Genomic DNA, 55,842 nt, shown 5'->3' with positions numbered 1-55,842 from the left:
TCTGGGCATTGAGACCACCAACATTCGTGTCACACCGTCAGAAATTGGCGGCGGTTTTGGTGGCAAGACCACCATCACGTTTGAACCTTTGTCGCTGGCCCTCAGCCGCGCGGCAGGCGGCAAGCCGGTAAAGATGGTGATGAGCCGCGCAGAAGTACTGCGTTCGACCGGGCCAACCGCATCGGCGTCGATGGACATCAAGATGGGTATGACCAAGGACGGCAAAATCACTGCCGCCCATGGCACATTCCGCATGCAGGGTGGTGCCTTTCCCGGTGCGCCGGTGGATGTCACCACTATGCTGGCCTTTGCCAACTATAACATCGAGCACGTGCACCACATCGGCTATGACGTTTTGACCAACCGCCCGAAACAGGCTGCCTATCGCGCGCCCGGTGCGCCTATGGCTGCCTTTGCGGTTGAAAGCACCATTGACGAGATGTGCCGCGAGCTGGGTCTGGATCCGATCAACACACGGTTGAAGAACGCCGCGCGTGACGGGACGCGGTCGACCTTTGGGCCAAAGTTTGGTCCCATCGGTCTGGTCGAGTCGCTGGAAGCCGCCCGCGATCACCCCAATATGCAAGCACCCTTGGGGCCCAATCAGGGTCGCGGAATCGCTTCTGGGTACTGGATGAACTGGGGCGGTGAAACCTCTGCTTCGGTTGCCATGTCGGAAGACGGCACAGTGACTGTCTCTGTCGGAACTCCCGACATTGGCGGATCGCGTGCGTCGATGGCGCTGATGGCGGCGGAAGCCTTTGGTATCAAATACGAAGATGTTCGGGTCAATATCTCGGATACGGGCGCCTTGGGCGTCAATGAACCAACCCACGGCAGCCGGGCAACTTATGCCAGTGGGCTTGCCACCATCAAGGCCGCCGAAGAGTGTATCGGCAAGATGTGCCAACGCGCAGCAGATAAATGGGGCATCGACGTGGACGCGGTTACTTGGGAAGACGGGGCGGCCAAGCCTTCGGGTCCCAATGCCGGGGATCATGATCCGCTGACCATTGGCGAAATCTGCGCCGAAATGGGCGAAACCGGAGGCCCGATCTCGGGCCACTACGAAGGCTCTCCTACCGGGTTCTCAGGTTCGTTCGGCACGCACGTTGTCGATGTCGAGGTTGATCCGGAAACCGGCCACACCACAGTTCTGCGCTATCTCGTGGTTCAGGATGCAGGCAAGGCGATCCATCCCGCTTATGTCGAAGGTCAGTTCCAGGGCGGTGCGGCGCAAGGCATCGGCTGGGCGCTGAATGAGGAATACATCTATGGCGAAGATGGGCGGCTACAAAACCCAATCTTCCTAGATTACCGCATTCCCGTCGCCAGTGATCTGCCGATGATCGACACGGTGATCGTCGAAGTTCCGAACCCCGGACACCCTTACGGCGTGCGTGGGGTCGGGGAGACGGGGATCACCCCACCTCTGCCAGCATTGGCCAATGCCATCCGGTCGGCCACAGGGTTGCGTCTGACAGGGCTGCCCATGACGCCCCCCAAGATCCTCGCGGCGCTAAAAGCGCATGGCGACAATGGTTGAGGTCAACCTATGGTCCAGCCTGCGCCGCTTTGCGGACGGGCAGGACAAGGTAGACGTGCCGGGAAAAACTGTGGGTGAGCTGCTGGACAATCTGGTGGCCGCCTATCCCGGCCTTGCCCCCGTCATTAAGGCGGGGGTTTCGATCTCAGTTGACGGCGAGATCCTGCCCGCTGTGAAAAGCGCCCCTGTCAAACCTGACAGTGAAGTGTTCTTGCTTCAAAGAATGAAGGGCGGCTAGATTTAGTTTAGCGACGCACTGTAAAGTCATGCAAATAGGACAGAAATGCACCGAATAGCATGATCAGGTATCCAAGCAGTTCCGTGCTCTCCTGAATGATTGTCTTAGTCCAGGAAGAATAGTTTTCGCCCAAGGCGTCTTTCAGAAAAACACTGGAACCAAACAGCCGGCTAAAGAAAATGACGATGAAAAGGCCGGTCAGAAAATACGCAAAACTGCGAGCCTCAAAATGATCTAAAAAGGGGATACGGATCGTTTTACGGTAGACGCGGGCGAGCCAACCGGCCGCGATCAGAACAACAAGCGCCGGATACTTCCAGAAACCATGCTCAATCTTGTCCAAAAGCGCGTCGCTTTCCCGAATGAACAAGATCAGCAGGAAACATGCGAGCAGCACGAGATATCCACGACGTTCAGGGTATTGGCGTGCGCCCAGCAAGAACAGTAGGCATGACACGCCCAACGCTGCGCTGTGCAGGTACTCAGTGATTGATTGCTCGCCCAGTCTTGTATCCAGTACAACCAGATCGACACGCACGATCAACGGTACGGCAATCAGGATCGCCGCGAGACCGAGAAATTCAAGGAAAATGCCGAGGCGTGTCTGGCCCTTTGGCAGTGATGTTTTGGAATGTGGCGTCATGGGGCGTACCTTGTCCGAATTCTTGGCAGTTTTCTAGAGACTTGACGCGTTGTCTGTAAAGATCTCGATCGAGAATGTCCCGACCCCGCGACAGGCAAATTGACTTATGACCTTATTGCACGGGCGCTTTCCGCAGTCCCATCCATGTTTGCACAGCATAGATCATCAGTCCAAGTGCAAGGAGTGTCTCACGATACTCTGTGAGTTCATGGGTTCGAACGAAGTGATGGCCGAGCAAAAGATAACACAGCTGCGACGCGAACATCACGATGAGCAGGACCAGAGAAACACATTGCAACCGCGCGTCCTGTCGGGCCAGATGAAACAATAGAAACAACGCTGTCCAAAAGGCCAGTTGGATCAGGATCGTGTTCCACATGTTCCAAGTTAACGCATTCATAGAAAGCCAAAATAGGCGACGGGTAGTTTCGGGGAGATCCGGTAGATTGCGAACTCTTTTGCCGCTGGAGCGCAGGCAAGAACCACGGGTACCAAACACAACAGGATGGCTCCGACAATGTAATAAACCACTTCGATTTCATGGGTATAGAAGTTGTGAAAATTGGTTTCATACTGCCAGTTCTCGGCAAACAATGGGGTGGTTTCTATGCCCAGAACGGGCTGCAACCACGACACCTCTTCCATTCCGGTCAGGAAGCTGCCGATCGACAACAAAACCAACGCCCCGACCAGCCAAATATTCTGTTTGGCGTGTCGCACTGACGCTGCAAACAACGCCGCGGCCAACATCAGCGCCGAAAACGAAATCCATTCGATGAGGCTGTCTACGCGGCCCAAAACAGTAAGGGTTGGTGGCGAAATCAAAAACGTTACGAGAATGCTCGACGCGATTATTGCTGAAAGCCAACCCAAAATGCCAGCGGCCCTTGTGTAAGGGGTGACCTCGGAGGGATAGTCTGACCAGGACAGGCTGCATGCGATACACCACGCCGCGATGAGCGAAAAAACGCCACGAGCGAAGTAATATCCATCCAGAATTGGTGGCAGTTTTCGGAGCGGGAAAATGTCAAGAACGACCCTGTCATAAACCGTCACAGCGATCCAGAGGACCAGAACGGCAAAGGTCACGAAAAGGGGGCGGCGAATGGCTAGCAAAGCTACCTCGAAAATGCTTTTTTAAGAGCTTTAACCAAAAAACATAATGTTGTCAGTAACTAAACTAAATCTAGCAACACAACTCATACATCAAAATAATATGAGGGATAGTGGCGGAGAGACAGGGATTCGAACCCTGGGTCCCCGTGAAGGGACAACGGTTTTCGAGACCGCCCCGTTCGACCACTCCGGCACCTCTCCGCGGGGGTCTTGGTGAGGGCGTCGTTTAATGGTGTTTGCTGAGGGGCGCAAGAGGGGTTTTCGTATTGTCTGAGAAAACTTTGCACCTAGATTAACACAAAGACTGATTGAGGCACGCTATGACCAATTTGCATCGAAAACTCCTCGCGGCCCTGAGTGTTGTTGTCCTCTTGGCTATGACGGTTACTGGGGCACAAGCCGCTGAACGGGCCAATGTCGAGGCGTTTTTGAAAACCACGGGATTTGACGTCGCAATCGACTCGATTACCCTCGCAGCGGAAAATGCCCCGGCCATGCTTGGTCTTGAGGACGGTGCATTCGGTGCCGAATGGTCTTTGGTGGCGCGCCGCGTGTTTGACAGCGATTTCATGCAAAACCGCGCAATAGGTATCCTTGAAGCCACCTTGCAAGATGACGTGCTGGCGCATGCGGCTGGGTTTTATGCCTCGGACCTTGGGGCGCGTTTGGTTGAAGCAGAGAACTTTTCGCATTTCGAAGATGACACGCTGAAATACGAAACCGGTCAGGAAATTGTCGCTGGTCTGGTGGCCGAGGACAGCCCGCGTCTCGAGCTCTTGAAGCGCATGAACCATGCGATTGACCCCAATGAAGTTGGCGCCGACGCGGTGCAGGAAATCCAGATCCGCTTTCTTTTGGCGGCGGCTTATGCAGGTGTAATTGAATTACGCGTTGATGAGCAGGGGTTGCGCGCTGCTTTGAAAGAGGGTGAGGCCGACTTGCGCCGCGAAATGGAGGCCTCTGCCTTGGCCAACGCAGCCTACACGTATCGCGACTTCACCGATGAAGAGGTGCTGCAATACGCGGAAGCACTGGAAGAGCCTGATATGCAAACGGTTTATGAGTTAATGAATGCGGTGCATTTTGAGGTGATGATGAACCGGTTTGAGGCTTTGGCAGCTGAATTGGGGCAAGTACAGCCAAGCCAGGAGCTTTAATGAGAGGCGGGCGGCCAAAGCCGCCCGTATCCTTCAAGAGAGTTTAAGTTTTAGCCACCCTGTGGTGTGTACCAGATGGGCGAGGTGTAGGCGCGCTCCTGGGTCGAAGTCGGGACATCTTCCGGTATCTCATCGCCAAAACGGATCGCATCATAGACCACCCAACGCGGGGTGGGGATTTCCAGTACCCGGGCATAGTAGAACGCGCTGAGTGACGCATCAAAGTCCGGGTCCGTCCAGACCGTGATCAATTCTGGCGCGCCGATCGTGTTGGTAAAGGTACCTGTCGCAACATCCACCGTGTTTCCAATGGCCGGCAGTTTGCCATCGGCACCTGGCGCACGGTCTCCGGCCCAGATCACATCATAGACCTGTTCCTGAGCATCTCCCGCCGCATCGACCCATCCTTTGACGACCTGAATACGGTCAAGGTTGCCACTGTATGGGTCTTTGAGGGCCGCCACGAGGAAGGATGGCGCCGCCGCTCCTTCAGGTGCATCGTCAAGGTCTGCGCCCATGGGCACACCCTTGGCATAGCCAATATCGGCTGGCAGGCGAGAGCGCGCATCGCTTTCAACAAAGTCCCATCCACCGAAGAAGCGCACCGTCATACGGCTGCCCGTGGTGCCATAGACCTCACGCCGTTCCATGGCGTCAAAGATCGATTTTCTTGTGTTTTCTTCGGCCCAGACCGCAGCATAACCTGACGCAGCCATTTCCCAGCCAAGAATTCTTACCGCATCAAATTCTCCGACAACGTGATTGCCGCGTCCGGGTTCCGGCTCAACACCGGAGTGTTTGCCAAAGAAGTTTTCCTCGGCTGAGGTTGCCAGGCCCGTGTGGCTGTCAGTCGAGCCGACGACACCAAACTTGTAGGGGTTTGTGCCGAGTTGACCCTCGAGTTTCAGGCCGTTTTTCAATGCTTCGCGAGCATATTCATACTGGAGCATCCAGTCTTCCTTGAGGCTGGGCCCCAGATTGGATTTGTCCCATGTCTCGTAATCCGCGAATTCATCATTGGGGCTAAGGAACGGATGTGTCTCGCCATCGCCCTTGATCTGAGTGATCTCGTAAAGCGGCTCCCATTTTGCGCGTTGTTCAGCGTAGTCGCCGGTCAACGGTTCGCCGGTTTTTGGGTTGGTTTCGACCGGAAACATCAACCCGTTTGAGACATTGCCGTTATGAGCCAACGCAAACACACGCCCGCCGGTTGCCTCTTCGTAGCGGCCCATCCAGTCCCAGAGATCCTCGGGGTTAAAGGTTTCCGCCGTGGTGAACGGCAGCATTTGGCGCGCCCTGCTGGCATCGTCACGGTAAATGACATTGCGGTGCAGGTTGTTGCCAACCTCGGTCGAGGTCCATTCGTAGCCGATAAAGGCCGTGAATGTGCCCGGATCATCATAGGTGTCAGCGGTCTCGGTAAACTCGTCCCAAACCGATTGCACGAAACGGCGATCGGCAGCGGCCTCGGGCAGAGCTTCCCCGGTGATTCCGGCAAAAGTTTCGATCACCTCCATGGTGGCAGCAAGCGCGATGTCTCCGCCCTGATTGAGGCGTTCGTTCCAATCGCGCAAGACCGGATCCCGCATCAACGCAGGGTTGCCATCAATGATCTCGTTCATGGCGCCCATGGCATCCGAGTGATCTGCGACAACCAACCAGTCGAGCGGGCGGGACAGCTTAACGCGAAGCCCGTGCGATGTGGTGACCTCATCCCCGCGGGCAAACTCATAGGCGTTAGCCGGGCTGAGAACGGCGCCAAAGGCCCGCGCATCAAGAGAGTTCGAGGTATGCAGATGCGTGTCCCCCCAAAGCGGAAGAACCGGGAAGTTGCGCCCGGCATATGGCGAGAATGCATCAGGCGCCGGATCGCTCATGTCGTCGGCAGAGATGGTCATTTCGCCGACCTGTCCGCCAGTGACTTCTTCTGCTTGGGCTAGTGTTGTGGAACACAATAGCGTTGCGGCAAAACCTAGTGTTCGAAACATCCCTATAGATCTCCCCTGTAATCAGATTGGTTGTCAAAAAGATAAGATAGCATGCTACATATAAATCTCAAAAGTTTGGATTGGTAAAAGAGCTGTCAAATTCGGTTTGCGAGATCTCTCAAATCGTGATTTGCGTGTATTTGTCCAAGTCGTTTGTTTTGCAATTGCAAACAAACTTCCCGCTTGACTTACCCCCAATTCCAACCGATAAGCGCGCATCCCGGCGTAAGGAGCACCCTTGCGCCGTGTTTTATTGACACATCAGCCCGAAGAGGGCGCGCAGTTCGAGGCGGCATGAGCCGAAAACACCCAGACCCAACATCGGGCGCGGGGGCCACAGGACGCGGGAAATCGAAGGAAGACAGGACATGTTCGCAGTCCTTAAGACCGGCGGTAAGCAGTATAAAGTACAGGCAGGTGACATCCTGCGTGTCGAAAAGCTCGCAGCAGACGCCGGCGAAACCGTACAATTCAACGAAGTTCTGATGCTCGGCGGTGACAAAACCGTTGTGGGCGCACCTTTGGTAGATGGCGCAGCCGTTCAGGCCCAGGTCGTCGACCAAATCAAAGGTGACAAGGTCATCAACTTCGTTAAGCGTCGTCGTAAGCACTCGTCCAAGCGCACCGTCGGTCACCGTCAAAAGCTGACCCTGGTTAAGATCACTGACATCCTCGCCTCTGGTGCGGACAAGTCAGGCGTCAAAGCCGCACTGGGCGCCGGTTCGGTTCCAGCCGCAGCCGCCGTGGCCGCAGCTCCGAAGAAAGCCGCACCCAAGAAGGCCGCTAAGACCGAAGCCAAAGCAAAAGCGCCTGCTGCTGCTGCTGCCGCAGACGATCTGACAGCCATCACCGGTGTCGGTCCCGCAGCCGCCAAGAAACTGGCAGACGCAGGTATCACCTCGTTCGCACAGCTGGCCGCCGTAGACGTCGACAGCTTTGATGCTGTAAAAGTCAAAGCCGAATGGGTCGCTCAGGCGGCCGATCTGGCGAAGTAAGCTGAGATAGGAGACCAACGATATGGCACATAAAAAAGCTGGCGGTAGCTCCCGTAACGGTCGCGACTCAGCAGGTCGTCGCCTTGGCGTGAAAAAATATGGCGGCGAAGCTGTCATTCCCGGCAACATCATCCTGCGTCAGCGCGGCACAAAAATGTGGCCGGGCGAAGGCGTCGGCATGGGCAAAGATCACACCATCTTTGCGACTGTTGATGGCAACGTCAAATTCCACAAAGGCCTCAAGGGCCGCACCTTTATTTCGGTCCTGCCAGTGGCGGAGGCCGCAGAGTAAGCCGAACCTAAAAGGTAGTGAGACATCTTAGGGGACCGGCGGAAACGCCGGTCCTTTTCTTTTTTAACTTTAACGTTTTGGAACAAGCCAGATGACCGTGGCCGTGATCAGTTTCAGTGCCTTTGCGGCGAGCCAGGTGGCAACACCGGGCCCGGCCAATATGGCATTGCTGGCGACCGGCGCGCGGTTTGGCTTTGGGGCGGCTTTGCCCTTTGTGGCGGGCGTTGCGCTGGGGAAGCAATTGATTATCTGGCCAATTGGATTTGGCTTGATGTCGGTGGCTGACAGTGTGCCGTGGGTGTTTGACGCTCTTAAATGGGCGTCTGTGACCTATATTTGCTGGTTGGCCTGGAAAGTTGCCAATCTGCGCCTTGCGCCTGATGGGGCAGAGGTTGAACAGGCCCCCGGTTTCATGGCCGGACTGGCCGTGCATCCACTCAATCCCAAGGCCTGGGCAATGATCGTCACCGGCTTCACAACTTTTGTTGAACCCGGCACGCCCATCTTGCAGGCCACCCTGACAATCGCCATCTGTCTATTGGCCTGTCAGGCAGTGTTTCACCCGATCTGGACTTTTGGAGGAGACCGGATCGCGCGGCTCGTCGCTGGACGACCTGCCGAACGTTATTTGATGAGGACGTTGGCCGCTTTGACGGTGGCCTCGGTTCTTTATGTTCTGTTTTGAGGAGGGCAGGCATATGAAACATGACATGATCGTCAATCAGCCCGTGATCGAGGCCGAGCGCTTTGTTCTGCGCCCGTTGCGCCGTTCAGATCTGGGCCTGATTGAAATGTACGCAGGTCAGGAAGAGTTGGCGCGTATGACCAGCTCGGTCCCGCACCCACTGCCACCGGGCAGTGTCGAAGCCTATATCGCCCGCGCCCAAAGTGATGAGCGCGTCGAAGACGTCTGGGCGATGGATGGCTCTGCTGCAGGTGGCGCCGAGGTTATGGGTGTGATTGGCCTGAAACGGGTTGATCTGAACCAGACCGAGATCGGCTACTGGGTCGCACCTGCGTTCTGGAACACCGGGCTGGCCTCTGAGGCCGTCAGCGCCTTGATCGCGGCCAACCCATTGATGAGCGACACGATCTTTGCCGCTGTCTTTCAGGACAACCCGGCCTCGGCCCGTGTGCTGACCAATGGCGGCTTTCAATATCTCGGTGACGCCGAGAGTTTTTCGGTCGCGCGCAATGCCGCAGTCCCGACCTGGACATATAGCCTCAAACTGAGTTGAGGCCGCGGCCCTCGCGCGCTATCACGCGGGGGCACGCCTAATAAGGATCTCCTTCGATGAAATTTCTCGACCTTGCCAAGGTATACATCCGCTCCGGCAGCGGCGGGTCGGGCTGTGTCTCGTTCCGACGTGAGAAGTACATCGAATATGGCGGCCCTGATGGCGGTGACGGTGGCAACGGTGGTTATGTCTGGGCCGAAGCGGTCGATGGCTTGAACACGTTGATCGACTTTCGCTATCAGCAGCACTTTTTTGCCGACAACGGCCGCCCCGGCATGGGGCAACAGCGCACTGGCAAGTCAGGCGAAGAGATCGTGCTGCGTGTACCCGTGGGCACCGAGATTCTGGACGAAGACCAGGAGACCCTGATCGCGGACCTGACCGAAGTCGGGCAGCGCGTTCTGTTGGCCAAGGGCGGCAATGGCGGCTTTGGCAACCTGCACTTCAAATCCGCAACCAATCAGGCGCCACGTCGTGCCAATCCCGGTCTTCCCGGCGTCGAGCGCACCCTGTGGCTGCGGCTCAAACTGATTGCCGATGTGGGTCTTTTGGGCCTGCCCAATGCGGGCAAGTCGACCTTTTTGGCCGCCACGTCCAACGCGCGCCCGAAAGTGGCGGACTATCCCTTTACCACGTTGCACCCGAACTTGGGCGTTGTGGGCGTGGATGACGTGGAATTTGTGGTTGCCGACATTCCCGGTCTGATCGAAGGCGCGAGTGAGGGCAGGGGGCTTGGCGATCTGTTCCTTGGTCATGTTGAGCGCTGCGCGGTGCTTTTGCACCTGATCGATGGCACCTCTGGCTCTCCCATTGAGGACATGCAGACCATTATCCGCGAGATTGAAAACTATGGTGGCTTTCTGGCCGAGAAACCTCGCGTGACCGTGTTGAACAAAATCGACACGCTGGACGACGAAGAGCGTGTCTTTATTCAGGACGAGATCGAAGATGCCACGGGCGTTCGTGTGATGCTGATGTCGGGCGTCAGTCGCGAAGGAGTCACGGACGTGCTGCGCGCCTTGCGCGAAAAGATTGACGCCGACCGCTTGCGCGAAAAACGTCAAACCGAGGAGACGGAAACTTGGCGACCCTGACCACGGCCAAACGCGTTGTTGTCAAAATCGGGTCTGCACTCTTGGTGGACCGGACAAGTGGTGATTTGCGCCGTGACTGGCTTTTGGGGTTGGCCGAAGATGTAGCCGCACTAAAGAAACAAGGTGCCGACGTTATTCTGGTGTCTTCAGGCTCGATTGCTCTGGGTCGAGGTGTCTTGAACTTGCCGCGTCACGATTTGCCACTTGAGCAATCGCAAGCTGCGGCCGCCGTTGGTCAAATCCGATTGGCACGCGCCTATGAAGAGGCGCTAGCGCCGCATGGTATCACCACCGCTCAGGTTCTTGTGACACTCGAGGACAGCGCCAACCGTCGCCGCTATCTCAACAGCCGCGCGACGATGGAACAGCTTTTGTCGCTGGGCGTGGTGCCGATCGTCAATGAGAACGACACTGTGGCCACGGATGAGATCCGCTATGGCGACAATGACCGTCTGGCTGCGCAAGTCGCACTGACCACGGGTGCGGATATGCTGATCCTGTTGTCTGATGTCGACGGGTTCTATTCTGACAACCCCATGACCAACCCGAACGCGCGTCGCTATGACGTGATCGACGAGATCACGCCCGAGATCGAGGCCATGGCCGGTGAAGGCACGAGTGGCCTGTCCAAAGGTGGCATGATCACCAAACTTTTTGCTGCCAAGACGGCCACGGCGGGTGGGTGCGCCATGGCCATTACAGAGGGCAGCATCCAGCGCCCGTTGCATGCGCTTGAAAACGGCGCCAATGCCACATGGTTCACTGCTCAAGGCACACCGCAACAGGCCCGCAAACGCTGGATCAGTTCCATGAAGCCGCAGGGCGAAATCATCGTCGATGCAGGGGCGATCACGGCTCTGAAGAGCGGCAAAAGCCTGCTCTCGGCCGGAGTGCGCGACGTTTCAGGTGATTTTACGCGCGGCGACCCGGTGGCAATTCTTGGGCCGGATGGACACAAGTTAGGACAGGGGCTGGTGGCTTATGCCCAACCCGAGGCCGAGGCCATCAAAGGCGCGCATTCGTCGAAAATCGAGGGCATTCTGGGATATCCAGGTCGCACGGCCCTCATTCACCGGGACGATATGGCGCTCTAGGCTTCGTATTGCTAGAAGTACTCCCGCCGGAGGCATCCGGCATCGCAACACTCGCAAAGGACAGATCGATGAAAGACATCGCAGACATCCCCGCCCTGATGGCCCAGATTGGCGAACAAGCCAAAGCCGCAAGCGCGGTGCTGGCCTTTGCCCCGGCCGAGGCCAAAGAACTCGCGTTAACCGCTGCCGCTGACGCCGTCTGGGCCCGTCGCGCCGAGATCATCGCCGCCAACGCCAAGGATATGGAGTTTGGCCGCAACAAGGGTCTTTCAGACGCCATGATGGACCGGTTGATGCTGGACGAAGATCGCATTCAGGGCATCGTTGACGGCTTGCGGGCCGTAGCAGCGCAGGATGATCCGGTCGGCGAAGTACTGACTGAATGGGATCGCCCCTCAGGCCTCAATATCCAACGCGTGCGCACGCCTTTGGGTGTGGTTGGCGTGATTTATGAAAGCCGCCCTAATGTGACCGCAGATGCAGGTGCCCTGTGCCTCAAATCCGGCAATGCAGTCATCCTGCGTGGCGGCTCGGAAAGCTTTCATTCCTCGGGTGCAATCCACGCTTGTCTGGTTGAGGGGCTGAAGACAGCCGGCCTTCCCGAACACGCCATTCAGCTAGTGCCGACGCGTGACCGGGCCGCGGTACAAGAGTTGTTGACGATGGTAGACACCGTGGATGTCATCGTTCCGCGCGGTGGCAAGGGACTGGTCGGGCTTGTGCAGCGCGAGGCACGTGTGCCGGTGTTTGCCCATCTTGAGGGCATCGTGCACATCTACCTAGACGCTGCCGCAGAGCCGCAAAAGGCGCTGAATGTGGTACTGAATGCCAAAACCCGACGCACTGGAATTTGTGGTGCCGCTGAGTGCCTGCTGATCCATGAAGACCTTGTGGACACGCTGGGCCGTGCCGTAATTGGTGCCTTGGTTGACACGGGCGTCACTGTGCATGCGGATAAAACGCTGTCCAAGTTCAAGGGAACCATTCCTGCGACCGACGATGATTGGGGCAAGGAATACCTCGATATGGACATCGCGGCCCGTGTTGTTTCGGATGTGGATGGCGCGATTGCACATATTCGCGATTTTGGCTCGAACCACACCGATTGCATCATCACCGAAGACGACGATGTGGCCGCGCGCTTCTTTCAGCGGCTCGATAGTGCCATCCTGATGCGCAACGCCTCGACCCAGTTTGCCGATGGCGGTGAATTTGGTATGGGCGCCGAGATCGGCATCGCCACGGGCAAAATGCATGCGCGTGGACCGGTTGGGGCCGCCCAGCTGACCAGCTTCAAATACCTGGTGGTCGGAGACGGCACCACACGGGCCTAAAAGCTGAGCGAGAGGGTGTCGCCCTCTCGTGACACCCTCAACTCACGATCAGTGTCTCTGAGGATTTGAGGCAAGAGACCAAATTGCACACGCCCCGGTGTGATGTCAGCCACATGTTCTTGCCGTGTGAGGTCGCTCCATAAAACGCTGTCCACCGAGAGTTTGGGGCTGTCTGTACCGATCGACCAACTGCCTTTCGACTCGTGCACTGCCACTTTGCCACCGTATGGCAGAGCGGTTTCCATACACATCAGGGCCAGGAACACAGCACGCAGCTCTGTGCGATCCACATCGCGTACAACTTCCCACAGATAATGCACCCGCGCGCCCTCTGACAGATCAGTCAGCACCGTGCGCACCTCGTTTGATCCCACCATCTGGCCCTCACCGGCATAGCCAAAGGCAATGCGAAAAAAGCGAATGCGGGCGTTGGCATTGTCGACACTGTCCGAGATCAATTCCAACTCCGGACCAGTAGCCCCACTCATGCCGATCAACTCAATCCCATTGCCAATCGCCCCCACAGGGCTGATAAGGTCGTGACAAATCCTTGATCCGACCAAAGCGGAAAAATCCATATTATTCTGCGCCATGTCCGCCCCTGTAAGATGAGTGTTTAGCGATGGAAGACCTGAATGCCTTTTTGGAACCCGGAATGCTGGTGACGCACCCCGACCAGCCTGATTGGGGTACCGGGCAGGTGCAATCCAACATCAACGGCAAGATTACTGTGAATTTTCGCGAAGAGGGCAAAGTGGTCATCAATGGATTCCGTGTAAGTCTTGTGCCTGTTTTTGAATAAAAAGGTTACTGAGAGGTTAATGCAACCCCTAGTTGTGTTGAAGTTGCATTCTGAGCCAAGATGTTGCCAAGCGAACTGCCGCTCAGTATGAGAGCAGACAATCACGAAACCCTTTCAGATAGTGAGCCATGTCACCCCAGTTTTCTCTACGACTTGCCCGGTCCGCCGAAGACCTGAAGGCCGCGCAACGGCTGCGTTACAAGGTGTTTGTCGAAGAATTGGGCGGCCACGGCGAGATGGTGGATGATGAAAACCGTCTGGAACAAGACAAGTTTGATCCCCATTTTGATCACCTGATCCTGCTCGACGAGGGGCTAAACTGTGATCCAATAGACAAGGTGGTCGGCGTTTATCGTTTGTTACCCTCAGATCGCGCCGAAAAACTCGGGCGGTTTTACTCGGAAGATGAATATGACCTGACACGGTTGAAATCCAGTGGCCGCAAACTGTTGGAACTGGGCCGGTCCTGCCTGCATCCGGACTATCGCGGCGGCAAGGCGATGTTTCATCTTTGGAATGGTCTGGCTGACTATGTCTATGAAAATGAAATAGAAATCTTGTTTGGCGTGGCGTCGTTTCATGGGACCGATCCGCAAGAACTGGCAGCACCGTTGTCATTGCTGCACCACCGGCATCTGGCGCCGGAAGATCTGCGTACCCGCGCCCAAGCCGCACATTTTCAATCGATGAACCTGATCCCTGAGGCTGAAATTGATCGCCGCACGGCAATGCTCGCGGTGCCGGCTCTGATCAAAGCTTACTTGCGACTAGGTGGTTTTGTGGGTGAGGGGGCTTTCGTCGATCACGCCTTTAACACGACCGATGTGTGTTTGATCATGGACACAACGCGGATGAACGAAAAGCAAAAATCGTTATATACCAAAGGGTCACACGCGTGAGTTCAACTTGGGAGAGCGAAGAGGGCTATCCACCCAAACACCGTATCTCGGCTATGGGATGGGTACGTGTAGTGCTGCGTGGTCTGGTGTTGGCCATCTTTGTGTTCAGCTGTCTGGCTTTGCTACTGCTGGTGCGTTTGGTAGAAAAACCAGTTCACGGGTTGCACCGCCCCTGGACCCCATTCATCACGCAATTTGTCTGCCGTACTGCGTTTGTGGTCCTGGGCATGGGCTTTTCAAGCCGTGGAACGCTGATGGTTGAGCGGGGCGCTGTGGTGGCCAATCATTCCTCGTGGCTTGATATCTTTGCCCTCAACGCCCGCAAGCGTATCTACTTCGTGTCTAAGTCCGAGGTTGCTAAGTGGCCGGGAATTGGCTGGCTGGCCAAGGCCACCGGCACGGTGTTCATCAACCGCAATCCCAAAGAAGCCCGGCAGCAAAAAGAGGTATTTGAAGCGCGTCTGATGGCGGGGCACAAGCTGTTGTTTTTCCCCGAAGGAACGAGCACGGACGCAGTTCATGTTTTGCCTTTTAAACCAACGCTTTTTGCGGCGTTCTTCACGCCCGAATTGCGTGAAGAACTCAATATCCAGCCTGTAACTGTCATCTACCATGCCCCCAAGGGTGAGGATCGTCGGTTTTATGGGTGGTGGGGCGACATGGAGTTTGGTGAACACCTGTTAAAAACGCTGTCGCAAAGCCCGCAGGGTCGCGTTGAGTTGATCTATCATGAGCCTGTTGCAGTGCGCGATTTCCCAACCCGCAAAGCCCTGGCGGCTCACTGCGAGGTCGTGGTCCGCGGCGCGCACAGCTTGATGGAAAATACTGACCCAGCCACCTAGAACTTCCAGCGCGCGCCAATTTGCCAGACTGAGGCATCCTGATAGGTGGTGGGGCTGGTGTCCTCATAGGAAAACTCTTTGTAGCCGATATAGGCCTCAAGGCGCTGGCGGTCGAAATTCTGGATCAGGGACAGTCCCCACATGTCGGACTCTGAGCCACTGGTGAGATAATCACTGCCCCGAAACACCTCGGCCATAATCCGGGTGTCCCCAACCGCGACCAAGGCTCCGCTCCAGCCGGCCTTGACCCAGGCGTAGTCCCCGGTGCCAGAGTTGTTTTGCCCACCGGCCACAGTCAAGTCCAACCCGGTTTGGTCATCGCGCATTGAGATAGATCCTGCAGTTTCCTGCAACGTCCCGCCGCCATCTACGTCCGTGTAAGCCGTGCCCAAGGCGCCCTTGACCTCAAACCGGTCAAACCGCTGATAATACCTCAAGGCGACATCATAGTAGCGATCATCGACGCCTGATTTCAGCACCTCCCGTCCGTAGGAACCACCAATGGAAAATCCTGCAAATGAGGGGCTGTCATAACGCAGGCGGAAGCGGCGCCCATTGTCGAAATTGTCAAAAACACTGCCGAGGTTGATGCCGGTCAGGTTCCCGGCGCCGTCGCGAAACTCGTAAGACCCAAAAAGCTCGTTGATATTGGATTTGGCAACGATAGCGGCATCCCCCAAATCGACCTCGGCACCGCCGTCCATGTTCATACTACCCTGGCCGATGCGAAATTCCCCGATTGGGCTGTTATAGCGTATCTGAACTTTCCTCAGATCGGTGCGATCCCAATCAAAAAAATCTGGTTTGTTGATCTGGCTGGTCTTGGTGGAGGGGCGGAATCCCAGCCCAGTTTCAAAGTGGAACGACACCGGGCTTTGTCCGCGCAGATAGAAACCAAAACGGCTTCCGGCGCTTGTAACATCCACAAGCGTGGACGTGGTACTCTCACCATCGTCAAAGATCTGCTCGGCAAAGTGAAACCAGCCATACCAGGAAAACTCGGTACCATTGCCGAAGCTGTGTGTGTTGCGCTCTGCGGTCGCCATACTGGCAAAAACCAACGCGTAGATTAGCCCACTGGCAAACAGGTGCTTTTGCATGACAAACGGCCTTTCCCGGTCCCTCAGGCCAGTGTAAATCAACTCTGGCCTGCGTCAGGTGCTTTTTTCACCGTTTTGATGAGTATTAGCAGCTCTTGGGGCTTGTCATCCCACAATACCTAAGTTAAACGCGCGCCATTCAAACCCGCAGGCGGGGTTTGGGTCGGGCAGGGGAGACATCCCTGTCGGTCCGCCGGTTGTCCCAAATCCTTGGGATCATCCTCCCCGCCAAGGCGTAAACCGGAAAAGGAAATACAAGCATGGCTCTTCCCGAGTTCACCATGCGCCAGCTGCTGGAAGCAGGCGTACACTTTGGCCACCAAACGCAACGCTGGAACCCCCGTATGGGCGAGTTCATCTATGGTGCGCGCAATGGCATTCACATCATGGACCTTACTCAGACCGTTCCAATGCTGGACGCCGCTCTGAACGTCATCCGTGAAACTGTCGCCAAGGGCGGCCGCGTTCTCTTTGTTGGCACCAAGCGTCAGGCTTCGGCTCCGATCGCTGATGCTGCTGAGAAATGCGCACAGTATTACATGAACCACCGCTGGTTGGGCGGCACGCTCACCAACTGGAAAACCGTTTCGCAGTCGATCAAACGTTTGAACGAAATTGACGAGAAGCTTTCGGATGGCGTTGAAGGCCTGACCAAGAAAGAGCGTCTGGGCATGGAGCGTGACCAGGGCAAACTGCAAGCGTCGCTCGGCGGTATCCGCGAAATGGGCGGTGTTCCTGATCTTTTGTTCGTCATTGACGTGAAAAAAGAAGCATTGGCCATCGCCGAAGCCAACAAACTGGGTATCCCGGTTGTGGCCATCGTCGACACCAACTGCTCGCCTGACGGTGTAGACTACATCATTCCCGGCAACGACGACGCAGCCCGCGCCATCGCGCTTTACACCGATCTGGCGGCCCGCGCTGCTCTGGACGGCATGTCGGCTCAGCTGGGTGCCGCAGGCATCGACCTTGGCGCCATGGAAGAAGCGCCAGCTGAAGAAGCCGCTGCCGAAGAGGCCCCCGCCGAAGCTCCTGCTGAAGAAGCAAAAGCCGAAGCGTAACAAACCTTTTACGGGGGCAGGGTAAGCCCGCCCCCGGACCCAATACGATTTATGAGGAGAGCCAAGATGGCGATCACAGCAGCTATGGTCAAAGAACTGCGCGAAATGACGGGCGCAGGCATGATGGATGCGAAAAAAGCTCTGACCGAAAATGATGGCGACCAGGAAGCAGCAATTGATTGGCTGCGCACCAAAGGTTTGGCCAAAGCGGCCAAGAAATCGGGCCGTATCGCCGCCGAAGGTCTTGTGGCCGTGAAAGTAGATGGCGGCAAAGGTGTCGCGGTTGAAGTGAACTCGGAAACCGACTTTGTTGGTAAGAACGCCGACTTCCAGGCGATGGTTGGCGGAATTGCAGACGTTGCACTGACCGTTGCTGACACCGAAGCTCTGCTGGTTGCAGACATGGGCGGCAAAGCTGTCAAAGACGTTGTGACCGACGCAGTTGCGACAATCGGTGAGAACATGTCGGTTCGCCGCATGGCAACCGTCGAAGGCGAGACCGTTGTGTCGTATGTCCACAACTCGGCTACTGCCGGTATGGGCAAAATTGGCGTTCTGGTTGCTCTTAAGGGCGGCGACGAAGGATTTGGTAAGCAAGTTGCAATGCACATTGCAGCCGCCAACCCACAGTCTCTGTCAGAAGCAGACCTGGACCCAGCCGTTGTTGAAAAAGAGAAAAACGTTCAGATCGAGATCGCACGTGAATCGGGCAAGCCCGAGCAGGTGATCGAAAAGATGATCGTTGGCCGCATGAAAAAGTTCATGGCCGAAGTCACTCTGCTGGGCCAAAGCTTTGTCATCAACCCTGACCTGACGGTCGAGGCTGCTGCCAAAGAAGCCGGCGCAGAGGTTCTCGGATACGTTCGCATGGAAGTGGGCGAAGGCATCGAGAAAAAAGAAGAAGACTTTGCTGCTGAAGTTGCGAAAGCTGCTCAGGGCTAAGCCTGCTCTTCATCACTGATTAGAACGCCGTTCACAAGTTTTGTGAGCGGCGTTTTTCTTTGAGGTTTTTCGTAGAATCGGGTGCTGAAATGGATGGCGGCGCCGCCCGGGAAAAGGCAACGCCGCCGAATTTCGAGTGCCCATAGCATGGGGATGAAGGACACCACGAAAGTTTGCCAATACAGACACGACAATAAGTACCCACGTCAGCAACCGGTAAACCGGCAAGGGATCAGGGCTTTGTAATCTCAAAGATGATTCCCCAATGTTCCAAGGCAAAAGCCACCACTCACGGAACGCGCTGAGTCTGTCAGATTTACCTAAGGTAAGGCAAGTCAGGGAAACCCTACTTTTGACGCTTTTCTGCGTCAACCTTGGTCAAGCCGATAAATTTGTCGCAAAAATGAGGCCTTTAGGAGCGCCTGAGCGGTCGTCTGCACGTTCAAAGCCGCACGCGCGAGGCGCAAATGCTTTTCAACTGTCGCCGGAGTTCGACTTATGAGAAGCGCAATATCCTGGACTGATTTGCCTTCACCGACCCATTCCAACACCTCGCGCTGTCGACTGGTTAGCGACCGGGGGGAATAGTCATAGGGCAGGGACATGATTTTGAGATGCGCCACCTGGTTGATCAACTCAATGGTCCGCCCATTCGCTTCCCAAATCTCGTCTACTTCTTTCTGTGAGACGCCGGGTGCTGCAACCAATGACATCGCGCCTTTGACGCGGCTGGACATGCTGGGAAAGCTGATCGTGTAGCCAGCTGTCACGCCCATTTCTTCATTGACCCGCAAAACTTCTTTCTCTCCGGCGCTCAATAGGCCTTTGTCAGCGCGGTCTTGGACCCAGGACCAACTGCAGGCGCCGGAATTGTTCAGCGTCCACGGCATCATCGGCGCGTCGAAATACAAACCATCACCCAGGAACCGATCAAGATAGGATTGATCGTGGTTTGACAGGATGATGAAGTCTTCCGCTTCGCCGAGCGATTGGTTGGTCCGGAAACTGGTGTAGCCATAGATCAGCCGGTCAAAGCCGAATTCTGCCATGCGTGACGTGTGGCGGTCCCAAAGAGCTTCGAGGCTGACGGATTGTGTCAGGGTCTCAATGTAATCAAGTGTCATGAGGCGCTGTCCAGATGCGCCTTAAGTGCATCGATCGCCAGTACATAGCCGTGACTGCCAAATCCGCAGATTTGTCCCAATGCGACCTTGGAAAGATAGGATTTGTGGCGGAATTCTTCACGTGCATGGATGTTGGACAGGTGGAGTTCGATGACTGGCAGTTCAACGGACGCAACAGCGTCCATCAGCGCGATCGACGTGTGGGTGTAGGCGCCTGCGTTCAGAATAATGCCGTCAAAGGTATTGCGTGCGTCATGAATAGCATCGACCAAGGCACCCTCGTGATTGGACTGAAAACAGCTCACCGAGATGTCTCTCGACGCGCCATGTGCGACGCAGGACTCTTCAATCTCGGCCAATGTTGTTGAACCGTAGACCTCGGGTTGACGTGTCCCAAGAAGATTAAGGTTTGGGCCGTTCAATACCAGTATCGACGTCATAACTATCCCCGTAAGAAGCCGTTGACTCGGTTATAGGTCGGCAATTGCGGCTGTCCAGCGGCAGCGCTGGGAATAATTCGGTATTATGACCCAAGGGCAACGCGTTAGGTCTGGTCGGGTAGGGGCGTCATACTACAATTTCCGTTGTTCCATCACCGCGTAAGGTTGCTTCCAAAAGCTCCAGATCATCTGAGCATTCGCAATACTGAGTGATCATTCCGGGCGGGATTACAAAGGCATCACCGGGCTGCAAATCACGGGGGTCCTGGCCATCTGCAACCAAAGTCATGCGGCCTTGCATGACAAATGTGAAATGAATGTCCGAGTCGTGACGTGTTCTGGGCGGTTCACCACCCTGAAAACAGGCAACCTGAATGCCGGCAACACCTTTCGTACCCTCGGAAATGCCAGTGTCGCGACACGTGAATCCCGGAATGCGGAAAGGTGTCCAGACGGCTTTATCCTTGATATGATGAACAAATTTCTGACCTTGCCATTCTCGATCAGGATCCCCTTGGCCGTTTGGTAAGGTCATCTCGTGGTCTATTGTCGTCACGTGCTCTGCTGGAACTCCAATCTCGATAACCTCGATATTGGGTGAGGCGTGACAGACGCGGTGGCGGATTTCAGGAGGTTGAATCACGCAGTCTCCGGCCTCAAGACGCATCATCTCGTCGCCTTGATCTTCATAGAGCACATCGACCCATCCTTTGTAGCAAAAGATCAGCTGAAATCCGACCGTATGATAATGCACAACGTCCGGAACCGGTCCGCCATCGGGAATGCGAATATGGCTGGCAATGATTGATCCGCCCAGTCGCGTTGGGACAAGATCGCGGTAGTGCATGCCAGCGCGGCCGATGATCCATGGTGCTTCATCGCGCAGCCGACGCACAGAAAACTCATGGTGTGTAGGGGGTTGCTGCACCACGGGCGTCAAACGGTCAATTTCAACCCTTGTGCCGTTTGGCGCGGTGATCGACGTCTGACCGTCGGCAAAACCCGCGACGTCATCTGTCAGAATGCGCAACACACCGGGATCAACTTTGGCACCTTTGCGTATGCGCAATGCAATCCCATGGCCGGAAAAGCTGGCTTCGGTGGGATCGTCAGCAGGAAAAATCGAGTCCATTCGAAATCCAAGAGTCTTTGTATAGAATGGAATGTCGTCACGGATTTCATCTGTTGGCAGCAGGATTTCTGCCTTGATGTCTGCGTTTGTCATCAAATGGCCCTTGGCGTCTAAGTGAAAGCTCTGGTGCGTCTGACCGTACACAGGGGGCTTGGTAATTCCAATATTGCGCTGTAATTTGAGCTAAAGGCGCATCTAATATTTACATAATACTGATTATCGGAACTACTTAGTCTCCCAAACGTAAATCAAATATCTAGCAATACACTGATATATCAGCGCCTTAGCTCCCCAACCTAAACTGCTGAAAGCTGCAGGCCGCTCCGATTATGTAAACAAGCCTACCCCAGCGCGTATCCCGCACCACGAACTGTGCGCAGCGGATCAGCGCCGCCATAGACGCATAATGCTTTACGCAGACGCCCGATATGGACATCAACCGTGCGACTGTCGACATAGATATCGCGCCCCCAGACCCGATCGAGCAGCTGCTCGCGGCTCCAGACACGTCCCGGCTTTTCCATGAAGGTCGATAGCAGTCGAAATTCTGTCGGTCCGAGCTTCAACGGTTCCTCGCCACGGGTGACGCGATGGGTTTCGGCATCCAGTACGATATCTTCGTATTCAAGGCGCAGGCCGACCGACGCTGGACGCACACGGCGCAGCTGATTGCGGACCCGTGCCATCAATTCCATGACCGAATAGGGTTTCACAACATAGTCATCCGCCCCGGTTTCAAGCCCCCTCACACGGTCCACTTCTTCTGAGCGCGCGGACAGCATGATGACGGGGATGGTTGCGGTCTCATTGCGCGACTTCAGGCGTCGGCAGATCTCAATCCCGGACGTGCCCGGCAACATCCAGTCAAGAACAATGATGTCGGGCGCAGTTTCGGCAACCAGCAACAATGCCTCGTCGCCATCAGCCGCCTTGACCACATCGAAACCCTCGGCCTCAAGGTTATAGGACAGCACCTCGCGCTGCGCGGGTTCGTCTTCGACGACAAGGACGGTGGGGTGATCCTGTGCCATTGGCTGTATTCCCTTGCGCGTTTATTCTGCGGAATGAAGGCTCGGATCGTAGTGATCCGATTTGGGGCGGTCATCGTCGGGAAACTGCCCGGTAACGAGATAGATCACCTGTTCGGCGATCGAGGTCACATGATCGCCCATACGCTCGGTGTTTTTGGCGATGAAATGCAGATGCATACAGGGTGTGATGTAGCGCGGATCTTCCATCATAAACGTCAGGAATTCGCGGAACAATGCGTTGTACATCTGGTCGATGTCGCGATCACGCTCAAGAATGTCCTGCGCCAATTCAGCGTCGCGCTGGATATAGGCATCAAGCGCGTCTTTGAGCATCAGCTGCACTTCGCGGGCCATACGGCGTAGTGCGCCGCGCGCGCCGTCAACCGGCGTCATGCTGACCAGAATACCAGTCCGCTTGGCCATGTTCTTGGCATAGTCACCAATACGCTCAAGGTTGCCGATGATTTTCATCACAGACAACACCACGCGCAAATCGGTGGCTGTGGGCGAGCGCAGCGCAATGACGCGCACGCATTCATCGTTGATCTGCTCTTCCAAGAGATCAATCGCCTTGTCGTTGGCGCGAACCTGCTCAGCCAGTTCATCATCGTTGTTCTTCAACGATTTGGATGCGTCCAGAATGGCCTCTTCCACGAGGCCACCCATCTTCATCACATGCGCCTGAATGAGCTCAAGATCGCTGTCAAACGCGCTTACAATATGCTTATCGTTCATGGTCCTGCTCTTGGTTTAGCCGATCCGGCCTGTGATATAGCTTTCGGTGCGCTCATCGCGCGGGTTGGTAAAGATCGTTGCGGTGTCGTCGTATTCCACAAGGTTGCCGAGGTGGAAAAACGCGGTGCGCTGGCTGACGCGCGCCGCCTGTTGCATCGAGTGCGTGACGATCACGACCGAGTATCGCGTACGCAACTCGTCGATCAGTTCTTCAACCTGGGCCGTAGCAATCGGATCCAGCGCGGAACACGGCTCATCCATCAGCAAGACCTCAGGCTCGGTGGCAACGGCACGGGCAATGCACAAGCGCTGTTGCTGACCGCCCGAAAGGCCTGTGCCGGGCTCGTGCAGCCGGTCTTTGACCTCGTTCCAGATCGCGCCCCGGCGCAGCGCCTTTTCGACGATCTCATCAAGTTCTGCTTTGTTGCGCGACAATCCGTGGATGCGGGGCCCGTAAGCGACGTTGTCGTAGATCGATTTGGGGAACGGGTTGGGTTTCTGAAACACCATTCCGACCTTGGCTCGCAGTTGCACAGGATCGACCCGCTTGTCGTAAATGTCTTCGCCATCCAGCGTGATGTCGCCCTCAACGCGGCAGATATCAATGGTGTCGTTCATACGGTTTAAACACCGCAAGAAGGTGGATTTGCCACAACCCGATGGGCCGATAAAGGCGGTCACGGTCTTGGCCTGAATGTCGATATCCACGTCTTTGATCGCGTGTGTCTCGCCGTAAAAGACCTGAACCCCACGGGCAGCAATCTTGAGTTCTTTTTGTTCCACGTTGGCCCCCAATTTCGGTGCATCATACATGTTTTCAGTTTCCTTGGCTTACCAGCGGCGTTCAAAGCGGCGGCGGAGGATAATCGCAACGGCGTTCATGAACAAAAGGAACACCAGAAGAACGATGATCGCTCCTGATGCGCGTTCAACAAAAGCAGGGTCTGCGCGCTGCGTCCAGTTGTAGACCTGCACCGGCAATGCGGCGGCAGGATCGAAAAAGCCTTCGGGCGGTGCGGAGGGGAATTCGCGCACAAAGGCGACCATGCCGATCAGCAACAGCGGCGCGGTTTCGCCCAAAGCCTGTGCAAGACCGATGATGGTGCCGGTCAGGATGCCGGGCGCGGCCAAGGGCAGAACGTGGTGGAACACCGATTGCATTTTTGAGGCCCCTACCCCCAGTGCTGCGTCCCGGATCGAAGGCGGAACCGCTTTCAACGAGGCGCGGGTCGCAATGATGATCGTTGGCAGAGTCATCAAGGTCAGCACCAGGCCACCGACGATGGGTGCCGACTGCGGCAGACCTGCAAAGTTGATGAAGATCGCAAGGCCCAGGATACCAAAGACAATCGACGGCACGGCGGCGAGGTTCGAGATGTTCACCTCAATCACGTCGGTGATCCAGTTTTTCGGCGCAAATTCTTCCAGATAAATCGAGGCAGCGACGCCGATTGGAAGAGATAGACACAGCACCACCATCATCATGTAAAACGATCCAAGGATTGCAACGCCCAGCCCTGCCGCTTCGGGACGGTTCTCAGAGGCGTCAGCCCGGGTCAGAAAACCCCAGTTCCACTTGGTTTCAAGCACGCCGGCGTCTTTCATTTGATCCGCCAGCTGCAACTGCTCGGGCGAGACGTTCTTATCGATCTCGGCGCTTTCCATGGTCACGCGACCTTTGTAATAGCCGTCGATCCGGCCCGAGGCGAGAAACTCAAAACTCAGCGTTTCTCCGATTTGATCCGGGTTCGCGAGAACAAAGCGGCGCAACTCAGCTGGCCCTTCTTTTGAGATCATTTTAGCCGCGTCTTTTGGCTTCATGCCCTCAACGCCGATGCCCTGCTTTTCGAATTCTACTTCAAAAGATTTCTTGATCAGCGGCGCGTAGCCAAAGGTTGTGACCTTGGCAATCTTGGCCAGATCGCCTGAGCCGTCTTTGTCCAGCTTGGCAGGGTCCAGATAGACATCAAGCGTGATAAAGGTTTGCCGGAAGGCCGAAGACCCGTTGTAGAGGATCGAGCTCAAGAGTCCTACGAGCGCCAGCATCGCGATGGTAATAGCGACCACGCCATAGCCTCTAAAGCGGGCTTCGGCAGCATTGCGGCGCTTGGTACGGTCATCCTGTACCAGCAGCGATGATTTTGGTTTGCCCATTGCGGACCCGGAGGTTGCGTCGGTCATTCGTATTGCTCCCGGTACTTACGCACGATGTATAGCGCGAGGACGTTGAGGCCCAGCGTCACCACAAACAGTGAGAGGCCAAGGGCAAAAGCCACCAGTGTTTCGGGGCTGGCAAATTCAGTATCACCTGTCAGCTGGCTGACAATTTTCACGGTAATGGTGGTCATCGCTTCAAAGGGATTAAGCGATAGTTTGGCTGCGGCCCCAGCCCCCATGACCACGATCATGGTCTCGCCAATAGCGCGCGACGCGGCCAGAAGAATGGCGCCCACAATGCCCGGCAGAGCGGCGGGCAAGATCACCTGCCGCACGGTTTCCGATTGCGTCGCGCCTAGCCCGTAAGAACCGTCGCGCATCGCCTGAGGCACGGCGTTGATAACATCGTCTGAGAGTGACGACACGAAGGGGATCAGCATGATGCCCATGACCACACCAGCGGTCAGCACCGAAGAAGAGGATGCGCCAAGGCCAAGCGGCTGAGCAAAGTAATCTCGCAACATCGGGCCAATGGTGATGAGGGCAAACAAACCATAAACGATGGTTGGAATACCGGCGAGGATCTCAACCGCTGGCTTCACGATCGCGCGGACCCGGCGCGAGGCATATTCTGACAGATAAATCGCAACCAACAGACCGATTGGCACGGCAAAGATCAGCGCAAAGAACGACACGTACAGCGTGCCCCACAAAAGCGGCAGGATGCCCAGATCAGACCCGCCAGTGAACTGTGGGTTCCATGTCAAATTGAAGAAGAAATCTTTGGCCGGGTACATCCGGAAAAAGTTCGACGTCTCAAACAACAGCGAGAAGATAATTCCAACCGTGGTCAGGATCGCCACCATGGACGAGAGGATCAACAGAGACTTGATTGCCAGCTCAGAGACGTTACGGGCGCGGTATTCAGGGTGAATTCTGGAGAGCGCAATCAAGGCTCCGAGTAGGCTGAGTACAACTGCGACGACGGCCATTGCTGTTTTCAGCATGGCGGTCTTGGCGCGGTACTCCATTGAGGCTGTGAAGACGTTTGCTTGCACGTCCGAGGCCACCGCCACGCCAACCTCACCCAGCAGCGCACGCACATCGGTGTCAGCAGCATTGATCAGCTTCAACCCGTCTTCATCCACGTTTCCCGAAGCCACAAGGCTGTCGAGTCCTGAAGAGATACGGCGCACGTCGGCCATCACCAGTTCAAGCGAGCTGCCTTCGACGATGTCACCGGGCAAAATCTTGGCCGATACCTGGTTTTCGACGTAGAGCGGCTGCAACAGAAGCCATGCGAGTGTCACCAGCAGGGCTGGAACTGCCGAGAAAATAAACACCGTCTGCCCATAGTATGAGGGCAGCGAGTGCAGCTTACGGACATCGCCATCAACTGAGAGGACAGCGCGTTTGCGGCCAATAAAAAAGCCGACGATCGCAATTGCGATGACGACGAGGAAAACAAGTCCGACGCTCATGGGAACTCCAACGCACGAGGCAGGGTTTGGGGTAAGGTGGCGCCCAAAGTCAGGCGCCACCCAAAAACTTAGGTCTTAGTTCATCGGACCCATCGGGGTGCCGTTTGCGACCATTTCTTGTGTCTTCATCAGCTCTGGGTCTGAAACCAGACCGTATTCAGCCAGCGGGCCATCGGGGCCTGCCATGTCATCGCTGACGAAAAAGTCGATGTATTCCTGCAGGCCGGGGATCACACCCAGGTGGGCTTTCTTCACATAGAAGAACAAGGGGCGCGACACAGGATACTCACCCGAGGCAACAGTCTCGGTCGAGGGTGTCACGTTGTCCATGGTGGCCACGATCAGCTTGTCCGTGTTGTTCTGATAGAACGACAGGCCAAAGACGCCGATGGCTTGCGGGTTGGCGTCGAGACGCGCGAGGGTCTCTGTATAATCGCCGTCGATGTCAACCGACACACCGTCGGTGCGCAGGGCGTGACAGGCTTTCTTGCCAGCTTTCTTGTCGCCGCCATTGGCTTCAATCAAGAGGTCCAGCGCGCCCGTGGCTTTACAGCCGGCTTCCAGAACCTTTTTGTCAAAGACTTCGCGGGTGCCGTGCTTGGTACCAGGGATAAAGGCCAGAATATCGTTGCCAGCCAGATCGGCATTCACATCCGACCACTTGGCGTTGGGGTTGGCGACCAGCTTGCCGTCAACAACAACTTCTTTGGCGATGGCGGTGAACCAGTCTGCCGGGGTAAAGGCAAACGACGGGCCGTTGATGTCCGAGGCAAAGACGATGCCATCATAGCCAAAGCGCACTTCCATGATCTCGCTGACGCCGTTCGAGGCACAAAGCTCGATATCTGACGGTTTGATACGCGAGGACGAGTTGGCGATGTCGATGGTGTTTTCACCTACACCTTCACACATTTTCTTGCGGCCGGCACCAGAGCCGCCGCCTTCAACAACGGGGGTCGGGAAATCAAAGTTTTCACCAAATGCTTCGGCTACGATGGTGGCATAAGGCAGAACGGTTGATGAGCCGGCGATTTGCAACTGGTCACGGGCGTCTGCGGCAGTGGCTGCGGCAACAATGGCCAGAGCCGAGGCTGTCAGTTTGACGGACATGTATCTCTCCATAGATGTGGCCACCCATCTGGTGACCTTGGGAGCGGGTCTAGGTCTCTCTGACAAAGCTTTTGTGACGAGTATGTAACGCTTTTATGACAGTCGACGGGTTTTTGGTCTGTCCGGTCTTATTTTGGCAAAACAACAGTAAATTTACTGCCTTTGTCGCGTGTGCTTTCGATGCGTAAACGTCCGCGATGGCGGTTCAGGATATGTTTAACGATGGCCAGCCCCAATCCGGTGCCTCCCATCTCACGCGAACGATGCGAGTCGATTCGATAAAACCGTTCGGTCAGGCGCGGGATGTGTTCGGGGTCTATGCCCGGCCCGTTGTCAACAATGTCAAAGCACCGCGCCGCCCGGCCCAGCGTTGAATCCCGATCTACTTCATAGGTGGTGATGGTGACCTTGGTGCCCTGCCCGCCGTATTTCAGGGCGTTTTCAATCAGGTTTGTGAAGACCTGCATCATTTGGTCCTGATCCGCGGCCACAAGTGTCGGGTTTTCCGGTGCATCATAGGTCACGGTGCTGCCGTTTTCTTCAGCAATCGGTGACAGGTTCCGGATGGCTGCGCGCATCAGTGCATCCATGTCGATCTCGGTCGTTGGGCGGCGTCGGGCGTCTTCCTCAACCTTGCTGAGCGACAAGAGATCTCCGACCAATCGGTTCATACGTCCAGCTTCGGCGGACATAATGCCCAGAAATCGCGTTTGGGCGGCGGCATCGTCCCGTGCCGGGCCCAGAAGAGTTTCGATAAACCCAAGGATCGCAGTCAGGGGCGAGCGCAGTTCGTGGCTGACATTGGCCACAAAATCTCGGCGCATCTGATCAGCTTGCTCAAGGTGCGTAACGTCGTTGAAACACAACAACACCCCGGCCTCTTCACCCGCGTCAACAAAAGCCAAACTAACATCATAACGCACCATATGTGGGCCATCGGAATGATGATAGATCGCCTTTTGCGGCTTGCGGTCGCTAAGGCAATTGTCAACAGCTTCACTCAGGCTCGGCTGGCGAAACACCAGAACAAAGGGGCGTGTCTCACCGGCGTTGGAATTGATCGCCACCGCGCGACTGTTGGCGCCCCGAATACGGGAATCCAACCCAACAAACACCGCGGGAAGCGGGATCGCATCAAGATAAGACTGAGTGGTTTGTGGGGTCATAATCTGCACGCATAAGTTTTGACGCGCTAGGCTGTTCCGGGCGCTCCGTCCTTGTAAACACAAATGTGCAAAATGTCATAAAAGGTTCATCAATGAAACTAATGACTAAATATCAATCGCTTTTCGGTAATTTTTAATGTGGCTTAGGGAAAATCACATCTCGGCGAGGCCCGCGCGAAACCGGCGCATGTTATACTGATAGTGTTTGGCACTTCCGGTCAGCCCTTTGGCTGCTGCGTCATCTATGTGCCGAACCACTTTGCCCGGCGCACCCATGACCAAAGAATTATCGGGTATCTCTTTGCGTTCGGTGATCAAGGCACCGGCGCCAATCAGGCAGTTTTTACCGATCTTGGCGCCGTTCAAAACGGTCGCGCCCATACCGATCAGGCTGTTGTCACCAATGGTGCAGCCATGCAGCATCGCCTTGTGACCGATAGTACAATTCTCGCCAATTGTCAGAGGGCATCCAGGGTCGGTGTGCATCACCGTGCTCTCCTGCACGTTAGAGCCTTTGCCGATCACGATGGGTTCGTTGTCACCGCGAATGGTGCAACCGAACCAGATTGAGGCCCCCTCTTCCAGCGTGACATTGCCAATCACATTGGCGTCCGGGGCGACCCAGCTGTCGTCGTCGAGTTTCGGGGCTATTCCGTCCAGAGCGTAAACAGGCATCAGGACATCTCCTCAAACTGGGCCTGAAGGGTGCGCACGTGCTCTTGCAACGCGGGCTGTTGCTCGCGGCGCATCCGTTCGGCAGTGATGATGGTTTTCAAATCGGACTCGGTGCTGTCCAGATCATCGTTGACCAGCACATAGTCATAAGCGCCCCAATGGCTGATTTCGTCCCAGCTTTTCTGCATGCGCTTTGAAATGACCTCATCACTGTCTTGTCCACGGCTGACAAGGCGGCGGTGCAATTCGGTGATGGAAGGCGGCAGGATAAAGATTGAAAGCGCATGCTTGCCCAAATCCGAGTTGCGGATCTGTTGTTCTCCCTGCCAGTCAACATCAAACAACACGTCGTTTCCGGCATCGATTGTGGATTTGACCGGGCCCGCAGGTGAACCATAAAAATTGCCGAAAACATGGGCGTGTTCCAGCATTTGTCCCTTGGCAACCTGGCTTCTGAATTCGTCTTCGCTGAGAAAGAAATACTCACGTCCATGTTCTTCGCCCGACCTTGGCGCGCGGGTGGTGGCCGACACCGAGAAGCTCAGGCCTTCGTCCCACTGCATCAAGCGCCGGGCCAACGTGGATTTTCCGGCTCCAGAGGGCGACGACAGGATGATTAAAAGGCCGCGTCGGTTGGTCATGTCATCACTCCACGTTTTGGACTTGCTCACGCATTTGGTCGATCACGGCCTTGAGGTCAAGCCCGATCCGCGTCAGATCAACAGATTGAGCTTTGGAGCATAAGGTGTTGGCTTCACGATTAAATTCCTGCATCAAGAAATCCATCTTGCGACCCACCGGGCTGCCTTTGGCCAAGAGATCGCGAGCTGCAGTCACATGGGCATGCAACCGGTCGATTTCCTCGGTTATGTCTGTTTTCACGGCGATGACCGCCAATTCCTGGGCCACGCGGGCAGGATCAGCGCCATCCGTGTTCTCTAAAACCCGCGCCAGATTGGCCCGTAATGCGGCGGCGGTGTCGTCTTTGCGCGCCTCAGCCGCGATCGCAGCCTCAGACGTCAGGGTTTCAACCAGCTTCAACTGGTCTTTCAATACGCCGTCCAACGCCTCACCTTCGTTGCGCCGCATCTCAAGGAAACTGTCCAGAAGCTGCGGCAGATCCTTGAGGATCGCCATACGCAGCGCCTTGGTATCGGTTTCATAACTGGCGGTGTCCAGAACACCTTTGAGCGCAAGAATGTCGCTGGCTTTGGAGGGTGCCAACGAGAGCCCACGGCCCATCGCCTGTGTTTCAACTTCGGTCATGGCGTCCAGAACTGCGTTCAATTGCTGGGTGTTGAGCGCCAGCTGCGCCTCGTCTTCATCTTTTTGAACCCGGAGAGACAATGTCACGGACCCGCGGGCCATTGCTTTGCCCAACTCACCGCGCAACGCGGCTTCCAGCCCTTCGATCCAATCCGGCACCCGCAGACGCAGATCCAACCCCTTGGCGTTTACACTGCGCAGATCCCAGCCCCAGCTATACCCTTGCGCCACGCCCCTGAGCGCGGCAAATCCAGTCATCGAATGAAGCAAGCGGGCCTCCTTTTGGTTCCGTGCCGTCACCTAAAGCCATTCTGCCCTCGCAAGCAAGCATCACCCGGAACGCCGTCCGCAAGGTTAACCACTTTGCCAGCTTTTTTCCTGCATTTAGAGAAAATGTGAGATGTTAACCGGGTGGTAACGATGATCTGAATGCGACTTGACTTGGCTCTTTGGAGGACTGGAACGCGCAACGATCACGAGGCCACGGGGGGCGCTTTTTTTGCTGGGTGAGCAAAGGTTGAGTGACATGCGATTTCTTGATGGCGGGTATGGACGTAAGACGGGGCGACCACACGGGGCAGTTCTGCGCGAAATCGAATCTTATTGGGACGCGCTGCGAGACGGGCGCGATATGCCGATGCGGCTTGAGGTTGACCCACGCGGGATCGAGCAGGCCCTGCGCCATGCGTTCATCCTTGAGCGTATGGCGCAGGGCTTGGCACGCATTCGTATTGCAGGTGGCCTGTTCAAAGAAATCATGGGGATGGATACGCACGGTATGCCGGTCTCGTCTTTGATCGGCATATCAAGCCGCGATGGGTTTCGGGACGTGTTGGAAAGCGTCTTTAGCGGTCCGGCACGGGCCCGTTTAAGCTTGTCTGCCGAACGTGGAATCGGGCGCCCTGCCCTGACCGGTGAAATGATTCTGTTGCCCTTGCGGTCCTCCAAAGGAGACGTGACACGCGTTCTTGGTGGGCTTGAGATTGATAGGCAGATTGGCGGGTCGCCACGCCGTTTTGGGCTGACCAGCAGCTTTCAGCGGACGTTGCGCGATGTTCACGCCATGACACCTTCCGATCCAGCAAGCGCGCGCAAGGGCCCTCCGGCATCTTTGCCGCGTACTGTGTCTACTGGTGTTCCGCATCTGCGTCTGGTTGTGAACGACACATAAAAAAACGGCGGGCCTGTTTCCTCAGACCCGCCGCAATTCGTTTGCAACAATGTCGGCCTCAGACTGCCTGTGCCTGACGCTCCTGACGCAACGAAGACAGCTCTTCCGCCACAAGGAACGCAAGTTCCAGCGACTGCGACGCATTGAGGCGCGGATCGCAGGCTGTGTGGTAGCGGTCTGAGAGATCTTCTTCGGTCACCGCACGAACACCACCGGTGCACTCTGTGACGTCTTGACCGGTCATCTCGAAATGCACGCCGCCCGGCACTGTACCTTCGGCCTTGTGAACACCAAAGAACTCACGAACTTCGCGCAGCACGCTGTCAAAGGGCCGGGTTTTGTAGCCAGTGGCCGACTTGATCGTGTTCCCGTGCATCGGATCACAAGACCACAGCACGTTCGCGCCCTCTTCTTTCACCGTTTTGATCAGGCGTGGCAGGTGTTCACCAACCGATCCTGCCCCAAAGCGCGCGATCAGGGTCAAGCGCCCCTCTTCGTTTTTGGGATTCAATTTGGCCAGAAGCACCTTGAGATCTTCAGCCGAGGTGGTCGGACCACACTTCAGGCCAATCGGGTTCTGGACACCGCTCAGGAATTCGACATGCGCACCATCAGGTTGACGTGTACGGTCACCGATCCACAGCATGTGGCCAGATCCGGCCAACCATTTGCCGCTGGTTGAATCCACGCGTGTCAGCGCCTCTTCATACTCAAGCAACAGGCTTTCGTGGCTGGTATAGAAATCCACAGTTTTCAAAGATGCAGAGGTAATGGGGTTCACACCTGCCGAATTCATGAAATCCAACGCATCAGAGATACGATTGGCCATGTCGCGGTATTTCGCGGCCTTTTCACCTTCGACAAATCCCAAGGTCCAAGCGTGGACTTGGTGCACGTCGGCGTAACCACCTGTCGAAAACGCGCGCAGCAGGTTCAGCGTCGCTGCGGCTTGGGTATAGGCCTGAAGCATCTTCTTCGGGTCAGGAATGCGCGACGCAGGCGTGAAATCCAGCTCGTTGATGATGTCCCCACGGTAGCTGGGCAGTTCCACACCATCGACAGTCTCGGTCGCTGCTGAACGGGGCTTGGCAAACTGGCCGGCCATGCGGCCAACTTTGACCACAGGCACCTTGGCGCCATAAGTCAGGACCATCGCCATCTGCAACATCACTTTGAACGTGTCGCGAATTCCGTCAGCGCTGAACTGCTCAAAGCTCTCGGCGCAATCGCCGCCTTGCAACAAAAAGGCTTCGCCGCGTGCTGCGGCCCCAAGCTTCTCTTTCAAGCGGCGCGCTTCACCTGCGAAAACCAACGGCGGATAACTGGCCAGCTGGGCCTCAACAGCCTTCAGCGCGTCCTCATCCGTGTAGTCAGGCATCTGGATGCGCGGCTTGTTCCGCCAGCCAGATTTTAGCCATTCTGCCATTGTCTCTCTCCGGTCTCAATTTGGTCAGGGCCTCTCTATACAAAAGCTCTTGAGCAAGGACCAGTTCTGAATTACGGGCCTTGACCTAATGCTAGGAATTGGCGCTAAGATTTTCCCCTAAGGGCCAAACAGCCCGACCTGTTCAGGATTCTCGATGATGTCGCAAGTCAGATCATCCACACCAAACTCGACTACTTCAGGCAAATCCAGACGTTTTGTCTTTGTTTTACTTGAGAATTTCACGCTTTTGTCGTTTGCGTCTGCACTTGATTGCCTACGACTGGCCAACCGTCGCAGTCCACAACGCTATTACGATTGGCTGCTGATTGGCGACGGTGGTGAGTCTGCGACCAGCTCAACCGAAACAAAATTCCTGCTGGATGAGGATCTGATTGAACTCCATCGTGATGACACGATCATTTTGTGTGGTGGGATCGACATTCAACAAGCCACAAGCAAACGTCTGCTAAACTGGCTGCGGCGCGAAGCCCGCAAGGGCGTGCGTGTGGGTGGATTGTGCACCGCCGCCTATGTCATGGCCAAGGCGGGATTGCTGGACGGTAAGAAAGCCACGATTCACTGGGAAAACCAGGACAGCTTTGCTGAAGAGTTCCCCGAAGTTGAATTGGGCAAATCGGTATTCTCGATCGATGGCAACCGCATGACCACGGCTGGCGGAACTTCTTCGATCGACATGTTCCTGCAAATCATCGCCGACGACCACGGCGAGGAACTGGCCAACTGGGTGGCCGATCAACAGATCTATTCGTCAATCCGCACCGATCAGGACACGCAACGCCTGTCTGTGCCGACACGTATTGGCGTGCGTCATCCCAAGCTGAGCCAAGTCATCCAGATGATGGAAAGCAATATCGAAGAGCCGATCAGCCCCTCGATACTGGCCAAGGATGTGGGCATGTCCACGCGTCAGTTGGAGCGCCTGTTCCGGCGCTATCTGAACCGCTCGCCCAAACGCTATTACATGGAATTGCGTCTGCAGAAGGCACGGAACCTTTTGATGCAAACAGATATGAGCGTGATCAACGTGGCGCTTGCCTGTGGCTTTGCCTCACCCAGTCATTTCTCAAAATGCTATCGGGCCCATTACGACACCACGCCCTATCGTGAGCGAGGTACCCAGGCAGCACGTCTTTCCGTATAATTGGTATCAGAACAGATCGTTCAGCGCGTGGAAATCGGTGTCGAACTGAAAGTTAAGCAGGCGAATGGTCGATTTGTCTGTGTGTAGCAAAAGGTACAGATACAGGTAATCGCGACCGGTCCAGTAGGCGATCATTTCTTGGCGGAATCCGTTCTTGTGCACGACTGACCGCACCAACCCGACATTCCCAAAATCTTGCTCGAACAATTCGAGCATCTGTGCATCCAAAGCTGCAAGTTCCGCTTCGTCGATTTCGATCACTTGATCGAACATGCGGATCGCATCCCCCATGCGGCGTTGCATGATCAACATGTCCAGCTCAGCCCGCGCCTGAGTGTAAACCTGACGGGTGCTCGTCGGCGTTTCGGATTGTGCTGAAGCTGGCAGCGCCAACGGGCACGACATGACGAGAGCAAGGACAAGGGCGGAGAACGGGCGCATCATGGCATCCAATTGGGTTGATATGCTGCCATGTTGGCACATGCTGACAGGGAAAGGCCAGCTATTTGACGGGTGTCAGGCGCAGGATTTTCCCGCTGTCTTCGGCGATGAACCATATCGATCCATCCGGCGCTTCGCGGACATCCCGGACGCGTGCAGTCTCAGACGCTTTTATTTGTTCTCTTTCCTTCAAAGGTGACACGGAAAGTCTTGAGATATAATCAAATTTCAGACTTCCAATGAATGTATGCCCTCGCCATTTTGGCCAGAGCTTTCCGGAATAGATCATCATGCCCGAAGGCGCGATTGACGGATCCCAATAGAATGCCGGCTGCTCCATTCCTGCTTGAGCCGTGCCTTCACCGATTTTGGCCCCCGAATAGTGCGTGCCATAAGAGATCACGGGCCAACCATAGTTGCGCCCTTTGGAGATCGCGTTAACCTCGTCCCCGCCTTTGGCGCCGTGCTCAACACCCCAAAGACGACCTCGTGCATCCATTGCCAACCCTTGCGGGTTTCGATGCCCGTATGACCAAATCTCCGGTAGCGCCGAGGTCTGGCCAACAAACGGATTGTCACCCGGCACAGCGCCATTGCGAGAGATGCGTAAAATCTTGCCCTTATGGCTATTGAGGTCCTGGGCTGCTTCGTCCGCGCCGCGATCACCAATTGTAACAAACAACGTCCCATCAGATCTCTCAACCAGACGGCTACCAAAGTGTCGCCCGCCAGACGCGCCGTCGGACATCTCAAAAATCACTTGGACATCCCGCAAACGCGTTGCGCCAGCATCCAGTCGCGCCCGTGCAACAGCCGTCCCTGTCCCTCCGGGCACCTTTTTTGAAAACGTCAGAAACAACTCGCGCCGGGTCGCAAAGTCACGCGGGATGAGAATGTCCAGCAGTCCACCCTGCCCTTTGGCCTGAATTTTTGGCAGGCCGCCGATCTTTGAGCGATCACCATCATCCACCCGCCAAAGGCGCCCTTTGCGTTCGGTCACCAGAAATCCGCCTTCTGGCAGAAACCCGATCGCCCAAGGCGTCGAGAACCCTTTGCCCATCTCAGTAACTTTGAGGGTTCCCTGACTGGACGCAATCGTCTGCGCCGATGCCGCGAGCGGCAATAGGCCAAGAATGAGAGCGGTAATGGCTGCACGTCGAATCTGTCTGAACATATAGGCTTTCCTCCGGATTAGACGTTTTTTGTCGATCTAGCCCTCATCTGCCATTTTTCAGGGTTTCCCCAGCGGAAATTCCGCTCATTATCCCCTTTTCTTTTGAAAAAACCGCGCTTAGGCTGAGGGCTGGAGCAAAGAAATCCAAACACATAAAGACATAGGGAGTGTCTCATGAAGAAACTGCTGATGGCAACCGCCGCCACCGCACTGGTCGCTGGCGCCGCCTCCGCCGAAGATATCAAACTGGGTGTGATCCTGGGCTTTACGGGCCCGATTGAATCGCTGACGCCGTCCATGGCGGCTGGCGCAGAACTCGCCATGAAAGAAGTCACAGACTCTGGCAAGCTGCTGGGCGGCTCGACCGTAACCCCAGTACGCGGCGACTCGACTTGTATCGATGCCGCTGCTGCGACAGCTGTTGCAGAACGCCTGATCACGTCAGATGGCGTTAAAGGTATCGTTGGCGCGGACTGCTCGGGTGTAACCGGTGCAATTCTGTCTAACGTTGCTGTTGCCAACGGTGTTGTGATGGTATCGCCCTCGGCCACCTCGCCCGCACTGTCGACTGCCGAAGACAACGGCCTGTTCTTCCGCACCGCACCGTCGGACGCACGTCAGGGTGTTGTCATCACTGATATCCTGACCGACCTCGGCATCAAGGAAGTCGCGGTCACCTATACCAACAACGACTATGGTAAAGGTCTTGCAGACAGCTTCCAGGCCGCGTTTGAAGCAGCCGGTGGCACAGTCACGATCAATGCGGCTCACGAAGATGGCAAAGCAGACTACTCAGCCGAAGTCGCGGCCCTGGCCTCTGCAGGCGGTGAGCGTCTGGTTGTTGCCGGTTATGTCGACCAAGGTGGGTCAGGCGTTGTTCGCGCGGCTCTCGACTCGGGTGCGTTTGACACGTTCCACTTCCCTGACGGCATGATCTCGGCAAAACTGCTTGAGAACTTTGGCTCGGAAATCGATGGCTCTTCGGGTGCACACCCAAGCCCGTCGACCGAACTGGCAGAAGCCTATGCTGCGCTGGTTGATGGTGCGTTTGACTCGACATCGCCCTTTACACCTGAGTCCTATGACTCTGCAGCCCTGATCATGCTCGCCATGCAGGCCGCCGGATCTTCTGATCCTCAGGTCTACAAAGACAAGGTCATGGATGTGGCCAACGCGCCGGGTGAAAAGATCGCCGTTGGCGAACTGGCTAAGGCGCTGGAAATCCTCGCCGGTGGTGGTGAAGTTGACTTTGAAGGCGCGACCGGTGTTGAGCTGATCGGACCAGGTGAAGCGGCCGGCAACTACCGCGAGATCGCCTACGATGGTGGCAAAGACAACACCGCAGGCTTCCGTTAATACGCGAGTTTCAAAAAATGCAGAGCAGCCCGGGGTCTATTCCCGGGCTGTTTCAACATGTAAGTAAGGCGCTTACGAGCGTCGCGGGGGATTACATATGATCGTCGTCGAGGACGTTCACAAACATTTCGGCGGGTTTCGCGCCGTGGATGGGGCAACCCTGTCAATCGAACCCGGATCCATCACTGGTCTGATTGGACCTAATGGCGCTGGAAAAACCACTCTTTTCAACGTGATCGCCGGAGTTCTTAAGCTAACTTCCGGTACGGTCTCTATGGCTGGCAAGGACATCACTGGCCTGCCGCCCCACGATCTGTTTCACAAAGGTCTGTTGCGGACGTTCCAAATTGCACATGAGTTTTCGTCAATGTCCTGCCGTGAGAACCTGATGATGGTTCCTGGCACGCAATCGGGCGAAGCTTTGTGGAACACATGGTTTGGCCGCAAACGGATTGCCGACGAAGAGCGCGCCCTGCGCGCGAAGGCCGATGAGGTTCTTGAGTTTCTGACCATTGAGCATCTGGCCGATCACAAGGCTGGACAGGTTTCGGGCGGACAGAAAAAGCTGTTGGAATTGGGCCGAACGATGATGGTCGATGCCAAGATTGTGTTTCTGGATGAGGTTGGCGCGGGTGTAAACCGGACCCTGTTGAACACCATTGGTGACGCGATCCTAAGGCTCAATAAAGAGCGTGACTATACCTTTGTCGTGATCGAGCATGATATGGATTTCATAGGGAAAATCTGTGATCCGGTGATCTGTATGGCCGAAGGCAAGGTCCTTGCCGAAGGGACATTGGCTGAGATCAAAGCCAACGAGCAAGTCATCGAAGCCTATCTTGGCACGGGCCTTAAGAACAAAGACATGATGGAGGCCTGATCGTGCACAGTTTCCTGCGCATCTCAGCATTTGTTGTTGGCGCTGCTTTTGCGGTGCCTGCTGCTGCCGAAGGCATCATCTTCAAGTGCTTTTTTGACTGGAAATGTGATCCGAACCGCAAGTGCGATCATGATGGCGTCGACATTCGCTACAAGGTCGATCTTGAAACTGAGGTCGCTGAGCGGATCGGCATGAAAAGTGATCTGATCGAGTTGGAAATGATCTTTGGCGACCGTGCCATCACGATCATGGAAAAGCCGATTTCAGGCGGGATTACCACGACCACACTGCTGATCGACAATGGCGACGCGGTGCGTTCGGAAAATGAGATTTCAGGACGGGACCTCGCGCCGATGCAGTATCTTGGTCAGTGTATTTCGATGTGATGGAACTGTTGAGCGACATTTCTGATATCGCCCGATCCGGGATTGCCAGTGCCAAACCAAAAGACGTGAAAAGGATCATCTCGGGCAAAGATGGTTAAACAGGGACACAGAGCCGAAACACGCAGGTTAAAAACCCGTGCACCCGGCCAACAGAAGAAACAGGAGAGAGCATGAGCTTTCTGATCGGAGAAAACATGACAGGTGGTTACGGCAAGGGGCCGGACATCCTGCATGACTGCACCGTTGCCGTTGATAAGGGCGAGATTGCCGTGATCGTTGGTCCAAACGGCGCAGGCAAATCGACCGCCATGAAAGCGGTCTTTGGCATGCTGAATGTGCACACGGGCAAGGTAATGCTGGACGGTGAAGACATCACCAATCTCAGCCCACAGGCCCGCGTGCAAAAGGGCATGGGGTTTGTGCCACAAACCCAGAACATCTTTACCTCGATGACGGTCGAGGAAAACCTTGAGATGGGCGCCTTTATCCGCACCGACGATTTCAGCGATACCATGACACAGGTCTATGATCTGTTCCCGATCCTGAAAGAGAAACGCTATCAGCATGCCGGCGAGTTGTCGGGCGGGCAACGTCAACAGGTGGCTGTCGGGCGTGCGCTGATGACCCAACCCAAGGTCCTGATGCTGGACGAACCCACAGCAGGCGTATCCCCAATTGTAATGGATGAATTGTTCGACCGCATCATCGAGGTCAGCCGCACGGGCATTCCGATCCTGATGGTCGAACAGAACGCGCGGCAAGCGCTCGAGATCGCGGACAAAGGCTATGTGCTGGTCACCGGCCGCAATGCCTATTCCGGTACGGGAAAAGAGCTGCTCGCCGATCCCGAAGTCCGCAAGTCGTTCTTGGGTGGATAAAACATGCGTTTGATCCCTGCCCTCGCTTTGGCTCTTTTGACACCCTTGTCGGCGCAGGCCGTTGTGCTTGTTCAGTATGAAGAGATTGAATTGAAGTGCCAGTCTGACGAGCGCTGCAATACCCAAGGTGACTGCGTCGCGGATACGTCGCTGAAGACGGTGATCAGCCTTGGCCAGGACACTTACATGGGATCCTTTTCTCCCTTTGCGCAGCGACGCGAAAAATGGGCGCGTGCTTTGACCTATGACGGATTTGATTCAGCACGCGCGCCGCAGCAATCGACCTATCGAACATTGTCGAAAGCCAAGGATGCCGCGTCGACCTATCGCAAGGCCTCGTCAGATGAACGCCAAAGTGGTTGGTTCGGTCCCGAATTGCCTGACCTTAATCAACCCCAAAGCGGAAACACTTCAAGCTTTCGCCTGTTTCATACACGCAGTGTAGACCTCGTCAAAAAGGGCCTTTTCCAGAATAAGGATCGCCAGATCATCTCGTTTGAATGCAGGAAAGTGGGCAGATGAAACTGTTTTTGCAAACAACGACTTTGAGTGTTCTTCTGGTTTCTCCGCTCCTCGCGGCAGAACCCTATTGCAACGTGACCGAAGCCTGCACCGAAACCTCAGACAATTGTCAGCCTGCCGAAGGGCGGCTTGAGATGAAGATGCAGGAAGACGGCAAGGCGATGGTGCATCTTAACGACGCCGAACCGTTGGAAGCCACCCCGCTGATGATGGGCGAAATGGTGCAGATGATCTTTTCCGGTCCGGACAGGTCGCAGCATCAGCTGCGCATCTCACCGGATGGCAAGTTTAACTATCTTATCAACACCCCAAATCCGGACGCGCCCAAGGGCAAAGACCAAGTCCTGTATCGCGGCCAGTGTTTAGAAGGGTAACGACATGAAAAACAATAAAAACACACAGGGAGAGACATCCTGATGGATTTTCTGAACGGGTTTGTGGCCCTCTCCAATTTCGTGCTGATCCCCGCGATCGCCTATGGCAGCCAATTGGCGCTTGGGGCCTTGGGCGTGACGCTGATCTACGGAATCTTACGCTTTTCCAACTTTGCCCACGGCGACACGATGGCGTTTGGCTCTATGCTGGCTGTTTTGGTTACGTGGTGGCTGCAAGGCATGGGGGTGAGCCTTGGGCCACTTCCTACGGCGTTGTTGGCATTACCGCTGGCGATCCTTGGGACCATGGCCTTGGTGTTGATCACTGACCGGGCGGTTTATAGGTTTTACCGAGAACAAAAGGCCAAACCGGTGATCCTTGTGATCGTGTCGATGGGTGTGATGTTCATCCTCAACGGTCTGGTCCGCTTTGTGATTGGGCCGAACGACCAAAAATTCCTGGACGGTGAGCGCTTCATCATTTCCGTGCGAGAGTTCAAAGCGATGACGGGTCTGCGCGAAGGTCTGGCGATCAAAACCACTCAGGGTTTGACGGTCGTTGTAGCCGTGGTCTGTGTCGCGGCTTTGTTCTGGTTCCTGAACCGCACCCGCACAGGTAAATCCATGCGCGCCTATTCGGACAACGAGGATCTGGCCCTGTTGTCCGGCATCGACCCCGAGCGTGTGGTGATGTACACTTGGCTGATCGTGGCTGCACTCGCGACCATTGCAGGTACACTGTATGGCCTCGACAAATCGTTCAAACCTTTTGTCTATTTTATGCTGCTGCTGCCCATCTTCGCTTCGGCGATCCTGGGCGGATTGGGCAATCCATTGGGCGCAATTGCGGGCGGTTTCATCATCGCCTTTTCCGAGGTGACGATCACTTATGCGTGGAAAAAAGTGCTGAAGTACTGGATGCCAGAACCTCTTGAGCCGGATGGGCTCGTTCAGCTTCTCAGCACCGACTACAAATTCGCGGTCAGCTTTGTGATCCTGATCGCCGTGCTTCTGTTCAAGCCGACAGGCATCTTCAAGGGGAAAGCGGTATGAGCGACATGATGAGAAATAGCCTGTTCTTTGGTGCTATGGCGCTGTTGATCATTGGCGAAGGCATGTTCGTGTCGTGGAACTCGGCTCTGTTCATCCTGAACTTCGGCCTGATTTCGGCGATCCTTGCTCTGGGCGTGAACCTGCAATGGGGCTTTGCCGGCTTGTTCAACGTCGGTGTGATGGGCTTTGTCGCGCTCGGCGGGCTTGCCGTGGTCCTGACCTCAATGCCCCCCGTGGGCGAAGCCTGGAACGCTGGCGGCGTGCGCGTGATCGCGGGCCTGCTGATCGGTGCGGCAAGTGTTGTCTCTGCAGTGTTCACCTATAAGAAACTCGCAGGTCGGGCGCGCGCCATTGGCACGGTTGCGGTTCTTCTGGTTGGCTTCTTCCTCTACCGCGCGGTATTTGATCCCGCGGTTCAAGCTATCGAAGCGGTGAACCCGGCCGGGACCGGCTATCTTGGGGGGTTGGGCCTGCCAGTGCTTTTGTCTTGGCCTGTCGGTGGTCTTTTGGCGGCAGGCGCTGCTTGGCTGGTCGGAAAAACCGCCCTTGGCCTACGGTCAGACTACCTCGCGATTGCGACTTTGGGCATTGCCGAGATCATCATCGCGGTGATGAAGAACGAAGACTGGTTGGCGCGTGGCGTTAAGAACGTCAACGGCCTGCCCCGTCCGATGCCTTACGAGATCGATCTGCAGCAAAGTGAAAGCTTTATTGCGACGGCACAATCGCTGGGCATTGATCCGGTGACAGCCTCCACGCTCTACGTAAAGCTCGGCTATTCGGTGTTATTCACGGCTGTTCTTGTGTTGATCCTCGTGGCGGCACAGCTGGCCCTGCACAGTCCTTGGGGTCGCATGATGCGTGCCATACGGGACAATGAAGTGGCGGCAGAGGCAATGGGCAAAGACGTGACCCGACGCCATTTGCAAATCTTTGTGCTGGGCTCAGCGATATGTGGCATTGCCGGCGCGATGATGACCACGCTTGACGGCCAGTTGACCCCCGGCTCATACCAGCCTTTGCGCTACACATTCCTGATCTGGGTTATGGTGATTGTCGGAGGCTCCGGCAACAATCTGGGTGCGGTTCTGGGCGGCTTCCTGATCTTTTACCTCTATACCAAGGTTGAGGTCTGGGGTCCGGACATCATGGAATTCGTCACCATTGGTCTGGCCGATGACAACGCCCTGAAAATACATCTGATTGAGAGCGCGGCCCATATGCGCCTGTTGACGATGGGAGTTATCCTGTTGCTGGTCCTGAGGTTCTCGCCAAGGGGCCTCATACCAGAGAAATAGGGATCGACGGAACAAAGCAAAGGGCGCCTGACTGGGCGCCCTTTTTCTGTTAGCAGACTGGTGGTCTTGGCTGTCCGAGGGTTTAACGCCCTTTGAACAACCCACCCAGAATTCCACGCACGATACGACGACCCGTGGTGCCTTTGAGTTCCTTCATCACCATCTTTCCCATCGCCTCGCCAAAGCTGTCGCCCCGACGGGTTTTGCGTGATGTCGACCGGGTGACACGGGTGCCGGAATAGCGTCGACCGGCGGTGTATTCCCGCTCGGCCGTGCTCATTTCTTCTTCACGATCCTCTGCGGTCTCGGCGTCGGCGGCAGCTTTCTCCGCTCTTTGTTTGAGAATTTCATAGGCCGAGCGGCGATCTTGAAGGGCTTCGTATTTTCCCGCAATCGGCGAGGTATCGATGAGGGTTTTGCGCAGCGCCGGGGCGATTGGACCCAGTTGCGACGACGGTGGCCGGATCAAAGTACGTTCAACGATGCCTGGAACGCCTTTCTTCATCAGCATTGAGGTCACGGCCTCACCAACACCAACCTCGCGGATCGCCTCTTCTGTCGAGAACCTCGGGTTTTCGCGGTAAGTCTCTGCCGCCAGTTTCAGCTGTTTGCGATCGCGCGCGGTAAAGGCACGCAAGGCGTGTTGCACGCGATTGCCCAGTTGACCAAGGATGTCCTCGGGAATGTCAGCTGGGTTTTGCGAGATGAAATACACGCCGACCCCTTTTGAACGGATCAGGCGTGCCACCTGCTCCACTTTATCCACCAGTGCTTTGGGGGCGTCCTCGAATAACAGATGGGCCTCGTCAAAGAAGAACACCAGCTTAGGCTTATCCGGGTCCCCCACTTCGGGCAGTTCTTCGAACAGTTCCGACAACAGCCACAACAGGAATGTCGCATAAAGCCGGGGCGCGCCCATCAGCTTGTCTGAGGCAAGGATATTGATCCGACCGCGCCCGTCTGTGTCGGTGCGCATGATGTCTGACAAGGCCAGGGCCGGTTCGCCGAACAACTTGGCCCCGCCTTGGTTCTCCAAAACCAGCAAACGGCGCTGGATCGCTCCGATTGAGGAAACAGATACTGTTCCATAGCGCAAAGACAGCTCTTGGCGGTTCTCCCCCACCCAGACCAGCAATGCCTGCAAATCCTTGAGGTCCAAGAGCGGCAGCCCCTGCTCGTCCGATAGTCGGAAGGCGATGTTTAGAATGCCTTCTTGCGCCTCGGTCAAATCCATAAGGCGCGATAGCAACAAGGGGCCCATTTCAGAGACTGTGGTACGCACGGGATGCCCTTGTTCTCCAAAGAGGTCCCAGAAGGTCACCGGGAAGCTTTCGTAGCTGTAATCGTCAAACCCGATTTTCGCTGCACGGTCGGTAAAAGTCTGATGCAGCTTGAAATCTTCGCTTCCTGCCGCTCCTAACCCTGACAGGTCGCCCTTGACGTCAGACAGGAACACCGGCACGCCTGCCTTGGAAAAGCCTTCGGCAAGGATCTGCAATGTGACGGTCTTACCTGTCCCGGTGGCACCTGCCACCAGCCCATGACGGTTAGCGTATTTCAGCGTCAGGCCCTGCTTGGTGCCATAATCTTCGCCACCACCGCCTAAAAAGACTTTGTTTTCCACCGACCTGCTCCCTCTTCAACAATACTGCGACAAGGTCAAAATACATCCTTAACCATTCTCTGCCAGTGTTGTTTTCATCGGACATACCTCGTGGATATGTGCGACGTAACTTCCTCCCTGTCAGACTGGGCCGCCGGTTCTCGTGCGGCCCATTTTTTGTGAGAAAACAACTGCCAACGTCCATTTTTTTCGGTTGACGGGTCTGGCATTTCTTCGTAGCGTCTCGGCAATAATAAGTCGGCCAGTCCGACGGGGAGTGAAAATGGAAAAGAGGCCTTCGGGCCTCTTTTTCTTTTTCCTCGGGTTTCGCCCCTCACAAAAGCAATTTTTTGCTGGCCACACGAATATGTTGGTTTCATCTCAATGACATTGGTCGTGGGGCATGATAAGTCGAGACTCAAATGTGAAATCCAAGGATCAAAGTCACTATGACCAAGCTACACTTCATCATGGCCGCCGCAGCCGCTCTTATGTTGGCCTCTCCCCTGTCCGCACAGGTTGGATCGCTGTCGGACGGATCCTTGCTGGATAATCAGACGCAAACCGCGCCGGCCCAGGCGGCTGGCGAAGAAACCAGTTCCGAAAAGATCGGTGATTGGGACCTGCAATGTGCCCTGAGCGGGCCAGAGCCTCGACCGTGCCGCATGTATCAACTGTTGACCGACCCGCAGGGCAATGCAGTCGCCGAGGTGACCATGTACCGCTTGCCTGAGGGAGCACCTGCCGCGGCTGGCGCGACCTTTATCGTGCCTCTGCAAACCTTGCTTCCGCAACAGCTAACCATTGCGCTGGATGGGGTTCTGGCAAATCGCATTCCCTATACCTATTGCACTCAAATCGGTTGTCTTGCGCGCCTGGGAATTTCTTCCATCGAGGCTGAGGCCTACAAAAAAGGTCAGAACGTCACGGTGTCTTTGGTTCCTGCCGTTGCACCGGATCAAGTTGTCAGCGTGAACATGTCGCTTAAGGGCTTTACCGAAGCCTTTGAGAAATCGACACCGGTTCAGCAATAGTCAGGACCAACCAGACATAAACATCATAGGCCGTCCAAAGGGGCGGCCTTTTTTATTGCAAGGTCTTAACTTGGTTCAGATTTTTCGCAGCGCCAAGACTGCGTTCAGCCCGCCAAAGGCAAAAGCGTTCGATAGGGCAACCGTCACGTCTGCATCCCGAGCTTCATTCGGAACAACGTCCAGAGCGCATTCGGGGTCTGGTTCATCATAGCTGATGGTCGGTGCAATGACGCCTTCGCGCAGTGCCATGATACAGGCCAACAACTCAACCGCGCCAGTTCCGCCTATCAAATGGCCATGCATGGATTTGGTCGACGAAATCATAAGGTTGTCTGCGTGCGGACCAAACACGTCTGCCACGGCCGCGCATTCGGTTTTATCGTTGGCCGCCGTGCCAGTGCCGTGCGCGTTGATATAGCCAACCTCTTCTGCGTTGATCTTGGCATCAGCCAATGCCCCGGATATCGCGCGGGCGGCACCCTGCTTTGAGGGCATCACAATGTCAGACGCATCCGAGGTCATGGCAAATCCAATGACTTCTGCTAAAATCTCGGCGCCGCGCGCCTTGGCGTGATCGTAGTCTTCAAACACGAACACGCCGGCGCCTTCTCCTTGCACCATGCCATTGCGATTGGCGCTAAAGGGGCGACAGGCATCCTTGGACATGACCCGCAGACCTTCCCAGGCCTTGATCCCCCCAAAACACAGCATCGATTCCGTGCCGCCCGAAATCATCACCGGCGCCATGCCTGTGCGTACCAGTTGAAACGCCTGGCTCATGGCATGGTTGGACGAGGCACAAGCCGTGGCCACAGTAAAGCTGGGCCCTTTGAGGTTAAACTCCATGCTGATGTGGCTGGCAGCTGCGTTGTTCATCAGTTTTGGAACAACAAAGGGGTGCACCCGGTTTTTGCCCTCTTCATAGACCGAGCGGTAGTTTTCATCCAACGTTTGCATGCCCCCGCCAGAGGTCCCAAGCACAACCCCAGACTTGGCGGCCAATTCGCCGGAAAACTCCAACCCCGATTGCGCGATGGCCTCGCGGGCAGCGACAAGCGCAAACTGAGTAAACCGGTCATAGAGGGCAATTTGCTGGCGGTTAAACCTGCCTTCAGCCTCAAAACCTTTGACCTGCCCGCCGATCTTGATCGCCAGCCGGTCTACATCCGTCATCTCAAGTGGACCAATCCCACAGCGCCCCTCTTTCATGGCCGCATAGGTTTCGGCCACGGTCTGGCCAAGGGCGTTGATGGTGCCCGCTCCGGTGATGACAACGCGCTTCATGTCTGGCTCAGGCCTGCTCTGCGATCAGCTTTTCGATGCCTGCGATGATGCTGGACACAGACGAGATATCAAAATCGCTCTCGCTGGGCTCATTGGCATTGAACGGCACGCTGATATCAAAGGCTTCTTCGATGGCAAAAATGCTTTCCACAAGGCCCAGGCTATCAATGCCCAGATCCTCAAGTGTGTTTTCAAGGCTCACGTCGGACGGTTCCAAAACCGCCTGATCGGCGATGATTGCAATGACCTTATCCTTGACGCTCATGTCGTATCCCTTTCCGCCAAACCTGGCAGTGATTTAGTCATTCGAACCCGGCTTTGAAATGCTTTTCTGCAAATCTGCGACGTCATTGATCAGACGCGGCAACCGGCGCAGCCCCTTATACATCTCAAGATGGGTTTCCATTTTGACAGCCGGTGACCCAAGTACAACGCGGCCTGCGGGCACTTTGGACATCATCTTGGTCGCGCCACCAGCAACGACATTGTCACCGACGGTCGTATTGTCCGTGACGCCACACTGCCCGCCCATGACGACATTCTTGCCGATCACGGTGGAACCTGCGATGCCGCATTGTCCGGCCAAGAGTGTGTTGTCACCGATCACCACATTGTGGGCAATATGCACGAGGTTATCGAGTTTGACGCCATTGCCGATCACCGTGTCCCGGATGGTCCCGCAGTCGATGCAGGTGTTTGCGCCAATCTCGACATCGTCACCGATGGTCACTGACCCCAGAGAATGAATCCGCGCCCAGGATTGAGATTTCAGTTCGCCCTGCTCCCCAAGGCTCTCACGGGCTTCCTCCACGCCGGATTTCTCAGGCGTGACAAAGGAGAACCCATCTGACGCAATGCGCGCACCGGGCTGAATGAAAACCCGGGCGCCTATCGTGGCCCTCGCCCCGATGGAAACGGTCTCGCGTAGATAGCCACCCTCGCCCAACGTGACATCAGCGCCGATCATGCAATGCGGTCCTATCACGCAGTTTGCGCCGATTTTTGCGCGTGGCCCAATCACAGCCAGCGGGGCAATGGTGACGCCGTCGCCGATCTCAGCGGTTGGGTCAATCACGGCAGAGGCGTGAATACCCTCGCCGTAGTGCTGACCGGGGTCCATCAGGGAGGATAAACCAGACATACCATATCGACCCCGCGGGGATTCAATTGCGGCCTTAAGCCCCAGCTCTTGCCAGTCAGCTCCGGGCCAAACCATCGCAGCCCGCGCCTGCCCTTGGGCAAGGCCGTCTGCAAATTTAGGATTTGTCAAAAGCGCCAGATCATCGGGGCCCGCCGCTGCAGGCTCCATCACACGGTCAACTGTGAGTGTGGTCTCTCCGAATGCATCTGCCCCGATGGCATCCGCGATTTCTTGGATCGTATAGGCCATTGTTACCCCGCAATTAGCGAGGTTTATTTAGCCCTGAACCGAGCGCAACACCACCCCTTCATTCGCCATCGCGTCCCAGATCTTGGCATCCCGACCATAAACGTCGCGACGATACTGAACCGGGCCTTTGGCGTTGGTAAAGGCGGTGCGATAGATGATGTGAACTGGCACGTGCTTTTCCAGATCAACCTGGATCTCGCGACCGGTCTTCAGATGCTTGTGAAACAAGGTCTTGGGCTCGTCTTCCTGAACGGCCAACAAAGCATAGGCAAAGTCAAAGGGTTGCTGGAGACGAATGCAACCGTGGCTGAAAGCTCGGACTTCGCGGGCAAACAGGCTTTTGGACGGTGTGTCGTGCAAATAGATATTGTGCTTGTTGGGGAACATAAACTTGACCAGACCCAGCGCATTGCGCGATCCGGGCGCCTGTTTGATGTCAAATGGGAAACTACGCGCGGAATACTGCGTGAAATCCACATTGGCGCGATTTACGACCCGACCACTGCCATCGATTACCTTGAGATAACTGACCGCGTTCGGGTTTTTCTGCAGCATTGGCAGGTATTCTTTGGTGGCAATCGAGCGTGGAACGTTCCAAGTCGGATTGATGACCATGTGCTCCATGATGTCCGAAAACTCTGGACTGCGGCGATCATGTTGGTTTTTTCCAACAACCGAGCGGGTTTTGAACGTCACCTTACCATCATCAATGATGCGGGCGTGGAAATCGGTCAGATTGACCAGAACATGGCGTTGGCCACGATCTTTGTTCAGCCAACGCTCGCGTTCCATCGCGACCATAACCGACTTCAACCGTTCTTCTGGTGCGCGATTGATCTCTTTGATCGTCCCTGCGCCGGCGACACCATCAGCCTCAAGCCCGTGGTCGATCTGAAATGCCTGCACGGCTTTTTCCACCGTACGGTCAAACTCCAGACTGGCGCTGCGATTAAGATAACCCATTGCCATCAAACGGTTACGCAGCGAAACTACTGTGTCACCTGAATCGCCGGGCTCTAGTTTCTTTGCTTTGACCTTTGGTCCCCATCCGCCCGAGGCCACAACGCGTTCAAGACGCATCTTTTCTTTCATCAGGCGCAGATACTCTGGCGTACGCGGTGCGAGATCGGTGATGTAGCGTTGCGGGTCTGATTTTTGCAACTCGCTCAGATATACCTTGGGGTCGCGAATGGGGGCTTTGCGCTGAATGCCGGAATCCAAAGACGTCGGAACGAACATTCCAGTCCGAACATCACGGGCATAGGCGAGGTAGGATTTGCTCAGCGCGACTTCTAACAAGCCCAGATCGCGGGGGGTGCGAGCACTGGCCATCTGCTCAAACAACGCGTTGAACTTGTATCGCTCCGTAGGGAGACCGTGATCATCTGCGTTTTGCAAGGCGCTCATCAATGCTTTGCGACGCGCCAGACCTTCGGGACCTTCAACCGTCCAAATCGGCTGGTACCCACTTTCCCGGTAGTAGGCTGCGAGTGAATCGTCACGCGCGGCGGTTTCGGCAACCGCCTGTTTGAACGCCATGACCTGGGCTTGAACAGGAGCAGTTGCCGCCGTTCCCAAAAGCACCGCCGTCAGGCCAGCAACCGCAATACATCGTTTAATCGAATTGAAAGACAACATCATCTAGTCTCGTACTACTCAAATTTGTGACCTGTATTTTCCCGTAATAAGGAGGCCTGTCCATTCACAATTGCTTCAACGTCATCATTTCCTGACCTCTTGGTGCGGTTTGGGCGCATTTGCGAGCCGATCCAGACACATTGAGGGACATTCAGCAGGTTTTTGCCGAAAACCCTTGAAAGCAATCGCTTGCGTCAAATCTGCACTTGGTTGGCGATTCGATCTGTGTCATAAAATGCGCACACTTGGGGATGTTAACAAAAAACCGCGATAAACTGCGGTGAGGTAGCGACGGGACAGGCGCTTTAACGATGACCGATTCCAGCTCTGTGAGCATCACACGGCGCGGACTTTTGCGCGCATTCGCAGCAACCACTTTGGTTGCAGCCCCAACCTTTTCCAATGCAGCAGGCTTTTTGCGCGGCGCCGGAGATATCCGCCGCATCCGCATGTATTCCGGCCGCACTGGCGAACGGCTCGACACGATCTACTGGATCGAAGGCGACTACATCAAAGACGCCGTGAAAGAGGTCAACAAATTCATGCGCGACTGGCGCACCGATGGCGTTAAGACGATGGATCTGCGCACCATCGACATCATGGCCGCCTCGCACAATATGCTGGATATCAGCGAACCTTACATGTTGCTCTCGGGCTATCGCAGTCCAGAAACCAATGCGATGCTACGCTCGCGTTCGCGTGGGGTTGCTAAGAATTCCCTGCACATGAAGGGTCAGGCCGCCGATCTTCGCCTGTCTTCCCGCTCGGTCAGCCAGATGGCGCGCGCTGCAGCCGCCTGTCGTGCTGGTGGCGTAGGCCGCTACTCAGGGTCAAACTTTGTGCATATGGATTGCGGTCCGGTCCGCACCTGGGGCCGCTGATCCCCAAAATACCCTAACGGTTTGGAACCGGCCTTGTTTGAGGCCGGTTTTTCTTTGTCCTGTCTCAGCGCATATCAGTGCACAGTGACAACAGACGCGCCATCCCTGCCCCATCAAGCGTATCAAACGCCAAGGCCATCTCTCGAATGTCCGAAGACAGGTCCGTACCAAGAACGGGATCAGCCAACTGATGGAATTTCGCGGTTATCTCAGCATCACTTAGCGGCATGTCTGGATCACCGCGCGGGGTGCGAGGCTTATCTGTCAGCCGCGTTCCATCCTGCAGAACCAACGTCACCTCGGCCCAACGTTTGTCGGTACTGATCGCGGTCATGTGGTCGTCATCAATCAACGTCGTCGCCTTGCTAACCCGCAGAATGTCAGGATCGTTCAGGGCGTCTTGGGATAATTCCGCAACGCCTACCTGTCCCCGCACAATCATCGCCGCAACGGGAAAGGCGATGGCATAGGCAAATTCGTCTTGGGTCTGCGGAGACTGCCCTGCGAGCCGGGTAGCATAGTGAAAGGTCTTGATCTCAACCGCGGCGACATCGCTGTGCTGTAGATCATGCGCCTGCATCAGATGCGCGACGCCGTCCACTGCAGGGTGCGCCCATCGGCAACAAGGGTAGGCTTTGTAATGGGTGTGATCTACCAGCCGCCACCCCTGCCCCAAATCGTCCCAAAACGGCTCGGATCCCGGCCCTTCGCAGGTCAACGCAGGTGCTCCGGTAAAGCCTTCGCGTGCCAGATAGGCTCCCGTCACGCCCGAGGGTGCGCCCCATCCAACGCCGTCCCGTACATTGGTGGGAAAATCAATACAGCGCATCATCTGGCTGCGCGGTCCGTGATATTCTCCGATTCCAGCCGCATGGCGAATGACCTCGGCGTCGCCTCCCAGCAGGCGTGCCCCGGCGGCTGCAACACCCACGGCTGTCCATGCTCCAGAGGTATGGTAATCGGCGCATGTGGCATGTTGTGCCAATCCTGCCCGACAGCTGATCTCATAGGCGATGGCCAAAATCGTGGCGAATTCAGCGCCAGTCATGGGATGTTCCTGGGCTTGCGCCATGGCCATCATCGCCGGGAACACGGCAGAGCCTGCGTGACCTTTACACGGTGTAATCCCGTCATGGGCATCGATACTGTCGATGGTAAAGGCTCCGGCCATCGCCGCTCCCGCAGGGCTTGCGGCGCGACCATCCATCAGCATACGGGCTGCCCCAGCTGTTCCAGGGCCGAACAGTGCCAAAGATGCCTTGCGCGCGATAGCGGACATCGGCGTTGTGCTGCCCACGGCGGCAACGCCCATCGTGTCCATAAAACTTGGACGCAGCACACGCAGGACATCTTCGGGCAGGTCGTCATAAGTCAACCCGGCTGCAAACTCGTCAAATCTCGGCGACATCGGCTGGTCCTTTTGAATGCATGTCTCTTTCGCACGTGACCGCAAACCTCTGAGTCGAACAAGCCAGCAAAGCCGCCGCAACGCAGCAAAAAGGCCCGCCCCCGAAGGAGCAGGCCTGAAATCAAACTAGGGATTTTGATTTAGTGGCAGTTTGGACGGGTGCCGGGCAGCAGCACCTTGTCGACCACGTGGATCACCCCATTCGAGGCTTTGATGTCGGCAATCACCACAGTGGCCATCTGACCGCTGCCATCGTCAATCATTACGCCATCGGCTGACGCTTTGATGCACAGACGCTCGCTTGCCAGAACCGGCTTTACGTACATCGACCCTTGCGGGATCTGGCCGGCGGTCAACATGCGGTCGTCGACGTGGTACAAGAGAACATCGGTCAGCTGATCTTTGTTTTCTGGCTTGAGAAGAGTTTCAACGGTGCCGTCTGGCAGGGCGGCAAACGCGTCGTTCACAGGCGCGAACACAGTGTAGGGGCCAGGGCCAGAAAGCGTTTCGGCAAGACCTGCTGCTTCTACAGCGGCAACAAGGGTCGAGAAGCGTTCATCACCTGCAGCAATCTCGACAATCGTCGCCGCACTGGCAGCAGCACCGGTTACAATCAAAGCGGCCGCGGCCAGAGAAGTTTTCAGTTTGGTCAGCATGGGTCATCCTCCGTTTCATGCGTTAATGAGAGTATTACGGACCATCACAGCGATTGGTTCAGTACGATCACGGAAATGTCAGAGAGGTGTGAAGATACAGTGTCTCAGATGTTGAGAAAGGGCTGCATCAAGCGTGGGATCAGGCTGTTGAATTTTAACCTGGCGTCGGTCGCTGCAAGGCAAATGCAATCCGGTCCGGCCTCGGCAATGGGCGTATGCTCCATCTCAGGAAGACCCAGTTCAACGTCGCCACGCTGAAACCGCCCGGTCTCATCCGAAAACGCGCCTTGTAGCACCAGTGTCAGTTCCAAACCGTTGTGCCCATGGTGCGGCATGGCGCGGCCTCCCGGAATATACAGCAGCCGCACGCTGCCACTGTCGTTCTGGGACAGGATGGATTGTTTCACACCCATCCCCAGCCCTTTCCATTTTGGTTGCTCTCCGGAAAACAACTCTGCCACAGGCGCTGGGTACAGGCCTTTGGCACGTGGTGTTGGCGGCAACGGGTCCGGGCCGTCCAGCATCGCCATCAGGCGGGACTTCATATCCTCGGACACGGCCTGAGGCGCGGTGTCTTCCATGACCTGTCCCCCCACAATTGAATGCCCTTCGGACGCCGCACGACACTGGTCGCAGACAGAAATATGTGCGGCCACCACAACGGCATAGGCATGCGGCAGGTTGCCAGACGCATAAGCCAGCAAAAGCGGCTCTGGGATATGATGACGAATATCACTCATGTTTCACGCATGGATTTGAGGTCATGGCGCAATTTTTCAAGGCCCAGTCGTATTCGGGATTTGATCGTGCCAAGGGGTAATCCAGTCTCTTCTTGAATTTCCTGATGGGTCAATTCGCCCAAGTATGCCTTCTCGATGACCTCTCGCTGCGCGGGTTTCAATCCTGCGATTGCGGTGCGAAGCCGTTCGGCCTCTTGTTCCAACGCGACAATCTGGCTGCCATCGGCTTCTGTGGTTTCGGGCTGTTTTATCTCTTCAGGAACCGGGCGGTTCTCTTTACGCTTAATGTCGATTTGACGGTTCCGGGCGATCCGGTAAACCCAGCCTGACACCTGGCTTTGGTGGGGATCAAACTGTGCCGCCTTGTGCCAAACAGCCAACATAACATCCTGCACGATCTCTTCGGCTTCGGCCGCGGTCGATCCGCTTCTCATGATAAAGCCTTTGAGCCGGGGCGCATAGTGATCGAACAGAGCCGCAAATGCGGCTTTGTCGCGCTGATCGCGCACCGCCAGCATCCAAGCGGTTTGTTGGCTGATCTCTGTATCCAGCAAGGTCAGGCTTGCACCCCGTTCGTCATGTTTGTCATCACGTTAGAGGAAGTGGCATCCCGCTGGCCAGACAATTTACCACGCTACGCGATTTTGGGTACGAAACGCCCACGAAAAACGCATGTCTTGCCCACGGGCCCTAACCCCGCGGGTCTGATGTATTTGGCACCAAAGGAGAACCGCGTGGCACGAAAACAAATGTGATGAGGTCACCGGCGTCTTATCTCGGCGTCACAAACACATGAGGAGGTTGAAAGATGAATTTGAAAACGTACCTTGGCGCGCTCTGTGTGACGCTTTTTCTCGGGTCTCCATTACTGGCCCAGCAAGTCTCGAACTGGATTGAAACAAAAAGCCCGTGCCGTGATCCTGGCAAATAACCGCACTGGTTCAAATCCGCTTGTGAAGGTATCGCAAAGGTGGTTCAAGCCAAGCAATACCCGACTAACACGAGGATAGCTAAGGTGGTTTCTGCACTATTCCGCACTTACCGCCGCGAGGGCGCCAGAGGTGTGCGTTGGCACGTCAGAAAACAGTTCGGATTGCGCAGACGGCTACAAAGCAATTTGAAAATCGGACGAACGATCACAACTGTATATGGCATTCGCCTTGCGTGCAACTTCGACGACTTCACCTTTCGGCACTACGTCAACGGCGTCTACGGGTATTTTCTATGGGATCATATCAGCAGTATTAAGCATCCCTTCGTGTTCCTTGATATTGGCGCCAATCAAGGGCTTTACACGCTTTGTGCCGCGCGAAACCCGAACAACCTGCACAGCTACGCCTTTGAACCATCGGAAAAGACTTTTGGTTACTTAGTGCAAAACATCACCCTTAACCGCGCGCAGTCCAAGTGCACGCCACTGGCTCTTGCCATAGCTGACAGCACCGGAACCGCCGCGCTTCGGATGAAATCCAACCACTCAGGTGGCGCGACCCTTGCCCAAAAGAACCCGACAACACTGGAAGGGGATGAAACCCTGAACGTCGAAACGATAGACCACAGTGGCTTGGACGAGCTCGTCGAAGACCGCGAAACCCCGATCATGGTGAAGGTGGACGTTGAAGGGTTTGAGCCTGTTGTCCTGTCTGAATTGATGAAATCAGAGCTGGCACCGAGAATTTCTGAGATGTTCTATGAGGTGAACGAACACTGGATCGATCCAGATCAGCTGGTCAGATTGTTGCAAGCGAACGGCTTTAAACATTTCAAAAAGCTGGGTGGAAAGACGCAATATGACGTTCTGGCATCGCGGTAGGACAAGGGGCGCATTGGGGAACAAGCCCAAACCCTGTGAATGAAGCTTTCAGTTTCCGACGTGTGTCCGAACACCTTTGTGGGGGGACACATGGCCATTTAACCCGGCTCCAAGACCCATACCTCACCCGCGCATTCGGGTTCTGCGTTTGTTTTAAGGGGGGGTGTGGTGGCGCACCCGAGATGCGCCATTTACTAGTCCAACACATTCCAAGAGGAACCCGTAACTAACTTATTTTCCTGATTTTGTTAGAGTTTCTGTTCCAGCTCATTCTTGACAGTTCCTACTTGTTCCCCCATCTACTGGAGGAACAATTGGGGGAATAGATTGAGCAACCAAGGCAAGTCCAAACAAAAACGCCCTCTTACTGCTGCCTTTGTTAAAACCGTGAAGGATTCTGGAAAGTACCATGACGGTGCAGGCACTGGTTTGTTCCTTTTGGTGAAACCGAACGGGTCTCGCTTTTGGGTCCAGCGTATTACCATTCGGGGAAAGAGGCTGAGCCTCCCCATCTGAATGGGTCCACCGTTAAGGTTAGGAAACGGAGGACTAAGAATGGCAAACAAGCGACTGAAG

General features: G+C 55.8%; 60 protein-coding genes and 1 tRNA gene (1 of these 61 only partly in view). 29 read left to right on the top strand and 32 right to left on the bottom strand.

The genetic code is table 11. The features are described from left to right. Window positions 1–1,546: the 3' portion of a xanthine dehydrogenase family protein molybdopterin-binding subunit gene (locus tag Q0932_RS16765; protein WP_299355738.1), read on the top strand. 707 nt of this gene lie to the left of the window's left edge; the window shows 1,546 of its 2,253 coding nt (coding positions 708–2,253); its start codon lies off the left edge, out of view; it ends in the stop codon at window positions 1,544–1,546. Next, a complete protein-coding gene (locus Q0932_RS16760) occupies window positions 1,530–1,784 on the top strand; it encodes a MoaD/ThiS family protein (RefSeq protein WP_299355736.1) in 255 nt (84 codons plus the stop codon). Before Q0932_RS16765 ends, Q0932_RS16760 begins: the two co-directional genes overlap by 17 nt. 7 nt (window positions 1,785–1,791) lie before the next feature. On the opposite strand, the gene Q0932_RS16755 is transcribed toward Q0932_RS16760, so the two are convergent. The 4 genes from Q0932_RS16755 to Q0932_RS16740 all read right to left on the bottom strand — a co-directional run bounded on the left by Q0932_RS16755 (window position 1,792) and on the right by Q0932_RS16740 (window position 3,744). Further along, window positions 1,792–2,427, bottom strand: coding sequence for a hypothetical protein (locus Q0932_RS16755; RefSeq protein WP_299355734.1), 636 nt, complete (start codon window positions 2,425–2,427; stop codon window positions 1,792–1,794). A gap of 112 nt (window positions 2,428–2,539) precedes the next feature. Continuing rightward, window positions 2,540–2,827, bottom strand: a complete 288-nt coding sequence (locus Q0932_RS16750; protein WP_299355732.1) for a hypothetical protein — start codon at window positions 2,825–2,827, stop codon at window positions 2,540–2,542. Continuing rightward, the gene (locus tag Q0932_RS16745) at window positions 2,824–3,543 is read right to left on the bottom strand and encodes a hypothetical protein (protein ID WP_299355730.1); all 720 of its coding nucleotides are present in this window, start codon (window positions 3,541–3,543) and stop codon (window positions 2,824–2,826) included. Before Q0932_RS16745 ends, Q0932_RS16750 begins: the two co-directional genes overlap by 4 nt. Window positions 3,544–3,654: 111 nt before the next feature. Beyond that, a tRNA-Ser gene (locus Q0932_RS16740) sits at window positions 3,655–3,744 on the bottom strand. Between the two features lie 119 nt (window positions 3,745–3,863). On the opposite strand from Q0932_RS16740, the gene Q0932_RS16735 reads away from it, so the two are divergent. Further along, on the top strand, window positions 3,864–4,700 hold the full coding sequence (locus Q0932_RS16735; protein WP_299355728.1) for a DUF2059 domain-containing protein: 837 nt from the start codon (window positions 3,864–3,866) through the stop codon (window positions 4,698–4,700). Window positions 4,701–4,750: 50 nt separating this feature from the next. On the opposite strand, the gene Q0932_RS16730 is transcribed toward Q0932_RS16735, so the two are convergent. Next, window positions 4,751–6,688 (bottom strand): DUF3604 domain-containing protein, encoded by a 1,938-nt coding sequence (locus tag Q0932_RS16730; RefSeq protein ID WP_299355726.1) that lies wholly within the window; start codon window positions 6,686–6,688, stop codon window positions 4,751–4,753. A 368-nt stretch (window positions 6,689–7,056) separates the two neighbouring features. Here Q0932_RS16730 and Q0932_RS16725 point away from each other — a divergent pair, with 368 nt between their 5' ends. The 7 genes from Q0932_RS16725 to Q0932_RS16695 all read left to right on the top strand — a co-directional run bounded on the left by Q0932_RS16725 (window position 7,057) and on the right by Q0932_RS16695 (window position 12,735). Further along, on the top strand, window positions 7,057–7,683 hold the full coding sequence (locus tag Q0932_RS16725; protein ID WP_299355724.1) for a 50S ribosomal protein L21: 627 nt from the start codon (window positions 7,057–7,059) through the stop codon (window positions 7,681–7,683). A 22-nt stretch (window positions 7,684–7,705) separates the two neighbouring features. Continuing rightward, on the top strand, window positions 7,706–7,975 hold the full coding sequence (gene rpmA / locus Q0932_RS16720) for a 50S ribosomal protein L27 (protein WP_058240812.1): 270 nt from the start codon (window positions 7,706–7,708) through the stop codon (window positions 7,973–7,975). Window positions 7,976–8,066: 91 nt separating this feature from the next. Next, complete coding sequence (locus tag Q0932_RS16715; protein WP_299355721.1) at window positions 8,067–8,660, top strand: LysE family translocator; 594 nt, start codon at window positions 8,067–8,069, stop codon at window positions 8,658–8,660. A gap of 13 nt (window positions 8,661–8,673) precedes the next feature. Then, window positions 8,674–9,213 carry a GNAT family N-acetyltransferase gene (locus tag Q0932_RS16710; protein WP_299355719.1) on the top strand — a complete coding sequence of 180 codons (540 nt, stop codon included), beginning with the start codon at window positions 8,674–8,676 and terminating at the stop codon, window positions 9,211–9,213. 56 nt (window positions 9,214–9,269) lie between these two features. Then, window positions 9,270–10,307 carry a GTPase ObgE gene (gene obgE, locus Q0932_RS16705; RefSeq protein WP_299355717.1) on the top strand — a complete coding sequence of 346 codons (1,038 nt, stop codon included), beginning with the start codon at window positions 9,270–9,272 and terminating at the stop codon, window positions 10,305–10,307. Next, the gene (proB, locus tag Q0932_RS16700) at window positions 10,295–11,401 is read left to right on the top strand and encodes a glutamate 5-kinase (protein ID WP_299355715.1); all 1,107 of its coding nucleotides are present in this window, start codon (window positions 10,295–10,297) and stop codon (window positions 11,399–11,401) included. Before obgE ends, proB begins: the two co-directional genes overlap by 13 nt. A gap of 68 nt (window positions 11,402–11,469) precedes the next feature. Further along, a complete protein-coding gene (locus tag Q0932_RS16695) occupies window positions 11,470–12,735 on the top strand; it encodes a glutamate-5-semialdehyde dehydrogenase (protein WP_299355713.1) in 1,266 nt (421 codons plus the stop codon). Here Q0932_RS16695 and Q0932_RS16690 read toward each other — a convergent pair. Continuing rightward, complete coding sequence (locus Q0932_RS16690) at window positions 12,732–13,328, bottom strand: histidine phosphotransferase family protein (RefSeq protein ID WP_299355711.1); 597 nt, start codon at window positions 13,326–13,328, stop codon at window positions 12,732–12,734. The genes Q0932_RS16695 and Q0932_RS16690 overlap by 4 nt on opposite strands. Window positions 13,329–13,357: 29 nt before the next feature. Here Q0932_RS16690 and Q0932_RS16685 point away from each other — a divergent pair, with 29 nt between their 5' ends. From Q0932_RS16685 to Q0932_RS16675, 3 genes are all read left to right on the top strand, one after another. Next, the gene (locus tag Q0932_RS16685) at window positions 13,358–13,537 is read left to right on the top strand and encodes a DUF3553 domain-containing protein (RefSeq protein WP_299355709.1); all 180 of its coding nucleotides are present in this window, start codon (window positions 13,358–13,360) and stop codon (window positions 13,535–13,537) included. A 128-nt stretch (window positions 13,538–13,665) separates the two neighbouring features. Beyond that, window positions 13,666–14,436 (top strand): GNAT family N-acyltransferase, encoded by a 771-nt coding sequence (locus Q0932_RS16680; RefSeq protein ID WP_299355707.1) that lies wholly within the window; start codon window positions 13,666–13,668, stop codon window positions 14,434–14,436. Then, window positions 14,433–15,278, top strand: a complete 846-nt coding sequence (locus tag Q0932_RS16675; RefSeq protein WP_299355705.1) for a lysophospholipid acyltransferase family protein — start codon at window positions 14,433–14,435, stop codon at window positions 15,276–15,278. The genes Q0932_RS16680 and Q0932_RS16675 overlap by 4 nt, the downstream gene beginning before the upstream one ends. Here Q0932_RS16675 and Q0932_RS16670 read toward each other — a convergent pair. Further along, the gene (locus Q0932_RS16670; protein ID WP_299355703.1) at window positions 15,275–16,378 is read right to left on the bottom strand and encodes a porin; all 1,104 of its coding nucleotides are present in this window, start codon (window positions 16,376–16,378) and stop codon (window positions 15,275–15,277) included. The genes Q0932_RS16675 and Q0932_RS16670 overlap by 4 nt on opposite strands. A gap of 260 nt (window positions 16,379–16,638) precedes the next feature. Here Q0932_RS16670 and rpsB point away from each other — a divergent pair, with 260 nt between their 5' ends. Beyond that, a complete protein-coding gene (gene rpsB, locus Q0932_RS16665) occupies window positions 16,639–17,439 on the top strand; it encodes a 30S ribosomal protein S2 (protein WP_299355701.1) in 801 nt (266 codons plus the stop codon). A gap of 66 nt (window positions 17,440–17,505) precedes the next feature. After that, window positions 17,506–18,381 carry a translation elongation factor Ts gene (gene tsf, locus Q0932_RS16660; protein WP_299355699.1) on the top strand — a complete coding sequence of 292 codons (876 nt, stop codon included), beginning with the start codon at window positions 17,506–17,508 and terminating at the stop codon, window positions 18,379–18,381. Between the two features lie 368 nt (window positions 18,382–18,749). Here tsf and Q0932_RS16655 read toward each other — a convergent pair whose 3' ends face one another. The 13 genes from Q0932_RS16655 to Q0932_RS16595 form a co-directional block, all read right to left on the bottom strand. After that, window positions 18,750–19,505 (bottom strand): LuxR family transcriptional regulator, encoded by a 756-nt coding sequence (locus tag Q0932_RS16655; protein ID WP_299355697.1) that lies wholly within the window; start codon window positions 19,503–19,505, stop codon window positions 18,750–18,752. Continuing rightward, entirely contained in the window at window positions 19,502–19,945 is a 444-nt protein-coding gene (aroQ, locus tag Q0932_RS16650) for a type II 3-dehydroquinate dehydratase (RefSeq protein WP_299355695.1), read from the bottom strand. The genes Q0932_RS16655 and aroQ overlap by 4 nt, the downstream gene beginning before the upstream one ends. Window positions 19,946–20,072: 127 nt before the next feature. Next, a complete protein-coding gene (locus Q0932_RS16645) occupies window positions 20,073–21,170 on the bottom strand; it encodes a cupin domain-containing protein (RefSeq protein ID WP_299355693.1) in 1,098 nt (365 codons plus the stop codon). A gap of 248 nt (window positions 21,171–21,418) precedes the next feature. Continuing rightward, complete coding sequence (phoB, locus tag Q0932_RS16640) at window positions 21,419–22,108, bottom strand: phosphate regulon transcriptional regulator PhoB (RefSeq protein ID WP_299355691.1); 690 nt, start codon at window positions 22,106–22,108, stop codon at window positions 21,419–21,421. A gap of 21 nt (window positions 22,109–22,129) precedes the next feature. Next, window positions 22,130–22,843, bottom strand: a complete 714-nt coding sequence (phoU, locus tag Q0932_RS16635; RefSeq protein ID WP_299355689.1) for a phosphate signaling complex protein PhoU — start codon at window positions 22,841–22,843, stop codon at window positions 22,130–22,132. 15 nt (window positions 22,844–22,858) lie between these two features. Further along, a complete protein-coding gene (gene pstB / locus Q0932_RS16630; RefSeq protein ID WP_299355687.1) occupies window positions 22,859–23,656 on the bottom strand; it encodes a phosphate ABC transporter ATP-binding protein PstB in 798 nt (265 codons plus the stop codon). A gap of 18 nt (window positions 23,657–23,674) precedes the next feature. Next, window positions 23,675–25,024, bottom strand: coding sequence for a phosphate ABC transporter permease PstA (gene pstA, locus Q0932_RS16625; protein WP_299355684.1), 1,350 nt, complete (start codon window positions 25,022–25,024; stop codon window positions 23,675–23,677). Further along, the gene (gene pstC, locus Q0932_RS16620) at window positions 25,021–26,481 is read right to left on the bottom strand and encodes a phosphate ABC transporter permease subunit PstC (protein WP_299355682.1); all 1,461 of its coding nucleotides are present in this window, start codon (window positions 26,479–26,481) and stop codon (window positions 25,021–25,023) included. The genes pstA and pstC overlap by 4 nt, the downstream gene beginning before the upstream one ends. Window positions 26,482–26,556: 75 nt before the next feature. Next, window positions 26,557–27,591: a substrate-binding domain-containing protein gene (locus Q0932_RS16615; RefSeq protein ID WP_299355681.1), complete on the bottom strand. Its 1,035-nt coding sequence runs from the start codon at window positions 27,589–27,591 to the stop codon at window positions 26,557–26,559. A 128-nt stretch (window positions 27,592–27,719) separates the two neighbouring features. Next, on the bottom strand, window positions 27,720–28,757 hold the full coding sequence (locus tag Q0932_RS16610) for an ATP-binding protein (RefSeq protein WP_299355679.1): 1,038 nt from the start codon (window positions 28,755–28,757) through the stop codon (window positions 27,720–27,722). 153 nt (window positions 28,758–28,910) lie between these two features. After that, entirely contained in the window at window positions 28,911–29,432 is a 522-nt protein-coding gene (locus Q0932_RS16605) for a gamma carbonic anhydrase family protein (RefSeq protein ID WP_299355677.1), read from the bottom strand. After that, window positions 29,432–30,073 (bottom strand): guanylate kinase, encoded by a 642-nt coding sequence (gene gmk, locus Q0932_RS16600; protein ID WP_299355675.1) that lies wholly within the window; start codon window positions 30,071–30,073, stop codon window positions 29,432–29,434. The genes Q0932_RS16605 and gmk overlap by 1 nt, the downstream gene beginning before the upstream one ends. A gap of 4 nt (window positions 30,074–30,077) precedes the next feature. Then, a complete protein-coding gene (locus tag Q0932_RS16595; protein WP_299355673.1) occupies window positions 30,078–30,968 on the bottom strand; it encodes a YicC/YloC family endoribonuclease in 891 nt (296 codons plus the stop codon). A 256-nt stretch (window positions 30,969–31,224) separates the two neighbouring features. Between Q0932_RS16595 and Q0932_RS16590 the strand changes: the two genes are divergently transcribed. Beyond that, window positions 31,225–31,869 (top strand): PAS domain-containing protein, encoded by a 645-nt coding sequence (locus Q0932_RS16590; RefSeq protein WP_299355671.1) that lies wholly within the window; start codon window positions 31,225–31,227, stop codon window positions 31,867–31,869. Between the two features lie 58 nt (window positions 31,870–31,927). Here the strand turns inward: Q0932_RS16590 and Q0932_RS16585 are convergent, their stop codons facing one another. Then, a complete protein-coding gene (locus Q0932_RS16585) occupies window positions 31,928–33,295 on the bottom strand; it encodes a class II 3-deoxy-7-phosphoheptulonate synthase (protein ID WP_299355669.1) in 1,368 nt (455 codons plus the stop codon). A 157-nt stretch (window positions 33,296–33,452) separates the two neighbouring features. On the opposite strand from Q0932_RS16585, the gene Q0932_RS16580 reads away from it, so the two are divergent. Then, window positions 33,453–34,457 (top strand): GlxA family transcriptional regulator, encoded by a 1,005-nt coding sequence (locus Q0932_RS16580; protein ID WP_299355667.1) that lies wholly within the window; start codon window positions 33,453–33,455, stop codon window positions 34,455–34,457. Window positions 34,458–34,463: 6 nt separating this feature from the next. On the opposite strand, the gene Q0932_RS16575 is transcribed toward Q0932_RS16580, so the two are convergent. Further along, window positions 34,464–34,898, bottom strand: a complete 435-nt coding sequence (locus Q0932_RS16575) for a hypothetical protein (RefSeq protein WP_299355665.1) — start codon at window positions 34,896–34,898, stop codon at window positions 34,464–34,466. Window positions 34,899–34,959: 61 nt separating this feature from the next. Further along, the gene (locus tag Q0932_RS16570) at window positions 34,960–36,072 is read right to left on the bottom strand and encodes a PQQ-dependent sugar dehydrogenase (protein ID WP_299355663.1); all 1,113 of its coding nucleotides are present in this window, start codon (window positions 36,070–36,072) and stop codon (window positions 34,960–34,962) included. 174 nt (window positions 36,073–36,246) lie between these two features. On the opposite strand from Q0932_RS16570, the gene Q0932_RS16565 reads away from it, so the two are divergent. From Q0932_RS16565 to Q0932_RS16530, 8 genes are all read left to right on the top strand, one after another. Beyond that, entirely contained in the window at window positions 36,247–37,428 is a 1,182-nt protein-coding gene (locus Q0932_RS16565) for an ABC transporter substrate-binding protein (protein WP_299355661.1), read from the top strand. 97 nt (window positions 37,429–37,525) lie between these two features. After that, window positions 37,526–38,308, top strand: coding sequence for an ABC transporter ATP-binding protein (locus tag Q0932_RS16560; RefSeq protein WP_299355659.1), 783 nt, complete (start codon window positions 37,526–37,528; stop codon window positions 38,306–38,308). A gap of 2 nt (window positions 38,309–38,310) precedes the next feature. Further along, window positions 38,311–38,694 (top strand): hypothetical protein, encoded by a 384-nt coding sequence (locus Q0932_RS16555; RefSeq protein WP_299355658.1) that lies wholly within the window; start codon window positions 38,311–38,313, stop codon window positions 38,692–38,694. A 170-nt stretch (window positions 38,695–38,864) separates the two neighbouring features. Next, window positions 38,865–39,572, top strand: a complete 708-nt coding sequence (locus Q0932_RS16550; RefSeq protein ID WP_299355656.1) for an ABC transporter ATP-binding protein — start codon at window positions 38,865–38,867, stop codon at window positions 39,570–39,572. 3 nt (window positions 39,573–39,575) lie between these two features. Next, window positions 39,576–40,094 (top strand): hypothetical protein, encoded by a 519-nt coding sequence (locus tag Q0932_RS16545; protein WP_299355654.1) that lies wholly within the window; start codon window positions 39,576–39,578, stop codon window positions 40,092–40,094. Then, entirely contained in the window at window positions 40,091–40,468 is a 378-nt protein-coding gene (locus Q0932_RS16540) for a hypothetical protein (protein WP_299355652.1), read from the top strand. Before Q0932_RS16545 ends, Q0932_RS16540 begins: the two co-directional genes overlap by 4 nt. Before the next feature lie 42 nt (window positions 40,469–40,510). Next, a complete protein-coding gene (locus Q0932_RS16535) occupies window positions 40,511–41,521 on the top strand; it encodes a branched-chain amino acid ABC transporter permease (protein WP_299355650.1) in 1,011 nt (336 codons plus the stop codon). Next, window positions 41,518–42,819 (top strand): branched-chain amino acid ABC transporter permease, encoded by a 1,302-nt coding sequence (locus Q0932_RS16530; protein ID WP_299355648.1) that lies wholly within the window; start codon window positions 41,518–41,520, stop codon window positions 42,817–42,819. The genes Q0932_RS16535 and Q0932_RS16530 overlap by 4 nt, the downstream gene beginning before the upstream one ends. A gap of 82 nt (window positions 42,820–42,901) precedes the next feature. Here the strand turns inward: Q0932_RS16530 and Q0932_RS16525 are convergent, their stop codons facing one another. Next, window positions 42,902–44,443, bottom strand: a complete 1,542-nt coding sequence (locus Q0932_RS16525; RefSeq protein ID WP_299355646.1) for a helicase HerA-like domain-containing protein — start codon at window positions 44,441–44,443, stop codon at window positions 42,902–42,904. A 428-nt stretch (window positions 44,444–44,871) separates the two neighbouring features. Between Q0932_RS16525 and Q0932_RS16520 the strand changes: the two genes are divergently transcribed. Further along, the gene (locus Q0932_RS16520; protein WP_299355644.1) at window positions 44,872–45,456 is read left to right on the top strand and encodes an invasion associated locus B family protein; all 585 of its coding nucleotides are present in this window, start codon (window positions 44,872–44,874) and stop codon (window positions 45,454–45,456) included. A 75-nt stretch (window positions 45,457–45,531) separates the two neighbouring features. Here Q0932_RS16520 and Q0932_RS16515 read toward each other — a convergent pair whose 3' ends face one another. From Q0932_RS16515 to Q0932_RS16500, 4 genes are read right to left on the bottom strand one after another with little or no spacing between them, the layout of a single operon-like run. Beyond that, the gene (locus Q0932_RS16515) at window positions 45,532–46,740 is read right to left on the bottom strand and encodes a beta-ketoacyl-[acyl-carrier-protein] synthase family protein (protein ID WP_299355642.1); all 1,209 of its coding nucleotides are present in this window, start codon (window positions 46,738–46,740) and stop codon (window positions 45,532–45,534) included. A 7-nt stretch (window positions 46,741–46,747) separates the two neighbouring features. Then, window positions 46,748–47,005 (bottom strand): phosphopantetheine-binding protein, encoded by a 258-nt coding sequence (locus Q0932_RS16510; RefSeq protein ID WP_299355640.1) that lies wholly within the window; start codon window positions 47,003–47,005, stop codon window positions 46,748–46,750. Between the two features lie 33 nt (window positions 47,006–47,038). After that, on the bottom strand, window positions 47,039–48,130 hold the full coding sequence (lpxD, locus tag Q0932_RS16505; protein ID WP_299355638.1) for a UDP-3-O-(3-hydroxymyristoyl)glucosamine N-acyltransferase: 1,092 nt from the start codon (window positions 48,128–48,130) through the stop codon (window positions 47,039–47,041). Between the two features lie 27 nt (window positions 48,131–48,157). Continuing rightward, window positions 48,158–49,771, bottom strand: a complete 1,614-nt coding sequence (locus Q0932_RS16500; protein ID WP_299355636.1) for a L,D-transpeptidase family protein — start codon at window positions 49,769–49,771, stop codon at window positions 48,158–48,160. Window positions 49,772–50,079: 308 nt separating this feature from the next. Between Q0932_RS16500 and Q0932_RS16495 the strand changes: the two genes are divergently transcribed. Further along, the gene (locus Q0932_RS16495; RefSeq protein WP_299355634.1) at window positions 50,080–50,649 is read left to right on the top strand and encodes a DUF882 domain-containing protein; all 570 of its coding nucleotides are present in this window, start codon (window positions 50,080–50,082) and stop codon (window positions 50,647–50,649) included. 64 nt (window positions 50,650–50,713) lie between these two features. On the opposite strand, the gene Q0932_RS16490 is transcribed toward Q0932_RS16495, so the two are convergent. The 4 genes from Q0932_RS16490 to Q0932_RS16475 form a co-directional block, all read right to left on the bottom strand. Beyond that, entirely contained in the window at window positions 50,714–52,057 is a 1,344-nt protein-coding gene (locus Q0932_RS16490) for an MmgE/PrpD family protein (RefSeq protein WP_299355632.1), read from the bottom strand. Between the two features lie 140 nt (window positions 52,058–52,197). Beyond that, window positions 52,198–52,713, bottom strand: a complete 516-nt coding sequence (locus Q0932_RS16485; RefSeq protein WP_299355630.1) for a fasciclin domain-containing protein — start codon at window positions 52,711–52,713, stop codon at window positions 52,198–52,200. Between the two features lie 104 nt (window positions 52,714–52,817). Continuing rightward, window positions 52,818–53,453, bottom strand: coding sequence for a ChrR family anti-sigma-E factor (locus Q0932_RS16480; RefSeq protein ID WP_299355628.1), 636 nt, complete (start codon window positions 53,451–53,453; stop codon window positions 52,818–52,820). Further along, on the bottom strand, window positions 53,450–53,971 hold the full coding sequence (locus Q0932_RS16475) for a sigma-70 family RNA polymerase sigma factor (protein ID WP_299355779.1): 522 nt from the start codon (window positions 53,969–53,971) through the stop codon (window positions 53,450–53,452). Before Q0932_RS16475 ends, Q0932_RS16480 begins: the two co-directional genes overlap by 4 nt. Before the next feature lie 290 nt (window positions 53,972–54,261). On the opposite strand from Q0932_RS16475, the gene Q0932_RS16470 reads away from it, so the two are divergent. Both Q0932_RS16470 and Q0932_RS16465 read left to right on the top strand, forming a co-directional pair. Beyond that, on the top strand, window positions 54,262–54,384 hold the full coding sequence (locus Q0932_RS16470) for a hypothetical protein (RefSeq protein WP_299355626.1): 123 nt from the start codon (window positions 54,262–54,264) through the stop codon (window positions 54,382–54,384). An 84-nt stretch (window positions 54,385–54,468) separates the two neighbouring features. Next, entirely contained in the window at window positions 54,469–55,266 is a 798-nt protein-coding gene (locus tag Q0932_RS16465) for an FkbM family methyltransferase (protein ID WP_299355624.1), read from the top strand. Window positions 55,267–55,842 lie beyond the last annotated feature (576 nt).

It is taken from the genome of uncultured Shimia sp. (genome assembly GCF_947498095.1).
GTDB lineage: Bacteria > Pseudomonadota > Alphaproteobacteria > Rhodobacterales > Rhodobacteraceae > Shimia.
This window is presented reverse-complemented; position numbering and strand designations above follow the sequence as displayed.

Coding starts and splice junctions, on each gene's coding strand:
- Q0932_RS16750 (WP_299355732.1), bottom strand. CDS start 2,827: ATGAATGCGTTAACTTGGAACATGTGGAACACGATCCTGATCCAACTG.
- Q0932_RS16575 (WP_299355665.1), bottom strand. CDS start 34,898: ATGCGCCCGTTCTCCGCCCTTGTCCTTGCTCTCGTCATGTCGTGCCCG.
- Q0932_RS16570 (WP_299355663.1), bottom strand. CDS start 36,072: ATGTTCAGACAGATTCGACGTGCAGCCATTACCGCTCTCATTCTTGGC.
- pstB (WP_299355687.1), bottom strand. CDS start 23,656: ATGTATGATGCACCGAAATTGGGGGCCAACGTGGAACAAAAAGAACTC.
- Q0932_RS16535 (WP_299355650.1), top strand. CDS start 40,511: ATGGATTTTCTGAACGGGTTTGTGGCCCTCTCCAATTTCGTGCTGATC.
- pstC (WP_299355682.1), bottom strand. CDS start 26,481: ATGAGCGTCGGACTTGTTTTCCTCGTCGTCATCGCAATTGCGATCGTC.
- Q0932_RS16480 (WP_299355628.1), bottom strand. CDS start 53,453: ATGAGTGATATTCGTCATCATATCCCAGAGCCGCTTTTGCTGGCTTAT.
- Q0932_RS16725 (WP_299355724.1), top strand. CDS start 7,057: ATGTTCGCAGTCCTTAAGACCGGCGGTAAGCAGTATAAAGTACAGGCA.
- lpxD (WP_299355638.1), bottom strand. CDS start 48,130: ATGGCCTATACGATCCAAGAAATCGCGGATGCCATCGGGGCAGATGCA.
- Q0932_RS16560 (WP_299355659.1), top strand. CDS start 37,526: ATGATCGTCGTCGAGGACGTTCACAAACATTTCGGCGGGTTTCGCGCC.
- Q0932_RS16685 (WP_299355709.1), top strand. CDS start 13,358: ATGGAAGACCTGAATGCCTTTTTGGAACCCGGAATGCTGGTGACGCAC.
- Q0932_RS16605 (WP_299355677.1), bottom strand. CDS start 29,432: ATGCCTGTTTACGCTCTGGACGGAATAGCCCCGAAACTCGACGACGAC.
- Q0932_RS16475 (WP_299355779.1), bottom strand. CDS start 53,971: ATGCTGGCGGTGCGCGATCAGCGCGACAAAGCCGCATTTGCGGCTCTG.
- pstA (WP_299355684.1), bottom strand. CDS start 25,024: ATGACCGACGCAACCTCCGGGTCCGCAATGGGCAAACCAAAATCATCG.
- Q0932_RS16540 (WP_299355652.1), top strand. CDS start 40,091: ATGAAACTGTTTTTGCAAACAACGACTTTGAGTGTTCTTCTGGTTTCT.
- Q0932_RS16610 (WP_299355679.1), bottom strand. CDS start 28,757: ATGACCCCACAAACCACTCAGTCTTATCTTGATGCGATCCCGCTTCCC.
- Q0932_RS16690 (WP_299355711.1), bottom strand. CDS start 13,328: ATGGCGCAGAATAATATGGATTTTTCCGCTTTGGTCGGATCAAGGATT.
- Q0932_RS16520 (WP_299355644.1), top strand. CDS start 44,872: ATGACCAAGCTACACTTCATCATGGCCGCCGCAGCCGCTCTTATGTTG.
- rpmA (WP_058240812.1), top strand. CDS start 7,706: ATGGCACATAAAAAAGCTGGCGGTAGCTCCCGTAACGGTCGCGACTCA.
- Q0932_RS16680 (WP_299355707.1), top strand. CDS start 13,666: ATGTCACCCCAGTTTTCTCTACGACTTGCCCGGTCCGCCGAAGACCTG.
- phoB (WP_299355691.1), bottom strand. CDS start 22,108: ATGGCACAGGATCACCCCACCGTCCTTGTCGTCGAAGACGAACCCGCG.
- aroQ (WP_299355695.1), bottom strand. CDS start 19,945: ATGACGTCGATACTGGTATTGAACGGCCCAAACCTTAATCTTCTTGGG.
- Q0932_RS16550 (WP_299355656.1), top strand. CDS start 38,865: ATGAGCTTTCTGATCGGAGAAAACATGACAGGTGGTTACGGCAAGGGG.
- Q0932_RS16515 (WP_299355642.1), bottom strand. CDS start 46,740: ATGAAGCGCGTTGTCATCACCGGAGCGGGCACCATCAACGCCCTTGGC.
- Q0932_RS16580 (WP_299355667.1), top strand. CDS start 33,453: ATGTCGCAAGTCAGATCATCCACACCAAACTCGACTACTTCAGGCAAA.
- Q0932_RS16735 (WP_299355728.1), top strand. CDS start 3,864: ATGACCAATTTGCATCGAAAACTCCTCGCGGCCCTGAGTGTTGTTGTC.
- Q0932_RS16715 (WP_299355721.1), top strand. CDS start 8,067: ATGACCGTGGCCGTGATCAGTTTCAGTGCCTTTGCGGCGAGCCAGGTG.
- tsf (WP_299355699.1), top strand. CDS start 17,506: ATGGCGATCACAGCAGCTATGGTCAAAGAACTGCGCGAAATGACGGGC.
- rpsB (WP_299355701.1), top strand. CDS start 16,639: ATGGCTCTTCCCGAGTTCACCATGCGCCAGCTGCTGGAAGCAGGCGTA.
- Q0932_RS16510 (WP_299355640.1), bottom strand. CDS start 47,005: ATGAGCGTCAAGGATAAGGTCATTGCAATCATCGCCGATCAGGCGGTT.
- Q0932_RS16530 (WP_299355648.1), top strand. CDS start 41,518: ATGAGCGACATGATGAGAAATAGCCTGTTCTTTGGTGCTATGGCGCTG.
- Q0932_RS16645 (WP_299355693.1), bottom strand. CDS start 21,170: ATGACAAACGCAGACATCAAGGCAGAAATCCTGCTGCCAACAGATGAA.
- Q0932_RS16670 (WP_299355703.1), bottom strand. CDS start 16,378: ATGCAAAAGCACCTGTTTGCCAGTGGGCTAATCTACGCGTTGGTTTTT.
- Q0932_RS16565 (WP_299355661.1), top strand. CDS start 36,247: ATGAAGAAACTGCTGATGGCAACCGCCGCCACCGCACTGGTCGCTGGC.
- Q0932_RS16490 (WP_299355632.1), bottom strand. CDS start 52,057: ATGTCGCCGAGATTTGACGAGTTTGCAGCCGGGTTGACTTATGACGAC.
- Q0932_RS16760 (WP_299355736.1), top strand. CDS start 1,530: ATGGCGACAATGGTTGAGGTCAACCTATGGTCCAGCCTGCGCCGCTTT.
- Q0932_RS16755 (WP_299355734.1), bottom strand. CDS start 2,427: ATGACGCCACATTCCAAAACATCACTGCCAAAGGGCCAGACACGCCTC.
- Q0932_RS16500 (WP_299355636.1), bottom strand. CDS start 49,771: ATGATGTTGTCTTTCAATTCGATTAAACGATGTATTGCGGTTGCTGGC.
- Q0932_RS16730 (WP_299355726.1), bottom strand. CDS start 6,688: ATGTTTCGAACACTAGGTTTTGCCGCAACGCTATTGTGTTCCACAACA.
- Q0932_RS16485 (WP_299355630.1), bottom strand. CDS start 52,713: ATGCTGACCAAACTGAAAACTTCTCTGGCCGCGGCCGCTTTGATTGTA.
- Q0932_RS16585 (WP_299355669.1), bottom strand. CDS start 33,295: ATGGCAGAATGGCTAAAATCTGGCTGGCGGAACAAGCCGCGCATCCAG.
- gmk (WP_299355675.1), bottom strand. CDS start 30,073: ATGACCAACCGACGCGGCCTTTTAATCATCCTGTCGTCGCCCTCTGGA.
- Q0932_RS16695 (WP_299355713.1), top strand. CDS start 11,470: ATGAAAGACATCGCAGACATCCCCGCCCTGATGGCCCAGATTGGCGAA.
- Q0932_RS16615 (WP_299355681.1), bottom strand. CDS start 27,591: ATGTCCGTCAAACTGACAGCCTCGGCTCTGGCCATTGTTGCCGCAGCC.
- Q0932_RS16545 (WP_299355654.1), top strand. CDS start 39,576: ATGCGTTTGATCCCTGCCCTCGCTTTGGCTCTTTTGACACCCTTGTCG.
- obgE (WP_299355717.1), top strand. CDS start 9,270: ATGAAATTTCTCGACCTTGCCAAGGTATACATCCGCTCCGGCAGCGGC.
- Q0932_RS16495 (WP_299355634.1), top strand. CDS start 50,080: ATGACCGATTCCAGCTCTGTGAGCATCACACGGCGCGGACTTTTGCGC.
- Q0932_RS16470 (WP_299355626.1), top strand. CDS start 54,262: ATGAATTTGAAAACGTACCTTGGCGCGCTCTGTGTGACGCTTTTTCTC.
- Q0932_RS16590 (WP_299355671.1), top strand. CDS start 31,225: ATGCGATTTCTTGATGGCGGGTATGGACGTAAGACGGGGCGACCACAC.
- Q0932_RS16710 (WP_299355719.1), top strand. CDS start 8,674: ATGAAACATGACATGATCGTCAATCAGCCCGTGATCGAGGCCGAGCGC.
- phoU (WP_299355689.1), bottom strand. CDS start 22,843: ATGAACGATAAGCATATTGTAAGCGCGTTTGACAGCGATCTTGAGCTC.
- Q0932_RS16655 (WP_299355697.1), bottom strand. CDS start 19,505: ATGACACTTGATTACATTGAGACCCTGACACAATCCGTCAGCCTCGAA.